Source organism: Chryseobacterium paludis, from assembly GCF_025403485.1.
Classification (GTDB): Bacteria; Bacteroidota; Bacteroidia; order Flavobacteriales; family Weeksellaceae; genus Chryseobacterium; species Chryseobacterium paludis.
The window spans coordinates 1,960,831-2,018,501 of record NZ_CP099966.1; the positions used below are offsets into that span (position 1 = coordinate 1,960,831).

The 57,671-nt window shown below is 35.0% G+C and carries 54 protein-coding genes (2 of these 54 only partly in view); 19 read left to right on the forward strand and 35 right to left on the reverse strand.

Annotation, left to right across the window (positions count from 1 at the left end; genetic code table 11):
- From NG806_RS08605 to NG806_RS08620, 4 genes are all read right to left on the reverse strand, one after another.
- Window positions 1-135, reverse strand: partial view of a hypothetical protein gene (locus tag NG806_RS08605; protein ID WP_261512704.1) — the 5' end (the start) only. The gene continues 6,681 nt to the left of window position 1, outside the view; only the first 135 of its 6,816 coding nucleotides appear in the window; the start codon lies at window positions 133-135; the stop codon falls past the left edge of the window.
- Between the two features lie 25 nt (window positions 136-160).
- A complete protein-coding gene (locus NG806_RS08610; protein WP_261512706.1) occupies window positions 161-733 on the reverse strand; it encodes a hypothetical protein in 573 nt (190 codons plus the stop codon).
- A gap of 72 nt (window positions 734-805) precedes the next feature.
- Complete coding sequence (locus tag NG806_RS08615) at window positions 806-4,327, reverse strand: hypothetical protein (RefSeq protein ID WP_261512707.1); 3,522 nt, start codon at window positions 4,325-4,327, stop codon at window positions 806-808.
- Between the two features lie 665 nt (window positions 4,328-4,992).
- Complete coding sequence (locus tag NG806_RS08620; protein ID WP_261512708.1) at window positions 4,993-5,565, reverse strand: hypothetical protein; 573 nt, start codon at window positions 5,563-5,565, stop codon at window positions 4,993-4,995.
- Between the two features lie 592 nt (window positions 5,566-6,157).
- On the opposite strand from NG806_RS08620, the gene NG806_RS08625 reads away from it, so the two are divergent.
- The 5 genes from NG806_RS08625 (at window position 6,158) to NG806_RS08645 (ending at window position 12,564) form a co-directional block, all read left to right on the forward strand.
- On the forward strand, window positions 6,158-7,159 hold the full coding sequence (locus NG806_RS08625; RefSeq protein ID WP_261512709.1) for an EamA family transporter: 1,002 nt from the start codon (window positions 6,158-6,160) through the stop codon (window positions 7,157-7,159).
- Window positions 7,160-7,180: 21 nt separating this feature from the next.
- Window positions 7,181-8,209 carry a methionine ABC transporter ATP-binding protein gene (locus NG806_RS08630; protein ID WP_214831664.1) on the forward strand — a complete coding sequence of 343 codons (1,029 nt, stop codon included), beginning with the start codon at window positions 7,181-7,183 and terminating at the stop codon, window positions 8,207-8,209.
- The gene (metI, locus tag NG806_RS08635; RefSeq protein WP_214831665.1) at window positions 8,202-8,858 is read left to right on the forward strand and encodes a methionine ABC transporter permease MetI; all 657 of its coding nucleotides are present in this window, start codon (window positions 8,202-8,204) and stop codon (window positions 8,856-8,858) included. The genes NG806_RS08630 and metI overlap by 8 nt, the downstream gene beginning before the upstream one ends.
- A 133-nt stretch (window positions 8,859-8,991) precedes the next feature.
- Entirely contained in the window at window positions 8,992-9,801 is an 810-nt protein-coding gene (gene metQ, locus NG806_RS08640) for a methionine ABC transporter substrate-binding lipoprotein MetQ (protein WP_261512710.1), read from the forward strand.
- 501 nt (window positions 9,802-10,302) lie between these two features.
- A complete protein-coding gene (locus tag NG806_RS08645) occupies window positions 10,303-12,564 on the forward strand; it encodes a glycoside hydrolase family 3 C-terminal domain-containing protein (protein ID WP_261512711.1) in 2,262 nt (753 codons plus the stop codon).
- A gap of 173 nt (window positions 12,565-12,737) precedes the next feature.
- On the opposite strand, the gene NG806_RS08650 is transcribed toward NG806_RS08645, so the two are convergent.
- The 6 genes from NG806_RS08650 to NG806_RS08675 all read right to left on the reverse strand — a co-directional run bounded on the left by NG806_RS08650 (window position 12,738) and on the right by NG806_RS08675 (window position 21,052).
- Entirely contained in the window at window positions 12,738-13,298 is a 561-nt protein-coding gene (locus NG806_RS08650) for a DUF2652 domain-containing protein (RefSeq protein ID WP_214831672.1), read from the reverse strand.
- 55 nt (window positions 13,299-13,353) lie between these two features.
- The gene (locus NG806_RS08655; protein ID WP_261512712.1) at window positions 13,354-14,775 is read right to left on the reverse strand and encodes an efflux transporter outer membrane subunit; all 1,422 of its coding nucleotides are present in this window, start codon (window positions 14,773-14,775) and stop codon (window positions 13,354-13,356) included.
- 18 nt (window positions 14,776-14,793) lie between these two features.
- Window positions 14,794-17,934: an efflux RND transporter permease subunit gene (locus NG806_RS08660; RefSeq protein WP_261512713.1), complete on the reverse strand. Its 3,141-nt coding sequence runs from the start codon at window positions 17,932-17,934 to the stop codon at window positions 14,794-14,796.
- A gap of 9 nt (window positions 17,935-17,943) precedes the next feature.
- Complete coding sequence (locus NG806_RS08665) at window positions 17,944-19,086, reverse strand: efflux RND transporter periplasmic adaptor subunit (protein WP_214831675.1); 1,143 nt, start codon at window positions 19,084-19,086, stop codon at window positions 17,944-17,946.
- A gap of 199 nt (window positions 19,087-19,285) precedes the next feature.
- The gene (locus NG806_RS08670) at window positions 19,286-20,200 is read right to left on the reverse strand and encodes an AraC family transcriptional regulator (protein ID WP_214831676.1); all 915 of its coding nucleotides are present in this window, start codon (window positions 20,198-20,200) and stop codon (window positions 19,286-19,288) included.
- Between the two features lie 99 nt (window positions 20,201-20,299).
- Window positions 20,300-21,052 carry a metallophosphoesterase gene (locus NG806_RS08675; RefSeq protein ID WP_261512714.1) on the reverse strand — a complete coding sequence of 251 codons (753 nt, stop codon included), beginning with the start codon at window positions 21,050-21,052 and terminating at the stop codon, window positions 20,300-20,302.
- An 89-nt stretch (window positions 21,053-21,141) separates the two neighbouring features.
- On the opposite strand from NG806_RS08675, the gene NG806_RS08680 reads away from it, so the two are divergent.
- Window positions 21,142-21,780, forward strand: a complete 639-nt coding sequence (locus tag NG806_RS08680; protein WP_261512715.1) for an alpha/beta hydrolase — start codon at window positions 21,142-21,144, stop codon at window positions 21,778-21,780.
- A 59-nt stretch (window positions 21,781-21,839) separates the two neighbouring features.
- Here NG806_RS08680 and NG806_RS08685 read toward each other — a convergent pair whose 3' ends face one another.
- Window positions 21,840-23,042, reverse strand: a complete 1,203-nt coding sequence (locus NG806_RS08685; RefSeq protein ID WP_261512716.1) for a CynX/NimT family MFS transporter — start codon at window positions 23,040-23,042, stop codon at window positions 21,840-21,842.
- 78 nt (window positions 23,043-23,120) lie between these two features.
- On the opposite strand from NG806_RS08685, the gene NG806_RS08690 reads away from it, so the two are divergent.
- Window positions 23,121-23,906 (forward strand): helix-turn-helix domain-containing protein, encoded by a 786-nt coding sequence (locus NG806_RS08690; RefSeq protein ID WP_261512718.1) that lies wholly within the window; start codon window positions 23,121-23,123, stop codon window positions 23,904-23,906.
- On the opposite strand, the gene NG806_RS08695 is transcribed toward NG806_RS08690, so the two are convergent.
- Both NG806_RS08695 and NG806_RS08700 read right to left on the reverse strand, forming a co-directional pair.
- Window positions 23,907-24,491, reverse strand: coding sequence for an LOG family protein (locus NG806_RS08695; protein WP_261512720.1), 585 nt, complete (start codon window positions 24,489-24,491; stop codon window positions 23,907-23,909). It abuts the gene before it with no gap.
- 30 nt (window positions 24,492-24,521) lie between these two features.
- Window positions 24,522-25,910, reverse strand: coding sequence for an MFS transporter (locus NG806_RS08700; protein WP_261512721.1), 1,389 nt, complete (start codon window positions 25,908-25,910; stop codon window positions 24,522-24,524).
- A gap of 143 nt (window positions 25,911-26,053) precedes the next feature.
- On the opposite strand from NG806_RS08700, the gene NG806_RS08705 reads away from it, so the two are divergent.
- From NG806_RS08705 to NG806_RS08725, 5 genes are all read left to right on the forward strand, one after another.
- Complete coding sequence (locus NG806_RS08705) at window positions 26,054-26,524, forward strand: Lrp/AsnC family transcriptional regulator (protein ID WP_261512722.1); 471 nt, start codon at window positions 26,054-26,056, stop codon at window positions 26,522-26,524.
- Window positions 26,525-27,005: 481 nt separating this feature from the next.
- Entirely contained in the window at window positions 27,006-27,518 is a 513-nt protein-coding gene (locus tag NG806_RS08710; protein ID WP_214831683.1) for a CPBP family intramembrane glutamic endopeptidase, read from the forward strand.
- A 360-nt stretch (window positions 27,519-27,878) separates the two neighbouring features.
- Window positions 27,879-28,646 (forward strand): methyltransferase domain-containing protein, encoded by a 768-nt coding sequence (locus NG806_RS08715; RefSeq protein WP_261512723.1) that lies wholly within the window; start codon window positions 27,879-27,881, stop codon window positions 28,644-28,646.
- The gene (locus NG806_RS08720; protein WP_261512724.1) at window positions 28,630-29,103 is read left to right on the forward strand and encodes a GNAT family N-acetyltransferase; all 474 of its coding nucleotides are present in this window, start codon (window positions 28,630-28,632) and stop codon (window positions 29,101-29,103) included. Before NG806_RS08715 ends, NG806_RS08720 begins: the two co-directional genes overlap by 17 nt.
- Before the next feature lie 235 nt (window positions 29,104-29,338).
- Window positions 29,339-29,677, forward strand: coding sequence for a hypothetical protein (locus NG806_RS08725; RefSeq protein WP_261512725.1), 339 nt, complete (start codon window positions 29,339-29,341; stop codon window positions 29,675-29,677).
- A gap of 156 nt (window positions 29,678-29,833) precedes the next feature.
- On the opposite strand, the gene NG806_RS08730 is transcribed toward NG806_RS08725, so the two are convergent.
- Window positions 29,834-31,339 (reverse strand): serine hydrolase, encoded by a 1,506-nt coding sequence (locus NG806_RS08730; RefSeq protein ID WP_261512726.1) that lies wholly within the window; start codon window positions 31,337-31,339, stop codon window positions 29,834-29,836.
- Between the two features lie 332 nt (window positions 31,340-31,671).
- On the opposite strand from NG806_RS08730, the gene NG806_RS08735 reads away from it, so the two are divergent.
- Window positions 31,672-32,844 carry a T9SS type A sorting domain-containing protein gene (locus tag NG806_RS08735; RefSeq protein ID WP_261512727.1) on the forward strand — a complete coding sequence of 391 codons (1,173 nt, stop codon included), beginning with the start codon at window positions 31,672-31,674 and terminating at the stop codon, window positions 32,842-32,844.
- Window positions 32,845-32,904: 60 nt separating this feature from the next.
- Here NG806_RS08735 and NG806_RS08740 read toward each other — a convergent pair whose 3' ends face one another.
- The 3 genes from NG806_RS08740 to NG806_RS08750 form a co-directional block, all read right to left on the reverse strand.
- Window positions 32,905-35,118: a S9 family peptidase gene (locus NG806_RS08740; protein ID WP_261512728.1), complete on the reverse strand. Its 2,214-nt coding sequence runs from the start codon at window positions 35,116-35,118 to the stop codon at window positions 32,905-32,907.
- Between the two features lie 53 nt (window positions 35,119-35,171).
- Window positions 35,172-35,603: a MarR family winged helix-turn-helix transcriptional regulator gene (locus NG806_RS08745; RefSeq protein ID WP_261512729.1), complete on the reverse strand. Its 432-nt coding sequence runs from the start codon at window positions 35,601-35,603 to the stop codon at window positions 35,172-35,174.
- Window positions 35,604-35,768: 165 nt separating this feature from the next.
- Complete coding sequence (locus NG806_RS08750) at window positions 35,769-36,332, reverse strand: DUF6624 domain-containing protein (protein WP_261512730.1); 564 nt, start codon at window positions 36,330-36,332, stop codon at window positions 35,769-35,771.
- A gap of 564 nt (window positions 36,333-36,896) precedes the next feature.
- Between NG806_RS08750 and NG806_RS08755 the strand changes: the two genes are divergently transcribed.
- Complete coding sequence (locus NG806_RS08755) at window positions 36,897-37,826, forward strand: hypothetical protein (protein ID WP_261512731.1); 930 nt, start codon at window positions 36,897-36,899, stop codon at window positions 37,824-37,826.
- A gap of 268 nt (window positions 37,827-38,094) precedes the next feature.
- On the opposite strand, the gene NG806_RS08760 is transcribed toward NG806_RS08755, so the two are convergent.
- The 3 genes from NG806_RS08760 to NG806_RS08770 all read right to left on the reverse strand — a co-directional run bounded on the left by NG806_RS08760 (window position 38,095) and on the right by NG806_RS08770 (window position 39,470).
- Window positions 38,095-38,424, reverse strand: a complete 330-nt coding sequence (locus NG806_RS08760) for a hypothetical protein (RefSeq protein ID WP_261512732.1) — start codon at window positions 38,422-38,424, stop codon at window positions 38,095-38,097.
- Window positions 38,425-38,518: 94 nt separating this feature from the next.
- On the reverse strand, window positions 38,519-38,896 hold the full coding sequence (locus NG806_RS08765) for a helix-turn-helix domain-containing protein (protein WP_261512733.1): 378 nt from the start codon (window positions 38,894-38,896) through the stop codon (window positions 38,519-38,521).
- Window positions 38,897-39,041: 145 nt separating this feature from the next.
- On the reverse strand, window positions 39,042-39,470 hold the full coding sequence (locus NG806_RS08770; RefSeq protein ID WP_261512734.1) for a very short patch repair endonuclease: 429 nt from the start codon (window positions 39,468-39,470) through the stop codon (window positions 39,042-39,044).
- A gap of 49 nt (window positions 39,471-39,519) precedes the next feature.
- On the opposite strand from NG806_RS08770, the gene NG806_RS08775 reads away from it, so the two are divergent.
- Window positions 39,520-40,515 (forward strand): HNH endonuclease, encoded by a 996-nt coding sequence (locus tag NG806_RS08775; RefSeq protein WP_261512735.1) that lies wholly within the window; start codon window positions 39,520-39,522, stop codon window positions 40,513-40,515.
- A 122-nt stretch (window positions 40,516-40,637) separates the two neighbouring features.
- Here NG806_RS08775 and NG806_RS08780 read toward each other — a convergent pair whose 3' ends face one another.
- The 6 genes from NG806_RS08780 to NG806_RS08805 all read right to left on the reverse strand — a co-directional run bounded on the left by NG806_RS08780 (window position 40,638) and on the right by NG806_RS08805 (window position 50,168).
- Window positions 40,638-42,272: a TIGR02391 family protein gene (locus tag NG806_RS08780; RefSeq protein ID WP_261512736.1), complete on the reverse strand. Its 1,635-nt coding sequence runs from the start codon at window positions 42,270-42,272 to the stop codon at window positions 40,638-40,640.
- A gap of 150 nt (window positions 42,273-42,422) precedes the next feature.
- A complete protein-coding gene (locus tag NG806_RS08785; RefSeq protein WP_261512738.1) occupies window positions 42,423-43,127 on the reverse strand; it encodes a restriction endonuclease in 705 nt (234 codons plus the stop codon).
- A gap of 15 nt (window positions 43,128-43,142) precedes the next feature.
- Window positions 43,143-44,795, reverse strand: coding sequence for a response regulator receiver domain (locus tag NG806_RS08790; protein ID WP_261512739.1), 1,653 nt, complete (start codon window positions 44,793-44,795; stop codon window positions 43,143-43,145).
- Window positions 44,788-47,778, reverse strand: a complete 2,991-nt coding sequence (locus tag NG806_RS08795; protein ID WP_261512741.1) for an ATP-binding protein — start codon at window positions 47,776-47,778, stop codon at window positions 44,788-44,790. The genes NG806_RS08790 and NG806_RS08795 overlap by 8 nt, the downstream gene beginning before the upstream one ends.
- Complete coding sequence (locus NG806_RS08800) at window positions 47,765-48,832, reverse strand: DNA cytosine methyltransferase (protein ID WP_261512743.1); 1,068 nt, start codon at window positions 48,830-48,832, stop codon at window positions 47,765-47,767. Before NG806_RS08800 ends, NG806_RS08795 begins: the two co-directional genes overlap by 14 nt.
- A 430-nt stretch (window positions 48,833-49,262) precedes the next feature.
- Complete coding sequence (locus NG806_RS08805) at window positions 49,263-50,168, reverse strand: RebB family R body protein (RefSeq protein WP_261512744.1); 906 nt, start codon at window positions 50,166-50,168, stop codon at window positions 49,263-49,265.
- A 427-nt stretch (window positions 50,169-50,595) separates the two neighbouring features.
- Between NG806_RS08805 and NG806_RS08810 the strand changes: the two genes are divergently transcribed.
- The 4 genes from NG806_RS08810 to NG806_RS08825 are packed head-to-tail and all read left to right on the forward strand — an operon-like array spanning window position 50,596 to window position 53,390.
- Window positions 50,596-51,303, forward strand: a complete 708-nt coding sequence (locus tag NG806_RS08810) for a hypothetical protein (RefSeq protein ID WP_261512745.1) — start codon at window positions 50,596-50,598, stop codon at window positions 51,301-51,303.
- Window positions 51,290-51,934 carry a hypothetical protein gene (locus NG806_RS08815; RefSeq protein WP_261512746.1) on the forward strand — a complete coding sequence of 215 codons (645 nt, stop codon included), beginning with the start codon at window positions 51,290-51,292 and terminating at the stop codon, window positions 51,932-51,934. Before NG806_RS08810 ends, NG806_RS08815 begins: the two co-directional genes overlap by 14 nt.
- Window positions 51,904-52,653, forward strand: coding sequence for a sensor histidine kinase (locus NG806_RS08820; protein ID WP_261512747.1), 750 nt, complete (start codon window positions 51,904-51,906; stop codon window positions 52,651-52,653). Before NG806_RS08815 ends, NG806_RS08820 begins: the two co-directional genes overlap by 31 nt.
- Before the next feature lie 56 nt (window positions 52,654-52,709).
- The gene (locus tag NG806_RS08825; protein WP_261512748.1) at window positions 52,710-53,390 is read left to right on the forward strand and encodes a response regulator transcription factor; all 681 of its coding nucleotides are present in this window, start codon (window positions 52,710-52,712) and stop codon (window positions 53,388-53,390) included.
- Window positions 53,391-53,662: 272 nt separating this feature from the next.
- Here the strand turns inward: NG806_RS08825 and NG806_RS08830 are convergent, their stop codons facing one another.
- The 9 genes from NG806_RS08830 to NG806_RS08870 all read right to left on the reverse strand — a co-directional run.
- The gene (locus NG806_RS08830) at window positions 53,663-54,376 is read right to left on the reverse strand and encodes a hypothetical protein (RefSeq protein ID WP_214826231.1); all 714 of its coding nucleotides are present in this window, start codon (window positions 54,374-54,376) and stop codon (window positions 53,663-53,665) included.
- Between the two features lie 102 nt (window positions 54,377-54,478).
- Entirely contained in the window at window positions 54,479-54,739 is a 261-nt protein-coding gene (locus NG806_RS08835; protein ID WP_251040490.1) for a RebB family R body protein, read from the reverse strand.
- Between the two features lie 77 nt (window positions 54,740-54,816).
- Entirely contained in the window at window positions 54,817-55,077 is a 261-nt protein-coding gene (locus tag NG806_RS08840; RefSeq protein WP_251040491.1) for a RebB family R body protein, read from the reverse strand.
- 82 nt (window positions 55,078-55,159) lie between these two features.
- Entirely contained in the window at window positions 55,160-55,420 is a 261-nt protein-coding gene (locus NG806_RS08845) for a RebB family R body protein (RefSeq protein WP_214826232.1), read from the reverse strand.
- Between the two features lie 80 nt (window positions 55,421-55,500).
- Entirely contained in the window at window positions 55,501-55,761 is a 261-nt protein-coding gene (locus NG806_RS08850) for a RebB family R body protein (protein WP_251040492.1), read from the reverse strand.
- 81 nt (window positions 55,762-55,842) lie between these two features.
- Window positions 55,843-56,103, reverse strand: coding sequence for a RebB family R body protein (locus NG806_RS08855; protein WP_251040493.1), 261 nt, complete (start codon window positions 56,101-56,103; stop codon window positions 55,843-55,845).
- A gap of 471 nt (window positions 56,104-56,574) precedes the next feature.
- Window positions 56,575-56,796, reverse strand: coding sequence for a RebB family R body protein (locus tag NG806_RS08860; RefSeq protein WP_214826233.1), 222 nt, complete (start codon window positions 56,794-56,796; stop codon window positions 56,575-56,577).
- Window positions 56,797-56,825: 29 nt separating this feature from the next.
- A complete protein-coding gene (locus NG806_RS08865; RefSeq protein ID WP_261512749.1) occupies window positions 56,826-57,206 on the reverse strand; it encodes a hypothetical protein in 381 nt (126 codons plus the stop codon).
- 54 nt (window positions 57,207-57,260) lie between these two features.
- A protein-coding gene (locus NG806_RS08870) for a hypothetical protein (RefSeq protein ID WP_214826236.1) crosses the window boundary here: on the reverse strand, window positions 57,261-57,671 show its 3' portion. 399 nt of this gene lie beyond the right edge of the window; only the last 411 of its 810 coding nucleotides appear in the window; the start codon falls outside the window, past its right edge; the stop codon is at window positions 57,261-57,263.

A 57,671-nucleotide genomic window follows, 5' to 3' on the forward strand; every position in this document is an offset into this window, starting at 1 on the left:
ATAATCTTTATAGTAAATTTTACTGAGTATAGTTTCCAAACCAGATTTTATAAAGGATAAAAATTCTGGCAGGTCATCCGGCTTCACAATATCTGTAACGGCCGGGTAATATATTAGTGTATTTTGTGTTGGCATAATTTAATTACGTTTTTTTTGTGACCTATCCTTCCATAGCAAATGGCTTTTTGCTTAAAAACTCTCCTGTCTTAGCATCAAATTTATAAGCATAACTGAAGTCGATATCTTTTTCAAGATTGGCATTACAAATAATTCTCCAGATATATTTTTCGTCCTCCTTATAAAGATTCATCAGCCAGAGTTCATCTTCTTTTTCAATATCAATGCTGAACTTTTGCTTCATGACCTCAACCATATCAACCCTGGTTAAGATTCCTTGATCTTTTAATCCCGCATCATGATCTGTTTCCTCAGTGAGCTCTCCATCTTTAGAATATGTTTTATGAATTCCTATGGCAGCATCTTTGAAATATAAACCTTCATAAGCCAAAGAGCAGGTGTCTTCATAATATAGAAATACCATTTTATAGACGCTGTTTTTTTCTCTGACTTCTTCAACATAGAGTCCGTCACTTTGCTGACCAAGAGTTACAACGGCATTTTCATCTTCATAGGAAAACCTTTCCATACGATAATCTTTATTGATAGTCTTCGCAGTCTTATCCTCTCTTGAATCAATATTTTTTTTAAATTTTTGAATATTAAATGTTCTCATTTTTTTATTTTTAATGTTGGTGTCTTTGCAAGAAAAAAGTAAGACAAAAAGGAATTATTACATTGTTTGATATCACTTGTGTAAAAATTTGTGTATTATTTCACTTTGCCAATTCCATATGCAATGTCTTCTATCGGTATAGCTCATTATATTCTCCGTTGATTTTGTATCAGGAGATGACATACCGCCTAACATAAACACGAACTTTTGATCGGGATCTGTAATTGGAATTAATGAGCCACTTGTCTCTTTATCCTGATGCGTATGGTATAGTGATAAAGCATGTAAACCTTCATGGGTACCGGTAGCGATCTTATGACCTGAAAAAACCATAGCCTGTTTCTCGCCAATATCACGAGCAATACCTGCCAAATCAAGGGTTCCACTTGGGTTTCTTCCATTCAAGCCAAAAGAATACAGTCTTAACCATTTTTCGTATCCCTTAGGTAATATGTCATATAAATAACTAAAGACATCCAAATAATGATCTGTATTTAAAACCAGATCACCACCAGTTTCTTTATAGACAAAAGTTCCGGGCTTATTAAGCACAAACTTATCCTCAGCTGTGAGAGTAACTTTTTGTATTTGTACCTTTGGAAGTAATAGCATTTGATGAAAAACATTATACATCATTTTCTTATCATCTGAAGTAAAAGGTGTATATTCCACAACTCCTACTCCGTCTATATTTGTTTCACAATTCAAAAGCAAGATATTAACGTCTTTTCTTACTGAACCATCATTCTTATTCAAAACAATCATTCCAGCAAGAATACCTTTCTTATTATTATTAATATCCGCACCTGGGGGAAAATACAATGCTTTGATGTTTACAGGCTCGCTTAAACCTTTCAAACAGGTAATTTTTATTCCTTGATTGAGTATTTTTTTTGTATTATCCTGTAAATTGACAATACTCGTTTTATCCAACTTTATTGCATCATTCTTTTCACATATAAATTTTATAGTCCCTTTTTTTGCTAAAGGATTTGTAATCAATATTCTTAAATTTGCTTCATAAGGAATGGGTGGTGGTGTGTGTCCATCTACATCTGCCGAATAGATAACCTTAAAATCCTGCGGAAATAATGAAAGATAAGGTATACTATAAATACCCTTATCCGTGGATGATGCCTGAGTAGGAATACATGGATACTGCCTGATAAGAAACTTTAATGCCTCATCTGTATTTTCATATTCAGAGTTATCCGTAAGCGTTCTTGGCCTTTCGTATCCACCCTTTATACCATCATAAAAATTAATATCAGGAATTACAACCGGAGCTACTAAACTTTTATAATAATTATCTCCATTCCTGAACCAGTCAAAACCAAATTCACCATCATAAGGTTTAAAATTGACATTAGGAGGATCAATATTTCTTGGTACTGTTCTGAACTCTATTTTTAAAGGAGCGAATTCATTATAAAACTCCTGATAATCTGAAAATTCCTGAGAGAAAAAGAATAGATCATCCAAACTGTATACATAAACTTCATTTCCTGCAGATGGATAAAAAGTCGTAAACTCAATCTTTCCTTGACTATTAAGCTGTTCGTATCTTATTCCTAATTTGAATTTTCTTACATTTTCATTATCTACCGGCTCTTCCTCCAGATTAAAGAATACATTATCTACGTCTGCGGGAATAATAAATTTACTATATTCATCTTCTGTAATTCCCAATAACATGTAAGAATACTTTTTAGGAATAGAAACCTCATGGAAAAGGGTTAGAGGTTTTATCACTTTACCTCCTGCAGTAAGCTCTCCTTTGAAAATAGAAAAATTGATATCATTGAAAAGACTCGAGAAATAGGTCTCTTTATCATGGATATCATTTACATATGTTGAAGATACCTTATCAAGATTAAGACTTTCTGATTCATGATCTACTCCAGAGTTTCTTTTAACAGTAGCAACAAACAGTCTCCTATTTTTTGTAGCAGAAGCTCCTGTAGCCCCCTTTTTAACACCTTTATCAAAAACAACCTTATTTTGTAATATAGCGCTTTCCTTTATAGTATCATTCAAATTAATATTTCTGCTCTTATCATAGGTCGCCCAATGCATTTTAACAGATGCATCAAACTCTACTGAACTTTTAATATTGGCAATCCATAAATGATCATAGTAATTTTGAAGTGGAAACTTTTGCTGCATGCTACAGTTGATAAAAATCATGTCCGCGCACGCTTTAGAATTGGAGATATTGAATTTTAGAGGTACATCAATTAAATCCACATAAAATATTAGCGTTTCTTTTCTAATGCTAACAACTCCATTATAAGTATCACTTATTGCAAATGTTATTTTTTTTATTTCACTTTTTGTAGGTGTTCCAAAAATTTTTCCTTTGTTTATTCCTGATGGTATTAACTGAAGACCAGCAGGAAGTGGTCCACCACTTTCAATCGTAACGGTTGAAGTACTTTTAACCCTCAAATCATGAATCATAGAAGAACCTTTACTTAGCAATATATCTCTGGCTCCCGTTTTTTTCTGTAAGTATGATTCGTTTCCAGAAATCAATTCTAAGGATATCTGACGATCTATTTTGTTAATATTATTTTGGCCAGGGTTATTATCAATTTGGTATTCTATTAATAAGCTTTTATCTGCATCTGATTCCTTTATTAATATAGGCCAATCATCAGTTTTATTATCTTCTCCATTGTCATCAAAACCATATATTTTTCTGGCAGAGTCATAATAATTAAAACTTCTGTTATCTTCACCCCTTAGATAGATATAGAGCTTATTTCCGGTTTGATAGGTCTTCAGTATTTTAGAAATGTCATCTGTGTTGCTAACTTCGGATCCATCTTTAAATTTGATTTTACCACAATTGATATGTGATCCCCAAAATGCTGCTGCATCTATAAATTGGTGTATATTTTCTTTAAACTTTTTTTTATTTACAGCACCTGAAACAGTATCGGTATCAAAGATAAATTCCTGGGCTCTCGCAAACTTCAGGTCAAAATTAAACATTGAGCCCTGATTTTCAAGAGTATAATCTCCATGATCCAGAACAATGTCCAGCCCTATTTCTCCTTTAAAATTCCCAATATAATCTCCTTTGCTACAACTAATTAAAGAAGATTGAAAAGCATTATCTATAAGCTTTGTAGAGGGTGCCGCAAAGTCGTAGATATAGGTTAGGGGAAATATACTTCCTACTGAAGAAGAAAGTCCATTCAATGCTATGAATGCGAGCCACATTGTTTTTAATGTGTCAGGTTTATCCGCAGCAGGTTGGTTTAAGACGTTTCCAGTAAAATAATCTGCTTTATTTATTCCTCTGTAAATAAAATATTTAATTTTTAATGGACTATAATTGTTTTCTGATGGTTTGATAATAATATTGATTTTACTGCTATCATTATCTTGTGGCTGTATCAGAATTTTACCATTGCATATTGCATAAAGTTTTACCCAATCATTGGTATTATTGGCTTTTACTTTGGAAGTAGTCCTATATTTGGTTGTGGGTGAGCCATTAACAGGGCCAAAACCTTCAGTACCACTGGCTGGTGCTAATTTCAATAATTCGGTAAAAAAATGTGATTGTGGTTTGTATATATTCATTTATTTTTTCATTTAATAGTTTAACAAGCTTTGCTTAGATTTTGAAATAAAATCTTATGCAATTTTCTATTAAGCTTAAATGCAGGTCAACTTTTATAAATATTATCAGCCAGACACTGTTGCATAAGAATTAGATTTTTAAATTGTTTCATAATAGATTTAGTGTTTTGAATCATTAATTTACTTTTACAAGGAAATAACAAACAAAATATCGGTCTTTTAAATATCCACACCCTATTAAAATATTAAAACACACATTATCAATTACTTATTCCGTTTATTTGAGATAAAAATATCCGTACAACGACAAAACGTATTGTGTTATATTTTTCAAAAGGCTATAAAAAGTGATTATTAAAAATAATGGTATATAGTAGCGCTAGTATTTGTTTATTTCCTTATTCTGAAACAAAACTATTCACCCACGACGACAAAACTCGACGTATTATTTTTTTTCAATTAAACAAAATAAAATAAGCGGGTCTTTCAGACCCGCTTATTTTATTTTTATATTCTGGAAAACTTATACTATTTTTATTTAGCTTATAATTGAATAATTATATTGATTCATATCATCATCATTGAAACCTGATTTTATTGAATAAACATTTTGCATCCCCTTTTTAACATGGGATTGGTTTGAGCATAATTTAGTCTTTTTGAATCTATCCTTCCATTTCAAATGGTTCTTTGCTTAAAAACTCCCCCGTCCTGGCATTAAATTTATATGCATAATTGACTTCGATCCCTTTTTTGGCGTTGGCTTTACAGACAATCCTCCAGATGAACTCGCCATCTTTTTCATACAGATTCATTAACCAAAGCTCATCTTCTTTCTCAATATTGATACTGAACTTTTGTTTCATAATTTTAGCCATCTCTGTACGTGTTAAAATTTTCTTATCATTTAATTCTGCATCGTGATTCGTCTCTTCAACGATTTTGCCTTCTTTAGAGTATTTTTTATGAATTCCTATGGCCGTATCTTTAAAATACACACCTTCATAGGATAAAGTACGGGTATCATCATAATATAGAAATACCGTTTTATAAACACTATTTTTTTCTTTAATTTCTTCAATATAATATCCGTCACCTTGCTGACCAAGAGTTATGACAGCATTTCCGTCCTCATAAGAAAACCTCTCCATACGATAATCTTTATTGGTAACTTTCTCAGCCTTATTCTTTCTTGAATCTATACTTTCTTCAAATTTTTGAACATTAAATGTTTTCATTTGCCTGGATTTCAATATTTGTTGCCCCTTACATGAAAAAAATGCCAAAGACAAAAAAAGAATTATTGTATTATTTATTTTCATTTTTTTATTTATTTTATGACTTTATCAAATCTATTATACTACTCCTATTTAAAAAAAGATCAAACATTTTTTAGCATTAAAAAAAGTATAATATTATTTAAATCCTTTAATTATTTAAGATTTATTTATATTCTAATTTATTAATTTTTATCTGATCTTACTATTATTTCAAACCCCTAGTATTAAAAATTAAATAAATATCTAAAAATCAATATTTTAGATATTAGGGAAAAATTAATTTCATAAAAAGTCTACTTTTTTAGTGGACTAATAGAAATATATGTTTTATATTTGCACTCGTATTCAGGAAATAAAAAAATGAAACCGGAATTTAAACATACAGACTCAGCGAATAAACAGATGATCAATAATATGATGATGCAATGCTGTATGCCTGTATTCCGATATTACTGTGGTTAACCTTACTATTATTATGACATATTTTATAAGGCCTTACCACGTTGTAAGGCCTTTTTTATTTACATGAACAACATAAAAAAAATATACAATGAGTACGACTAGCTCTAAAAATAATTGGTTAATCCCAATAGCGTTTACCAATATTTATGTAATCTGGGGGATTACTTTTTTAGCTATTTCTTTTGGATTAAAAGGATTTCCACCTTTTATCTTATCAGGTTTTAGATTTTTAGTCGCTGGAATCCTGATGTTGGGTTATCTGCTGATTAAAGGAGAAAAAGCCAATTCATTAATTAACTGGCGTAAAAACGGTATTACAGGAATTCTTATTCTAACCGGAGGAACAGGTCTTGTTGCCTGGGGTGAACAGTATATCACCGCTTCTGAAGCTGCCATTACCATCGCTACCGGACCATTTTGGTTTATTGCCATTGATAAAAAAAACTGGAAATACTATTTCTCAGATAAATTCATTCCTATTGGATTGATCATAGGTTTTATAGGACTGATTTTATTTTTGAAAGGAAGTGTCAACTCCAATACCCATCTTGCTATAAATGGTTCCGTTCGCATTACTGCATTTATTGTGTTGGCATTAAGTTCAGTGGCCTGGGTTTTAGGTTCTTTATATTCAAAGAAAAATCCTTCCAGCCATTCTACATTGATGAATATTGCTCAGCAGCTGATCATTGCAGGGATTGCTTCTTTCATTATTGCCTATTTTAGAAATGAATGGAATAACTTTTCTATAACGTCGGTTCCATTACCTGCATGGCTAGGGGTATTATTCCTTATTTTCTTCGGATCTATTATCGCTTACCTTTCCTATATCTGGCTATTATCTGTAAAACCGGCAGCGTTAGTAAGTACCCATACCTACATCAATCCTATTGTGACTGTATTTGCGGGCTGGATCATTGCTAATCAAACGATCAACGGGAATCAGTTATTTGTTTTATCCATTATATTAACGGGTGTTCTTCTTACCAATATTACCAAATATTTTAAACTCTCAAAACGATCAAAAGTAAAGATCAGAAGGGCAGTGAGATTTGCTAAGAAAAACAACAGACCCTACCAACCCATATAAATTTTAAGTAATTAAACTATAATGATAGAAATCAAAAACATTTCAAAAACCTTTCATCAAAAGAAACAGTCTTTTAAGGCTCTGGATGATGTCAGCCTGAACATTGAACAAGGCGATATTGTCGGGATCATTGGATTCTCAGGAGCTGGAAAAAGTACTTTAATACGAACCGTGAATTTGTTGGAAAGACCTGATCAGGGAAAGATCATCATCAACGGTAAAGATTTTACCCAGCTAAAGCCTAAACAACTGGCCCATGAGCGTAAAAAAATCGGGATGATCTTTCAGCATTTTAACCTGCTTTCTTCAAGAACAGTTTTTGAAAATGTAGCACTGCCATTGGAACTGGATCACATCAACAGATCAGAAATTCAAAGAAAAGTCAATGAATTATTGAAAATTGTAGGACTGGAAGATAAAGCCAATGACTACCCAAAAAGCCTTTCAGGAGGGCAAAAGCAAAGAGTAGCGATTGCAAGAGCATTAGCCAATGATCCTTACCTCCTGCTTTGTGATGAAGCAACGAGTGCATTGGATCCTGCTACCACACAATCGATCTTACAATTATTACGTGACATCAATCAGCGCTTAGGGATTACCATTTTATTGATCACGCACGAAATGGATGTGATCAAGGCGATCTGTAATCATGTCGCTGTTATTGATAAAGGAAAGCTCCTTACCAAAGGAACCTTACAGGAAATTATTTCGGATAAAGAACATCCAATTATTAAACAATTTATAAACCCAGGCATCATGACAATACCTCAAGAGCTTAATAAAAAGCTACAAAAAGAGCCAAAAGACGGTCTGTTTCCGCTTGTGGAAATAGAACTCAATGAGCACATTACGGTTGAAAAGCTGCTTTCAAAAATATATGATGAATATAAAATCCCTTACAAACTGCTGAAAGCCGATGTAGAATATTTAGGGGATTCCAACTTTGGAAAATTGCTATTGCAATTACAGGGAGAATCAGAAGAAAACCAAAAGGCGATCTATTATTTAAATCAAAATAAAATTCAAAATACAGTAAAAGGTTATGCTTAGTGATACGGTAATTTCTCTTTTATCAAAGGGAATTTGGGAAACAGTTTATATGACATTCGTTTCCGGTTTTTTTGGTTTCGTTTTAGGCCTTCCTGTAGGTATTCTCTTATTTCTAACAAGAAAAGGGCAGCTTCTGGAGAATATAATTTATAACAGGATTTTATCTATTTTGGTTAATATCTTCCGTTCTATTCCATTCATCATTTTAATTGTATGGATGATTCCTTTCACCAGGGCTTTGGTTGGAACTTCAATCGGTGTTAACGCTGCTTTGGTTCCGTTGAGTATTGGTGCAGCCCCATTTATCGCAAGACTGGTTGAAAACAGTCTTCTGGAAATTCCAAACGGATTGATTGAAACGGCAAGAGCTTTAGGTGCTACTCCACTTCAGATCATCATAAAAGTTTTGCTTCCTGAAGCACTTCCTTCACTGGTCAACAATGCAACAATTACTTTGATCACACTTGTCGGTTATTCTGCAATGGGTGGTGCTGTTGGCGCTGGTGGATTGGGGCAAATCGGTTATCAGTACGGATATATCGGTTATGACGCTGTGATCATGAATCTGGTATTGGGACTTTTAGTCGCTCTGGTTTTTATCATTCAGTTTTCTGGCGACCGGCTGGCAAAGAAGTTTGATCACCGATAAGTTGAATCGGTTGGAGGGTTTGAGGATAAACAAGTTAATTTCAACCAACATAACTATAACCTACTCAATAAAGCGATTTTTCAGTTTCGCGATTTTGTGATTCTGCCTTTAAATAAAAAATATAATATATATAATGAAAAAAGTAAAAATTTTAGGACTTTTAGCAGCAGGTTTGCTGGTATTTAATGCATGTAACTCATCGAAAAAAGATGATCCCAATTATATAAAAGTCGGTATTACCGCAGGCCCTGAACAGCAGATTGCTGAAACGGCTAAAAAAGTTGCTAAAGAAAAATACAATCTTGAAGTTGAGCTGGTTGCTTTCAATGATTACGTCGTTCCCAATGAAGCACTGAACAATGGTGATATTGATGCGAATGCTTTTCAACATGTTCCTTATCTAAACGAACAATCGAAACAGAGAGGCTATAAATTAGCAGTGGTAGGAAATACGTTTGTGTATCCTATTGTGGCGTATTCAAAAAAAATCAAAAACATCAGTCAGCTTCAGAATGGAAGTACTGTTGTTATTCCCAATGATCCAACTAATGGTGGTCGTTCCCTTCTCCTATTGCAGAAAAATGGTTTATTAAAATTAAAGGATGGTATCGGTTTACTGCCTAAGGTCACTGATATTGTTAGTAATCCAAAACAATTGAAAATTGTAGAAATCGAAGCCCCGCAGTTACCAAGAGTTTTAGATGATAAAGAAGTGGTTATTGCCATCATCAATAATAATTTTGCAGCACAGGCCGGATTGGATGAGACGAAATTTGGAATTTTTAAAGAAGATAAAGATTCTCCATATGTGAATGTTGTGGTAGCTAGACACGACAATAAAGATACTGAAAAAGTGAAAAACTTTTTAAAAGCTTATCAATCTGATGAGGTGGTGAAGAAGGCCGAAGAAGTTTTTAAAGGTGGTGCGGTAAAAGGATGGTAGCAATTTGATTTAGTGCATCAATGTAGCAGTATAACAGTGTAACTATGGTTATAATGGTTATAATGCTTCAATTGTAAATTGCACTAAAACTCTATTGCGTTATTTCGAGTGAAATATTTTGGAACAAAGTGGAAAAGGATTTTGTATCGAGAAGCTTTTTGTACATATCCACAAACTTCTCGATCCACTTCATTTCATTACGCTACTCGAAATGCCGAAACTTGTTATAAGGTAAGAATTTAAAAATGTAACAGTGTAACAATGATCAAATGGTTAATACCAATTGATTTTGTTACACTTTATTTTTTTAACGCATTTTTTTTAAAAAAGTAATAATATTCAAAATTTTACTTTAGAAACCTTTTGGCACAGCTTATTTCACTTCAATAGGATAAAAAAAGAATTGGTTAAATATGACCATTTATTAATAAAATTTATTATCCCAATTTGAGATAATAAATAAATTTACTATTTTTGTTACGAATCAATAAAAAGGTTTTTATGTTAAAGAAAACTGCCATAGTAAGTTTATTCACTCTTATTTCAATTTCTTCGATGGCTCAAAATACTATTCTTCCGGTCTATTTAGACGAAACTAAACCTGTTGAACAGCGTGTTCAGGATGCACTTTCCAGAATGACGCTGGAGGAAAAGGTAGCAATGCTTCACGCACAGTCAAAATTCAGCTCGCCGGGTGTTCCAAGATTGGGGATTCCTGAATTCTGGACAACTGACGGACCTCATGGGGTGCGTCCGGAGGTAATGTGGGACGAATGGAATCAGGCTGGCTGGACCAATGACTCTATAATTGCTTACCCTGCTTTAACAGCATTGTCAGCGACGTGGAACAAAAAAATGTCATGGAACTATGGTAAAGCTTTAGGAGAAGAAGCACGATACAGAAAAAAAGACATTCTTCTGGGACCTGGAGTTAATATTTACAGAACTCCACTGAATGGAAGAAACTTCGAATATATGGGTGAAGACCCTTATCTGACTTCAAAAATGGTTGTTCCCTACATCAAGGGAGTGCAATCTAATGGAGTGGCAACAAGTGTAAAACACTTTGCTTTAAACAATCAGGAGATGTTCCGTCATACCAGTAATGTGACCGTAGATGACAGAACACTTTATGAAATCTACCTACCTGCTTTTAAAGCAGCAGTTACAGAAGGTGATTCATGGACGATCATGGGTGCTTATGACATGTATAAAAACCAATATGCAAGCCAGAACCAATATCTTTTAAACGATATTTTAAAAGGTGAATGGAAATACAAAGGAGTGGTTGTTTCTGACTGGGGAGCTGTAAATAATACAGAACAGGCTATTCATAATGGATTGGATCTTGAATTCGGAAGCTGGACCAATGGGTTATCAGCAGGAACAAAGAATGCGTATGACAATTATTATTTAGCAAAACCTTATCTGGATTTAATTAAATCCGGAAAAGTAGGAACTAAGGAATTGGATGATAAAGTAACAAGACTTTTAAATCTAGCCTATAAAACAACAATGAACCGAAATAAACCTTTCGGGAATATCGCGTCTGATGAGCATCAGGCTGTAGCAAAAGAAATTGGTGAAGAAGGAATTGTTTTATTAAAAAATCAAGGTAATGTATTACCAATCGACCTCACTAAAACTAAAAAGATCGCTGTTATTGGAGAAAATGCAATCAAGATCATGACTGTTGGTGGTGGTTCATCTTCATTAAAAGTGAAATACGAAACATTACCATTAGACGGAATCAAGAAAAGGTTTGGGAAACAGGCTGATGTACAATATGCAAGAGGTTATGTAGGAGATATCGGCGGCGAATACAACGGGGTAAAATCAGGACAGGATTTGAAAGACACCCGCTCTGAGGCTGAATTAATCAATGAAGCTGTAGAACTGGCTAAGAAATCTGATGTTGTCATTTTCGTAGGTGGATTAAACAAAAGTGACTTCCAGGATAGCGAAGGAAATGACCGTAAGAGCTATGGACTTCCATACAATCAGGATCATGTAATTTCTGCATTGGCAAAGGCGAATAAAAATCTTGCTGTAGTTTTAGTTTCAGGAAATGCTGTGGCAATGCCGTGGATCAAAGAAGTACCAACGATCGTTCAATCCTGGTATCTGGGTTCCGAAGCAGGAAATTCTATTGCCTCTATTTTAGCAGGTGATGCGAACCCTTCAGGAAAATTACCATTTACATTCCCGGTTAAACTAGAAGACAATTCAGCCCATCAGTTAGGAGAATATCCCGGACAAAAGGATGAATTCGCTGCAGGAAAAGGAAAAGATCAGAAAAACCCGATCAATATAACCTATAATGAAGGGATCTTTGTAGGATACCGTTGGCATGATACCAAAAATATCAAACCTTTATTCAGCTTCGGACACGGATTAAGTTATACGACTTTCGAGTTTGGAAAAGCTAAAGCGGATAAAACAACGATCTCTCAGGATGACAAAATCACGTTTACAGTAACCGTAAAAAATACTGGAAAGAAAGCAGGTGCTGAGGTTGCTCAATTGTATATCAGTGATCTGAAATCTTCTGTTCCACGTCCAACAAAAGAATTAAAAGGTTTTGAAAAAGTATTTTTAAATCCTGGAGAACAGAAAGAAGTAAGCATTACCATCGATAAAACAGCTTTAAGCTATTTTGATGTTAACAAACATGATTGGGTAGCTGAACCTGGAGACTTTGAAGCATTAATCGGAAATTCTTCCGATGCCATTAAAACAAAAGTGAAATTCACTTTAAAATAAATAATTTTTTCATCATTTGTGTTTTTTGACCTCCCGAAAGGGAGGTTTTCTTTTTTTAGACTTAATACCAAACACTTTACGGAAGTAGTATAATATTTATTGAAGCGATCCTATTAAACAAAAAAATGCCCGGATTATTCCGGACATTACAAAGGCAAATTACAAGGAAAAAATTAAATATATTGTTTTACTTCTTCAAAATAATGGATCACTCCTACATCAGGTAAATCCTGTTTTTCATCATTATAAAAGCTGTTTATAGTCTCTGTATTTTCAAGAAAAGAATTACTAAACAATGCATACGAGGGTTGTTTTGCAAAATCATTCTTTAATAACTGATGTGCTTCTACAACCGGTACACCATATAGTTTTCTAAAATTCCCAATTTTATATTGTGAAAACTTTCCATAGTGGACAATAAACTTTAAAGACAGATCAATAGAAATACTTAAAGCTTCATTAAGCTCTGCTACTTTTCTGGTAAAAGCATTCTGCATTTTTCTCAGCATATTGGAAACCTTCTTAAAAGATGGATTTTTATCATATCTAAAAAATAAAATCGCATCCCCTTCAATCTCAGAAATCTCAAAATACTGATTATTCACATCGATCAGGATAGATAATAATTGTCTTACAATATACTCTCCTGTATATAGTTTTGTATTAAATACAAATTCGGTAAATCCATTGAAATCCGGAATCAGTATTATACCCTCTTGTATATTTGCATCCATGATGTTTAGTTTAAAAACCTGTTATATCTAAAGACGCAACAGGTTTTATTTTACTTTATTGCCGTCCTCCCCCTACTGATCGGTAAAGAGAAGTAATAGCGTTCAGACGTTGTGCTTTCAGGGAAGCCAGATCCAGTTCTGCCTGAAGTTTATTGGTTTGTGCTAAAATCACTTCCACATAAGTCGCTGAATTGTATTTAAATAAAATATCCGCTTTCTTTACCGCTTCATTCGATTTCAATACCAATCCTTCAGCAATCTTTTGCTGTTCTTCCAATTTCTGAATCTGTACCAAGGCATCCGAAACCTCACCGACCGCTTTTAAAACAGATTGCTTAAAATTGATTTCTGCCTGTTCAGATAATACTTTAGACTGTTCATACTGTGTTTTTAGCTGTTTCCCATTTAAGATAGGTTGTGCAATCGCTCCGGCAGCCATTCCGAAAAGAGATCCCGGAATACTGAACCATTTGCTTGCCTGAAAAGCATTAATTCCACCTTGAGCAGTGATATTCAGAGAAGGATACATGCTCATTTTAGCCACATGAATAGCAGCAACGCTTTTTCTAACCTCCAACTCAGCGGTTTTAATATCCGGTCTGTAGCTTAGAAGCTCAGAAGGAATTCCCGCCACTATTTGATCCGGTGACTGAACCGTATTCAGGCTTTCCTTTCTCGCAATTTTATCAGGCATCGAACCTGTCAAAAGACTCAAAGCATTTTCCTGTGTTGCAATAGAACTTTCAATAGCTGGAATGGTTTTTAAGATCTGATCCTTTACAATCTCTTGCTGTTGCACAGCTAAAGCAGTGGTTAATCCTACCTCCTGTTGTTTGGTTAAAAACTTCAGCGTGGTATCGGAATAGGTCAAGTTGGATTTTGTAATTTCCAGTTGGGTATCCAGCATCAATAAATTATAATACCCTTGAACAACTGCGGCAACCAATCCTGTTCTCACCGCTTTTGCAGCTTCCTGGGTTTTAAGATATTCGGTTAAAGCCTGTTCCTTTCTTCCTTTAATCTTTCCCCAGATATCCGCTTCCCAGGAAATATTAACAGAACTCGTATAATCTTCTGTATATCTTCTTCCCATAAACTGCCCTGCCATCATCCCGTTCATACTGTTATCCGATGGACGGCTGATGCTCGCATTGGCAATGGCTGCACTTACTGTTGGCACATTAGCCCATTTGCTTTGATTATACGCTAAAGAAGCAAATTCGATCTGTTTCAAAGCGACCTGAAGGTCATTATTCTGTGCAATCGCTTTATCAATAAGGCCTATCAAAACAGGATCTTTGAAAAAATCTTTGTAGCTGATCTTCGCGATATTTTCGTTCTGATCACCAGCTATAATTGTATCATTTCTAAAAGCTTCAGGCATTTTGATCTCTGGGCGTTCATATTTCTGAACTTTACAGGAAACGGCAGCCCCTGAAACCAATGCTATATATGCTATATTCTTAATTAAATTCATTTTTAAATATCATTTGAATTAATATTCCCAATCTGCTTCTGTAATCACTTTTCCACTGATTCTCTCATGCAAAGCCTGGAATACCACAAAAAGAACCGGAACAACGAAAATCCCTAAGATAGTTCCGAAAACCATCCCCGAAATAGCCGCATAACCAATAGAATGGTTTCCTAATGCAGAAGGTCCTACTACAAAAATCAATGGAATCAATCCCGTGATAAATGCTAAAGAGGTCATTAAGATCGGTCGTAAACGTGCTTTAGCGCCTTCTACTGCGGAAGCTATCAGACTCTTCCCTGCTCTACGGCGCTGAATAGCAAATTCTACGATAAGGATCCCATTTTTCGCCAGCAATCCAATCAGCATTACCAAAGCGATCTGAACATAGATGTTATTAGACAGATCCGCTAAAGTAATTCCAACAAATACACCTGACAAACCTACCGGAATAGCGATCAGTACAGCAAAAGGTAAAATATAACTTTCATATTGTGCTGATAAAAGGAAGAAAACAAATATGATACACAATCCGAAGATCATTACCGATTGAGAACTTGATGTCGCTTCTTCTCTACTCATTCCTTTATAGTCATAGGTATATCCCGGAGGAAGTACTTGTTTGCTCACTTCTTCAACGGCTGCCATTGCCTGTCCGGAACTGTATCCCGGAGCTGCCATTACGGTTAAGTTAGATGAATTAAACAAATTGAAACGGTCTACTACTTCTGCTCCTGTCACCTGTTTCAGACTAACCAAAGTATTCACAGGAACCATCTGATTCAGGTTATTCTTAACAAAGATTCCATTCAGGGATTCTTTATCCTGTCTTGTTTCAGGAGTTGCCTGCACCAATACCCTGTAATATTTTCCAAACCGGTTGAAATCTGAAGACTGAATGCTTCCGTAATACCCCTGCATTACTCCTAATACATCAGAAACGGTCACTCCAAGTTGTGCTGCTTTCACCTCGTCCACCAATACTTCATATTGTGGATAGGATACATCAAATGTCGTATACGCCAAAGCTACTTCTGGTCTTTGCATCAAAGCACCCATCATTCCGTAAGAGATATTCCCTAAATTCTGAAGTTCACCATTCGTCCGGTCCTGAAGCACCAGTTCCATTCCACTGGTATTACCAAATCCATCCACCGTCGGCGTATTGATCACTAAGAAATTGGCTCTTTTATCCTGAGACAATGTTCCCTGGACCTGACCGATGATATCATTGATATTATTCACCTTCCCTCTTTCACCGCCTTTTTTCAGTTTAACGAAAATAGATCCTGCAGAAGATGACATCGAACCACTGAATAGATTCAGACCATCTACTGATATTACTTTGTCTACTGCTGGATTTTTCAGCAACAGATCTTCCGTATCTGAAATAATTTTTGACGTTCTGTCCTTAGAAGCTCCCGGGGCCAGATTGGCCGTTACAATAATGAAACTCTGATCCTCATCAGGAATAAATCCTTTTGGTGTAGTCATCGACATCCAGGTGAATAATCCACCGAAAGCCACAATGATCAATAAGGCAATCCATTTTCTTTTTAAAAGGAACAGAATTGCTTTTCCATATCGGAAAGTAAGTTTGTTAAAACTCGCATTAAACCCTGCAAAGAAACGTTCTTTGAAGTTCATTTTTTCATGCGTTTCCGGATGGTGCTGCTTTAAAAATATAGCACATAAAGCCGGACTTAATGTCAATGCATTGACTGCTGAGATAACAATAGCAATGGCTAACGTTAATGCAAACTGCTGATAAAATAATCCAGTAGAACCACTCATAAAGGCTACCGGAACAAATACCGCTGACATGATCAGGGTAATTGAAATAATCGCTCCTGTAATCTCACTCATCGCCGACATTGTAGCGGCTCTTGGATTCAGCTTTTTATGTTCCATTTTAGCATGCACCGCTTCCACGACGACAATTGCATCATCCACTACAATTCCAATCGCCAGTACCAACGCAAACAGGGTCAGAATATTAATCGAGAATCCGAATACATTCATAAAGAAGAACGTTCCTACGATAGAAACCGGAACGGCAATCGCCGGAATCAAGGTTGAACGGAAATCCTGTAAGAAAATATACACCACAATAAATACCAGGATAAAGGCTTCAATCAGGGTATGAATTACCTGCTCGATCGACTGATCCAAAGCTTCTTTTGTAGCATAGGGCATTTCATAATCCATTCCTTCAGGAAATGATTTTTCGAGCTCTTTCATTCTCTCCTGAAGGGCGATCTGTACTTCATTCGCATTAGATCCTGCCATCTGAAAGATCGCCATCGTAACGGAAGGTTTTTTATTGAAATTAGAAGATACATTATAACTGTAGGCTCCAAATTCCACTTTTGCCACATCTTTTAATTTTAAAACAGAACCGTCACTCAGCGCTTTGATCGTAATATTTTCATATTGCTCAGGCTCCGTAAATTTTCCTTTATACCGAAGGACATATTCCATCGCTTCCTTACTTCTTTCACCGAATCTTCCCGGCGCTGCTTCTAAGTTTTGAGACTGAATAGCCCTCGAAACATCAGACGGTGTCAGGTTATAGGAGGTCAGTTTATTCGGATCCAGCCACACCCGCATCGAATAATCTTTATTTCCATACACCATTGCATCTCCTACTCCTTTTACCCTTTTTAAATCCGGTACAATATTGATCTTGGCATAGTTCTCAAGGAAAAGATCATCCATCTTACCATCTTTACTGGTTAAAGAAACCATCGCAATCATACTGTTCTGTCTTTTGAGAGTCGTAATACCTGCCTGTATAACTTCCGCAGGAAGCTGATTGGTTACCTGTGCTACCCTGTTCTGAACATTGATCGCTGCCTGATCCGGATCGGTACCCAGTTTGAAAATAACCGTGATGCTTAACGTACCGTCATTACTCGCCGTAGAGGTAATATAATCCATATTTTCTACTCCATTGATGGCATTTTCTAATGGCGGAGCCACAGATCTAGCGATCGTTTCAGCGTTGGCACCAGGATAAACCGCAGATACCATTACGGTAGGTGGTGCGATATCTGGAAATTTTGTAATCGGCAGATTGATCATACCGACGATACCCAGTATAACCAACAGCACTGAAATAACTGTTGCCAATACGGGCCTTTTTATAATCTTTTTTAACATGATTTTTTCTTACGATTTTTTCGGTTGAGCGTTTTGTTTTTGAGCTACAACGGGAGTTCCCGGCTGTAATCTGTCGAAGCCGGTAACGATGTACTGATCTCCGGCTTTCAGCCCCTTGGATACGATAAAATTAGTTCCGGCCTTCCCACTCACTTCAATAGGAAGCTGAACTGCTTTTCCATCTTTAATGGTAAATACAAAAATTTTGTCCTGAATCGATCTTGTGGAAGCGATAGGAAGCAAAACAACATTAGCATAAAACTGATCCAACACCACCTTTCCGGTATTTCCGCTTCTCAGTAAATTATTAGGATTGTTGAATTTCGCTCTTAATGTAATAGACCCTGTTGTTTTATTAAACTGACCTTCCACTGCATCAATTCTCCCTGTTTCAGCATATTTCTCCCCTCCTGAAAGAAGTAAAGAGACCGCTGGGGTATTTTTAATGATCTCATCAATACTACTCCCTACATTTTGTTTTTGAAACTGATTAAAATCGTTTTCACTTAAACTAAAATAGGTGTACACCTGATGAATATCCGACAATAAGGTCATCGGATCCTGGTTGGTAGGCGTCAGCAAACTTCCCAAACGGTAATTAAATCTTCCGATGTATCCACTTACAGGCGCTTTAATCGTAGAAAAATTAAGATTGATTTTTGCCGATTCTATCGAAGAGAGGGATTGGCTTACTGCTCCTCTGGCTGCATTATAGGAAGCTTCTGCTTCTTTCACCTGGATATCAGAAACCATTTTATTTCTGAATAATTCTTTCTTACGGTCTACATCTATTTTAGTGGTCGCAAGATTGGCTTGTGCCGTAATTAATGCTGCCTGAGCACTTTTCAATTGTTCACGGAAGATCTGGTCTTCAATTTTAAACAAAGGCTGACCCGCTCTTACGTAATCTCCTTCATCTACAAATATTTTGGTTAGATATCCTGTTACCTGAGGTCTTATTTCAACATTCGAGACACCTTCCACAGAAGCTGCATATTCTCTGGAGAAAGAAGCGTCACCTTGTTTTACCGTTTCTACCGGAAGTTCCGGGGCTTGTTGCTGATAAGATTGATTTTGATTTTTCTTACATCCTGTCAAAACGACAAGGGATAAGAAGAGTATAGTTGATTTCTGAATAAAAAATCTCTGCATAGTACTATTTCCTTTAAATTTCACCGAGCAAAATTCGCTCTAAAAAAATTCAAGGGAAATATTTAAAAAACTTCTTAATTTGTCAAAAAGACATCTAATTTTTAATATACATGAGATATATCATCCTTTTTTTCTTAGAAATCAAAGAATATATGCATCGAAACTTAATTTATATTTGAGAGGTTGAGAATTACATCATTTAATACAAGTCATCCTTTTTATACTCGAGAGGAGATTTTCCAACATGTTTTTTAAAAAACTTACTGAAAGACGCCTGGTCAGAAAATCTAAGCTGTGATGCTACCTCATTTACATTAGAATTGGAGTTTTTTAATAATAGCCTGGCCTCCACTTCCAATACCTTATGGATGATTTCACGTGGTGATTTAAACATCGTTTTATTAATCACCTTGGTTAGGTATTTACGACTGATACAAAGTTTATCTGCATAAAACTGTACATTGTGCTCTTCTTTAAAATGCTCACGTACCAAAATAAAAAAACTGGTGGTAATTTCATCTTCACGGTATGTGACAGGATTTATTTTTTCCGTTTTCTTAAAGTGATTATCTACCTCATAAATGACCAATGAAAAGTGATGCCAAATCATTTCATTAAAGTAATGATCATTTTTTTCAGCATTGTTTAAAACCTTAAGCTCATCTAAATGAAATTCAAGCCTGCGGAAAAGGTCAGGCTCATTCTTGATCAAGTTGGTATCTTTTGAAAGGCTCCTCAAGATATCATTTGACCGATAATTAAATCCGGCATCGGAAATAAAATCCAAAGAAAAGAAAATGTACTTTCCAACATAATCATCAGAGATTTCTTCTATCCAAAATGTTTCAGACATTGGACAAAATATAATATCTCCTTTTGAAGTGGTATACCGCTGATCATCAATCCTGAATCGTTCATATCCGTTAGTCACTAAAATCAAGCAGAAATAATCTGCACGGTTCGGAACATTCAACTCAATATTATAGTTGCTTCCATCAATTGTCATGACCACGAACTCTTTAACTCTAAGATCAAACTCTACGTCTTTAAGAAGTTTTTCAAAAGTAAAAGTGGAAACAAATTCAGCAGTTTCAGTATTGCTCTTTCGGGACATTTTGACGAAATATTTACACGAAATTAAGGAATAATTTTTAGTTTTTTGTTGCGGGTTTCGGATTTCGAGTTCTTCCCTCTAATCTCTAAATTCTAACATCTAAACTCTAATCTCCACAATCAATTCCTTTTCATATCCATTGTATTTCTCATCAATATATCCATGTGGATTACAAATGATTTCGGTATTTCCTATTTTATACCTGCAAGGGGTATGAATATGTCCATGAATCCAATACAAAGGCTGGTATTCTACAATGAAATCTTCAAGATTGGAAGCATATGCTGAGGTCACGGGATCATTTTTATATAGTTCGGGAACCGATTGAATACTTGGTGCATGGTGTGTGACTACTATATTTTTTAATCCTTTAGAATTTTCAAGGTTCTCTTTTAAAGCCATTCTTGAAAACTGATGAATTTTAAATATATCTATCGTTCGCATTTTCGAATAGGAAGGATCTCTTTTGATCTTTTTATAATCGTTCATTTTAGACTGACAAAGCATTCCATATTGAACAGGATTCCCAAATATGGAGAAATCTGTCCATAAAGTTGTTCCATGAAACCTGATATCTTCGATATCTACATAAGAATCTTCTAGCACATAAATATTGGAATCCTTGGCTGCCTCTTTTATTTTGTTCAATGTTTTTGGGTAGGATCCTTTATAGTATTCATGATTTCCCAACACATAGATCACTGGTTTATCAGGAATTTCGCTTTTAATCCACTCAATTCCCTTTGTTCCTAAATTAACATCACCCGCCAATACAACGACATCTGCATTATCAAAAGATAATTCAGTCGAGCCAAACTCCTGATGTAGATCGCTGATGATTTGTATTTTCATGTATGTACTGGTGAAAAAAAATTAAGATTACAAAAGTAGTATAATATTAAAAACTATATCTACATTTATCCTTCAATTCAAAGGATCTCATGAAAACATCGGCAACATTTCTTTTTTCTTTCCTTTTCCTTCTTTCAAATTTTTTAACCGCTCAACAGCAGCAATATATTTTCTTTTTACATAATAAATTTTTGGAAGGACATTCTTTAACAGAGAAGCATCCAAAATATGGAGTCGCAGAATATAAACCCATTCTCTTCAAGTTGAAAGATAAAAATACAGTTGTCATATCTGAGAAAAGAGCTGACCATACCGATCCTGAAATGTATGCACGAAAGATAGTAGCTCAGATTGACAGTTTAAAAACCAAAGGCGTTCCTTCAAAAAACATAAGTATTGTTGGAACTTCTCAGGGAGGTTATATTGCACAATATGTTTCGTATTATGCTAAAGATTCTGATCTCAAATTTGTCATTATCGGAGCAAGTTTCAAAGATGACTCCTTAAATGAAGATCCCGATTTCAAATTGTATGGTAAGATATTATCCATTACCGAAAAATCAGATGATGGCCATGTAGCATTATCGACTCAGAAAAGATTTCAGAATTCTCAGATAAAAGCATTCAAGGAAATTGAAGTCAGTACTGGCATGAACCATGGTTTTTTATTCAAAGCATTAGATGTATGGCTTGTCCCAACGAAAGAATGGGTTCAGAAGAAGTTTTAATATGTTGCGGGTTGCCAGTTATTAGGAATATGCGTCCGGTAATTTTCAACTTTTCACTTTCAACTTTCAACAAATCTCTTTTGCGCCGCCTTCATTCCAAAGAAAAACATCAGAATCACTGAAATTCCCAGGAATGCAAATGAGTATTTCCATGAAGGATCCCAATCATGTAATTTCCCAAATATAGCGGGTCCAAAAGCTGCGATCAGGTATCCTACAGATTGTGCCATTCCTGAAATCTTAATTGCATTGGCACTTGATTTTGTTCGTAAAGAGAAAAACAATATCGATAAACTGAATGACAGACCATTGGATAATCCTAATAAAATTGCGGTTGCATAGATCCATTGTGATTTTAATAAAGCAAACATGACAATACTTGCCAACATCAGAATGCATAGAAAAACGATCATCGCCCTTTGATCTTTCATTTTATTGGCAATGATTGGACCAACGAAAGTAATGGGAATCATGGAAATCTGGATGACAAACAATACCCATCCCGGAGCATTCCCGTTCATTCCATAATCACCAAGAACTGCAGGTAACCAGGAAATTAGAGAATAGTACACCAAAGACTGCAATCCCATGAAAATACTGATGTTCCATGCCTGTGCAGATTTAAACATATTAAAATCTGATTTAGCTAATGAACTATTGCTTTGATTCGTTTTATTTCTATTCAGCAAGAGTTCTAAAACCACCACCAATAAGGATAAAAGAGCAATCACCAACCAGATCCCCAAAGAACCACGCCATCCATAACCCGTCCATTCTCCAAGGCTTACACTATATCCTGAAGCTAAAGCAGCGGTAAGATTCATGGAAACCGCAAAAATACCCGTCATCACACCGATCTGTTTTGGAAAATTATTTTTGATGTATCCTGGTGTAATTACATTTCCAACGCAAATACCCAATCCTATGAACACGGATCCAGTAAACAAGGTCCAGACCGATCCGAATACCCGTAAAAACAATCCAAAACTCAGAATTACCAAGGCATATAACAAAAACCTATTGATACTTAAACGATGGGAAAACCGGCTTACTAAAACGGAACAACTCGCAAACATCAGCAACGGAATAGAAGTCAGCATACTGCTTTGAAAATTATCTAAATGCAAAGATTGGCTGATCTGACTCAGTACCGGTCCCACAGAAGTAATCGGTGAACGCAGGTTACTGGAAACCAGAATAACAACCAAAACATTGATAAACAATAGTATATATGAAGCTTCTCTTCTTGTCTCGTTTTTCATGATATTGTAAAAAATTGATACAGCAAAATTACTTATGTTATTTTGTATACATTTGCCATAATATTAATCTAAAACGACATGAATTCTTCTAAAACCATCTTGAATGTTGATGAGGTCACAAAACCTTACTTTGTTTGGTTTGAAGATAATTGGAGGCATGATGACGTTCTTCATCTTCATCCGAAAAAAGGACAGCTGGTGTATGTAGAAAGTGGATTCCAGTATTTAACTGTAGAGGGAAAGATCTATCTTTTGCCTCAAAACCATGCTGCCTGGATTCCTCCTAATGCTTTGCATAAAACCAATTCCCATTCTGAAAGAATCCGGTTGATGATCATGTTTTTTGATGCTGATAAAGAAGATTCATTTTATCATCAGGTTAATGTATTTTCTGTTCCTCCCGTCCTTAAGGAAATGATAAAATATGCTGAAAAGTGGTCCATCAATACAGAGGAGAATGCGGACGAAAATATATTTTTACAAGCCCTGTATAATGAATTGCCTAATTTCGTCGCCGATTCTATCCAACTGCACATCAGTCTTCCAAAAGATAAGCGGTTAACACAGGCTATTGATTACCTGAACAGCCATTATACAGAAGATCTTAAAATGGAAGAATTAAGTGATATGGCTTCCCTATCCCTCCGGTCTTTGGAACGGATTTTTAAAAAGGAAACCGGACTCACCCTAATCAAATATCAGCAAATGCTTCGCATCATCAAAAGCCTCGAACTCCTGAGTGCTAATGAATGGACGATTTCAGAAATTGCTTATCAGGTAGGTTACAAAAGCCTTCAGGCCTTTACCAATAGTTTTCAATCGGTTATGCAATACAGACCCAGTGATTTTTCAAAAACCCTTTGATCACACTTCGTCTTTAGAAATCCATTTTTCTACTTTTGGCGCCTGATAATTTTTCATCTTGTTTAAAAGAGAATCGATCTGATCATCTACGATCAACATTTTCTGATTAGCTTCTTTAAGGAAACCTTTCTCCACCATGGTTTGACTCATTTTTAAAAGATCATCATAAAACCCATTGATATTGAGTAGAGCAATTGGTTTTTGATGCAGTCCCAATTGTGCCCAGGTCATCATTTCAAAAAGCTCTTCCAAAGTTCCATATCCACCAGGTAACGCAATAACACCATCTGATAATTCATTCATTTTGGTTTTGCGTTCATGCATGGTTTCTACAAGGATCAGATCAGTTAAGCTTTTATGCGCAATTTCTTTTCCTTGTAGAAAATGAGGAAGTATACCGATCGCTTCACCCCCATTTTCCATTACTCCATTGGCAATAGTTCCCATCAGGCCTGTCTTTGATCCACCATATACCAAACCTATTTGTTCATCAGCCAATCGCTTTCCTAATAGGTAAGCTTGCTCTTCATAGATAGAATCAGTTCCAAAACTTGATCCACAAAATACAGTTAATCTCTTTATCATTTTTATTTGAATATTTCTTATAGCCGCATTTTACGAAACGGCAACCTGGGTTCTTTTTACTTTCAATTCTTTGAAGATCAAATATACTAATATTCCGATCGCAGACACTGCATAACCCGCCAGTATAATAATACTTAAACTCCCTACAGCCTGTTCTGATGGATAGATCTGACTCATTAAAGTCATAAACGATAAACCAATCCCGGCACCCAAAAAGTAGTTGGTACTCGTTAAACTTGATGCGACTCCATAATGTGATGCCTCAACATCTCGAATCCCCAAAATTGATAAACTCGTGAAACAAAATGTCATGCCTACTCCTGAAATACACGCAGCACCTAATAAAACAACCGTTAATGGGTGACCAAAGTAAATAGATATCAGCAACGCTAAAGCACCAGCCAGCATAAAGGACCATCCTAAAATTCCCATTTGTGCCGGATTAAGTTTTTTTGAAACTGATGGTAAAATAAATTTAGCCACTAATGCAGACATTACACTGAAAGGAACCAACATCAATCCCGCCGAAGCAGCACTGTGATTCATATCTTTCTGAAGCATTAAAGAGATCAGAAATAAAAATCCTATGAAAAAGGCTCCTAATGCAAAGAAGGCAAGGTTAGCAGACATTAATGATCTGTGCCTGAATAACTGAAGATCAATTAAAGGCTGAGCTACTGTTTTTAAGCGGTAGAATACAGCACTTAAAAGTACAATGGCTACTACAATTGATCCGATTACTAAAAATGGCTGTTCTTTAATCTGTATCAGTTCATGAGCTCCATACGTCAAGCTTAGTAAGCCGAGAACTAATAGTATCCCTGAAATCGCATCTGTTTTCTGAAAACTTTCCGATTTTTCATCTGCCGGTAAATATCGATATGCAAAAATAAGGGTCAACAAAAGAATAGGTACATTAATGAGGAAAACCCAGTGCCAGCTTAAGTAGGTACTGATAATTCCTCCTATTGACAATCCACTCCCCGATCCGATTGCAGCAAAAGAACTGAAAACACCCAATGCTTTATTGCGTTCGTGATTTTCGGTAAATGTATTCGTCACAATAGATAGCGCTGAAGGCATAATAAATGCCGCTCCCAATCCTTGTAAGGCTCTGAATACAGCCAACATTTCAAAATTGGTGGAAAGACCTGCTCCTAAAGAAGTCAGCATAAAGATTAATCCTCCTAAAATGAACATTTTTTTTCTTCCGATCTGATCTGAAAGTTTCCCGCCAATAATCAGGAAACCACCAAAAAATAAAACATATAGTGTCTGTAACCATTGAACGGTTTCAGCTCCAATATGGAATTGCTCCTGAATAGATGGGATGGTTAGGTTAATAATGGCAATATCCAGCGCTTCAACAAAAGTTCCGATTGATGCCAATATTAATATTAAATTCCTCCTTGTTCCCATAGTATTCAAATTTCCTGCAAAATTAAAATATTTAGAACGTATGTAAAAATTTAACCTTAAATTTGGAACATAAATTAATTTTTAAAACAAATAAAAGAACAAATGTACTTTTAAGTTAATTTTAAAATAAAAAAACAGAACAAATGCAACCGGAAAATTACACACTGGACGAGAAAGACCTTTCTATTCTGCGTTTATTACAGAAAGATGCGAAGCTAAGTGTCCGTGATATTTCGACCAGGATTAATTTAAGCCCTACTCCCACCCATGAGCGAATTAAGCGTATGGAGAAATCCGGAGTGATCAAAGAATACACCGCTGTCTTAGACCGCAAAAAGATCAATAAAGGAATGATGGTGGTATGTATGATCGCTTTAAAAGCTCACAATAAAAAAGAAGCGACCTTATTTATTGAAGAAGTAAGCAAGCTAAAAGAAGTCGTTGAATTCTACAACATCAGCGGCGATTTCGATTTTATGCTTAAAATTCTGGCTCCCAATATGGATGAGTTTCATGATTTCTTTGTGAATAAGCTTTCAGAGATTGAAGGGATTGGGCAGACGAAAAGTATTTTTGTGATGAATAGTATTAAGGAAAGTTCCCAGATTTTATAATGGTTAAACGCGAAGACGCAAAGTTTCTTCATGTATGATGCTTTTAAGGCGCAAGGTCTTCATCTGCGATAAAAATGATACTTTCATTGCGAGGAGCGAAACAATCTTTTGCCAATTGAGGTCTTTATAGCAGGAGATTGCTTCACCTACGGTTCGCAATGACAAAACTTTAAGCATTATATTTCAATGTAAGTATAGAAAAAATAGGGTTTCGTATAAAAACCAGATGGTAATTCAACAGCACGTCTTACTTTAGTGCTATCAAAAAATTTCATAAGTCAATTTTACAGAATATCTGGCTCCTCAACACTGATTAAAGCTAATCAACAGACCCAAAATACGTTTGATTAGATAGCATTACTTACCCCCTTTATGTTTTTATTCAGATGTATGAAGATGCCAGATCTTCTTTTTTTGGGAACGAAATTAACATTAACTTTAAACCCAATTAAAATTACAACCTCTCACTTCTGAATATTACATGAATCTCTCTTTCTTAACAACAGCGATAGAAAAATGGAAAAATCTTGAAAAACCATACTACTTGCTTGTTGCCCTTATTTTTGTCCTGTTGTTTAATGTACTTTTCTTTTATGTATTGGACCTACTCAAAGTTCCAGAAAATGAATTAGGATTTCAGAAGTTTAAAAAATTAAGTAATATTGAATTATTCCTTTTAACCGTATTAGTTGCACCGGTTATTGAAACTTTGGCCTTCCAATATCTTCCAATACAAATTACAGAATGGTTAGCTAAGAAAGCAAGTCTCTTTAACGTAAAAACAGTCACGCTACTTTCTATTTCAATCTCTACGGGTTTATTCTCAGCAGCACATTATGAACATAGCTTCTATTATGCGTTAGCAACGATACCTGGTGGCATTCTTCTGGCTTATACTTATATCAACTTTCAGAAAAGAGATCGGACCGGTTTATCAACAACGATTCTTTTTCATGCGCTTTATAACCTTGCTACTTTTTTAATTAATTTTTGATCCAATAAAGTACTAATAAGGATTACAAACGGTTAAATGCAAAGACGCAAATTTTCTTTTAAAATCATTTATTTTTAAGACGTAAGGATCTTATCTACGATGAGATTTAAAAAATCTGAGTAATCTGTGGGAAATAAAACAAACACAAAAAAGAGATTCCTCCTTCATCGTAATGACATGGTGTTGAAAACTGCAATTGTAGAACAGTCCATTGTATCATCAATAAAAATTCCATTAAATCTTCGGGTTATCGGGAAATTAATCACTGCCATTCTACATTTTAAGAAACTTTTAATCTTAATTATTCTGATGTTCAGTTAGGAATTACTAAATTCAGGTTGTCAATTAAAACAGAATATTATGCCTTGGAATCCCGATGTTTACAATCAATTTAAAGATATCCGTTTTACACCTTTTTATGATCTTGCTGATCTGATCACCGGAGACTCACCTATGAAAGCTGTTGATTTGGGTTGTGGAACGGGAGAACAAACCGCTATTCTTACAGAAAAATTTCCCCAAGCCGAATTTACGGGTATTGATTCTTCCCCTGAAATGTTGGAAAAATCTAAAACATTGGAAAATGACAGGCTTCAATTTAAAATGTCCACTACAGAAGAAATGCTTGCTAGTGATGAAAATTGGGATCTCATTTTCAGCAATGCTGCTTTACAATGGTCTGATGATCATAAGACTCTGTTTCCTCAATTGATTTCCAAACTGAAAAAGGATGGTCAGTTCGCTGTTCAAATGCCCTATCAGCCAGGAAATACATTAAATAAAATTTTATTTGAACTCGCTGATGAAGAGCCGTTTAAAACCCAATTAAATCATTGGAATCGCCCTTCTGCCGTGCTAACTATTGATGAATATGCACAGATTTTATTTGAAAACGGTATTGAAGAGCTAAATCTTTTCCAAAAGGTCTATCCTATTATCGCTGAAAATCATGAGACTTTATTTAAATTCATTTCGGGTTCCGCTTTAATTCCTTATTTGGAAAGGCTTAATGAAGATCAGCAAAAGGAATTTACCTCTGAGTTTAAAAACCGTATTGCTATAGGTTTTCCTAGACTTCCTGCTATTTATGCATTTAAGAGAATTTTAATGTATGGAAGAAAAAAATAAAAACCTTCATCTAAGAAAGGCCACTTTAACGGACTTAATGACCATTATAGAAATGCTTGCGGATGATATATTGGGTCAGAGCCGGGAAGAGGTTTCTGTTCCCCTGGATGAGCGTTACGTTTCTACTTTTAAAGCCATTGATCAGGATCCCAATCAGGACTTGGTCGTGCTAGTGAATGACCACGATGAGGTCTTAGGAACTTTACAGCTTACTTATCTTCAATATCTGAATCATAAAGGCAGCAAGCGGGCCTTGATAGAATCCGTGCGGATTCATTCTTCTCAGCGGGGAAAGGGACTGGGACAAAAAATGTTTCAGCTGGCAATTGAGCGTGCTAAGGAAAAAGGGGCAACGATCCTTCAATTGGCTTCTGATAAAAAAAGGGTCGAAGCATTGAGGTTTTATGAAAATCTAGGATTTACAGCTTCTCATGAAGGTTTTAAAATGAAAATATAATGATAAATCCAAACCAAGAAATTTCTCGTATATAGATTGAAAGGTCTTATCAGCTGTAAAAATCTATGCAGAAAATAGTAAAATAATAAAAATTTGATGCAAGATTTCTGTTTTATAGGATTTATTATATAGAATAATGAGCTTAAACTTGTTTTGGTACGGGCTTTGAACAAAAGAAAATATTACAATAATACAGGGCTAAAAACCGATACCAACAACAAACAATTACGATATAATGAAAAAAATATTAGCAATAGCAGTTTTAACATTAGGAATATACAGTGTTACCAGCTGTACAGCAAAACAGGCAACTTCTTCAACAGATATGGAAAAGAATGATTCGATAACCGCGACCGGAAAGGTTACCAAGATCGAAAACGGAAAAGATGGGTATATGGCGACCATTCAGGATACGAATGGTAAAGAATATGTAGCTACCATCAGCATCGTTAATCTTCAAAAAAGCGGAAGTACATTCAAACGTTATGAAGTAGGAGATACCGTTACTGTTCAGGGTCCTTCGTGGAAAGATGATCAGGGAAAGACCTATATCAAAGCTGAACAATTGAAATAATCTAATAGAAAAGCAACCATTTTTTAATAATTCTCTAAGATGATATCCTTCACGTGTTATGAAGGATATTTTTTTGGTTATCCATTAATATTTTACAAATGATAGTATCATTTGATATTATCAGAAATTAAAAATACGGTTATCACCTATTTTCTTCTATTTCTGATCTACCTTTTCAAAACGCACCCCCTCTCTTTGCAGATACATAACGACATCGGATATTTTCCCTTCATTGTCTATTGTGAAGTTCAACTCAAATTCGGGGTTCATTTGCTGGGGAATTTCATTAATTAATTTGCAGACAAAAGCATTGTATTGCATAGGTTCCAACCTGAACTTAAATGCCGGGAAAACCACAAACAACTGATCACCCTCTTTTACTATTTCAAAAGTTCCATATCCCAGATTCGTAAATTTTCCGGTATAATCACTCAAATTAAACGTTGGCTTTTTATTCTGATCGATTGGCTTGATTGTTTTTTCCGGTTTTTTAATGTCATAAATTTCCTTTGTATATGCATAAGGTTTTTGCCCATCCAAGCCCAACATCCTGTTTGATATCATACTGGTAAGGGTGTATGGGAGATCGGAATTCTGTTGATTGCTCAATACAATAATTCCAATTTTCTCTACAGGAAATAATACTGCATTAGAAGAGAATCCCGATACCGCGCCACCGTGATGTACTTTATAATGTCCTCTGTACATATTGACATTCCAGCCATATCCATATCCGAATAAATAACTGTTTTGTTCTGCTGTTACCGGTGGACGGCCATTAAATATTGCTTTAATGCTCATCGCCTCCTTTACATAATTCTCAGAAAGGATCTTCTGTTGTTGAAAAGTTCCGTTATTCAACCACATTCTCATCCAGTTGACCATATCATTAGCCGTACTGTTTACCGCTGCTCCTGGCTGATCATTGTAAGGTCTTTGATAGAGTATCTTTTCCGTACTGTCTTTATATACTCCGTAAGGCAATGAATAATCATCAGACTTCACCATCTCCTCTATGGTAGTAGAAGAATGATCCATTTGTAACGGTTTAAAGACTCTATTTTTAATCAGATTCTCCCAGGTTTCACCACTCACCTGTTCTGCAATCGTTCCCAAAATAATATACCCCAGATTACTGTAGATCCAGCTGTCTTTAACTTCCCCACCCGGCTTTAGATAAGGTAAGCGTTTCATCAGATCTATCCTTCGGTTTTCAGGAAAAAGAATGTAAGATCCATCGGCTCTTCCAATTCCGCTTTTATGACTTAATAAATCCCCTACCGTCATCATAGCATTCATTCTGTCATCATAAAACTGAAGATTCGGAATGTACAATGCAGGTTTGGAATCTACTGAAAGTTTATTTTCATCCTGAAGAGATCCTATGAGTATCGAAGTAAAAGACTTTGTAATACTGCCGATCGGAAACACTGTATTAACAGTCACCGGAAGTTTTTTCTCTAAATCCCTGAAACCAAATCCCTGGGAATAAATCACTTTATCATCTTTTACAATTGCCACAGACAAACCAACGCCCTTATAATCTGCTATGATATTATTAATTTCCTGATCTAAACCTTTCAGATTGGGCTGAGTTTTTTGACCATTTATAAATGTCCCCGTCATGCAGATGGTCAGCAAGAAAATTTTGAAGTGATTCATGGTGTTGAATTAGATGGCTGGAATTTAGCAATTTATTGAATCCTTCACAAGATCTGGTTTATCAAAAGCTTAAAAGTCAATTTAATACTTCAGCGTATCGTATTTAATTAAAAAAAATTAACCGCCAATCCTTTGTCCATAGGTTACCACAAATAATTAGATTTCATAAATAAACTATATAGATATTTATTATAATTCTTTATTTCCTTTATCCATTATACTTCTGATTATCAACAAGTAATACCATATCCCAATATTGTGATTAAATACAATTCCGATCATAATATTTCCTAACTTAGTGAAAACTAATCAACCATCAAAATTTCAAATTTATGAAAACATCACTATTAAGCATGAAAAGTGGCGTAGCAGCAGCTATGTTATTTTTAACGGGAATTGCCAATGCTCAAGTTTGGCAAACCACCGGAAATCCGGGGATTACACCTGCTAATTATGTTGGTACCGTAGACGGAAGAGCTCTTTATCTAAGGACCAATGGAGCATCCTCTGACCCTAACCAGGCGCTCCTGAACGAAGCAGGTTCTTTTATCGTGGAAACAACCAACAACACTAATGTTTCGAAAGCAAAAGGAAGTATTGTTGTAGGAATCTCTAATGTATTAGGAGCACAAGCTGCCAGTTCATTTGTTAGCGGATGGGCAAATAATCTTAGTAATGCAGGTGGGGCTAATGTTATAGGAGGCCAGGAAAATGTAGTAACCAACAACGCTGGAAAATCAGTTGCATTAGGATGGAAAAATACCATTAGAAATGCCAATCAGTTTGCACTGGGTGTTGGAATTGATCTTACAGAAGTATATTCCGGAGGATTTGGAATTGATCTGATAGCGACCGGAAACCGGTCTTTTGTAATCGGAGCAGGGACTGGCGGAGCTAAATTAACGAACAACGTTCCATTCTCGATTATGCTGGGAATGTCAGCCAACTCAACCATGCTGATCAAAGACCAGAGTGTTGGTGTTCGTACGAATGCGCCTACTGCTAATTTTCATACGGTTGGAACAGTTCGTCACCAGGATCTTCCTGTTGGGAGTGGACGTGCTTTAGTGGTAGATCCTAATGGAAATGTTATGGTATCCAATACGGCATTAAACAAAATGGGTGCTTCGGATGAAACGATCCAGAAATTAGAAGACCGCATTACAACTCTTGAAAATACCGTAGAAGAGCTCAAGCAACTTCTATTGAATAAAAACTCAATAACCGATGTTTCTTTGTCCGATGTTCCGACCTTGGGGCAGAATGTTCCGAATCCGACAAAAAATGAAACAAGCATTCGTTATTATCTTCCAAAAGATGTAAAAACGGCATCGCTTGAAATTTATAGCATCTCGGGTCAGTTGGTGAAATCAGTTCCACTTCGTGAAAAGGGAAATGGCACGATCAGACTTTCAGGCTCTGACCTTCAGTCTGGCACTTATGTATACAAAATGACTGCAGATGGAAAAGTAACCGATGCTAAAAAATTGATCATGCAGGATTAAATTCTTGATATATTATTTTTCAAAAAAGCGACTGACGGATTATTCGTCAGTCGTTTTTTTTTAGTTTTGTAAATTCTTTAGATTCTCCTCAAAATATCTTCTTACCGCATCGTTTACATAGCGCTCACCTTCAATAAAATGATCTTCTCCCGGAAGTAAGATGAGGTCATATCTTTTTCCTGCTTTGGTCAGTGCATCGATCATCCGTATGGTTGTTGAAAGCGGTGCATTGATATCACTTGTCCCATGAATAAAAAGTAATTTCCCTTTCAGACGATCTGCCTGATTGGTATTGGTTCCAAATTCATAACCCTCCTTATTGTTTTCAGGTAAGTCCATATACGGTTCCATAATTTCGGCTCCTTCCGTTAATTCTCCGGGCGCTGATGCAATTCCTACTTTGTATAGATCAGGAGCTGCCAGCATCGCACGAATCGCGAAATAACCACCCCAGGAATGTCCATAAATACCGACCCGCTTCATATCCATAAACGGGTATTTTTCTCCAAGCTGTCTAAATACAGCCACACGATCTGCGATTTCATATTGACCAATTTTTCCATAAATGGCATCCTGGAAAGCTTTACTCCTTTCAACGGTTCCTCGTGTATCTATTACGATCGTAATATAGCCTAACTGTGCCAATGCCTGTGCCCGGTTGGAAAGTCCTGTAGTGGGTCCGAATCTATAAGGCACCACATTGACAAATGGTCCGGCATATATAAACTCGATCACCGGATATTTTTTTGTAGGATCGAAATCATAGGGTTTGTACATGATTCCGTACAGGTCAGTCGTCCCATCATCCGCTTTGGCAATAAAACTTTCAGGAGCATGAAATCCAATTTTTTGCAATCGGCTGATATCTGCGGTTTTCAGGTGCTGTACAAATTTTCCATCAGTGGTTCGCAGCTCAACCGATTGAGGCTGCTTCATACTGGAATAGAAATCTAAAAAATATTGACCGGATGGTGAAAACCGGGAATAGGTATGCGTTCCTTCCGCTGAGGTCAATTTTTTAAAGTTCTTTCCTTTCAGATCGACCCGGTATATATTCGTTGAATAGAGATTTTTTTCTGCGTTGGCCGTGAAATAAACCCAATCTTTAGCCTCATCTACCCGAATAACCCCTGTAACAGGAAAATCTCCGGAAGTCAGCCTCCGGATCAGCTTTCCATTCATATCGTAAAGATACAGGTGTCGCCATCCGTCTCTTTCAGAAAGCCAGATAAAGGAATTGTTATTCTTTAATAGGGTAACCTGTCGGTTCCAGGTTTCCGTTAAAAAATCCAATCCGGCAACAAAGGTTTTGTTTTCTTCCAATAGGATCACCCGGCTCGTTCCGGTATCGGGATTGGCAGCCAGCAGTTCAAGTTTTCTCCCAAGACGATCCATGCGCATAAAAAGCACTTCTGAATTATCCTGTCTCCATCCTATCGGGAATGCATATTGTTGTGCGTTGGAACCTACCTCTATTTTGACTGCTTTCCCGGAAGTCACATCCAATACATACAACTCAGGAGTCTCAATAACACCTCCGGCTTTAGCGTAGACTGAATACTTTACTTTCTCTTCAGGTTTTGAATAATCTACCACAGGCAGATGATGAACTTTCCTGCCATCAAGTCTTTTTACAAAAATCTTTTTTCCATCCTTCGACCAACATCCATCTGTGATCGTCCAGGGATAATCATCTTTCCCATCAAAAGTAAGTTGCCTGGTTTGTTGGGTAAGAGGATCAACCAGCTCTATATTGTTATCTTTTATGGTAACGAACCACTGTTTATCCGGAGAAAGAATACTTGAAGGTGGTAATTTAACTTCCTCCTTTCCTTCTATCTGAACGATCTTATAATCTTTTAAACTTAACCGGAACTTTTTATTCTCAACAAAAAAGTCTGCAGCATTTTTATCTTCTAAAAAAGTAAAATCACTGAATGGAATGCCCTTAGTCTCCGGCTCTTTCTCAAGCAACGGCCTTAACACTTTCATTAAACGATCTCTATCAAAAAATACACGTTTTGTTTTTTGCTTTGGGTCTACCTCATAGATTATGGTGTTTTCAGGAGCTCCTGCCGCAAACCAAAAACGGTTTCCATCGGCGTACCAATGGGGACTGACATACATATCCCGAATAAGACTCCGGAAATTCAGATAGCTTTCGTATCGTCCCCGACTGGTTATGGTATCGCTGATCTGTGCATCTGCAAAAGAGGTCAGAAAGAGCAGCATCAGGCTGATTTTCAAAATGAAATATTTACAACAAACTTTCATGATATTGGTTTTTAGGTCTACAAATTTTGAATAAAAAATAATTGAAATCACGTTCAGCTTCTGCAGTTAGCGGTAATCTTATTGACCAGTTTTCTCAGCAGCTCAATCTCTTCTTCAGAAATCCCTTCAACAGCCGTTTTTCTGTTGATATCAACGATTGGCTGAACCTCGGTTAAAATAGTTTTCCCCTCTTCCGTAACGTTGAGGTTAAATCTCCGTCTATCCTCTTCAAAAGAGTCTCTTTTCAAAAAATTCCTTTTCACTAAAAGTTCAATAATACGTGTCACTGAAGCATGATCTTTAAAAGCCCTGGCAGCAATTTCCTTTTGGGATATTCCGGGATTGTCGTGAATGATACTTAAGATCAGTCCCTGATCAATCGTAATATCAAACCCTTTATCATTAATTCGCTTCTGGGCAAACTGACGATAGGATTTAATGGATTCTTCAATGCTATAAAAAATGGTTTGTTCCGGTCTGGCCATGATTTTAAATTTAATTGATATACATATAATTGATATATCAAATATATAAATAAAATTGATTTCCAAACCTTTATCATTAAAAATTAATATTATTTTTTTGTAGAGGGAAAAAAGGATTATAAGAAAAGTCTAAGACACCATTACCCTAATGCCGGTAAAAGACCTCTATTTTCTGTCACCCGCTGATGAGTCAATTTTACGGATATAGTCTTCAATAGGATATAAATTCATCGATTTTCTTCTTGAATTCACGTTGGCAGAATCCAGCAGATCATTAAAATAAACCTTTCCTTTTTCATCAACTGCATATTGAGTTCCATAAATTTGCTTTCTGTTATTGGCTAATTCAACTCTGTCAATCAGATAAGCCAATTGTCTTTTGTCAGCATCTCCTTTTTTAGCGGCTTCTTTCATTACAGGAAGATACTTCTCCATCACAGCCAATGTATTGGCATGTTGAATCACCGCAAACAAAGCCAGATTGGCATCATTCCCAATTTTATCTTTTCCTAACCAACCCAGGCTATCAATGATATGGGTAACGATGGTCAGATTTTTTGCATCAATTGGATTCTGTTTTATGGGATCGTATATTGGGTTTCTATATTTCTGATCTTCTATTAAAACTTTTTCCAAACGGCTTTTTATAACCCCATAATCATTCGCCTTCTTTTTACATGAAGAAACTAGAAATACAACTAACACTGAAATAATATAGTATTTATTCATCGTAATGGTCTTAAAGTAAAAATATTTCAGCACCTATTATCAGGCGTTTTTTTTCAGATCTTCTTCACGATCCCATAGATTGATTTCTGTTATCCTTTCTTTTTTAAAACAGAATGAATAGGGTGTAATATAAGTTTTGATGAATCTATATTCTACAACGGCTCACTTTGGTTTTGCCACTTCTGTATTAGAACTTCATCGAAATTAAGAAATAGAAATCTGATCAACAAGAATTTGTAATTTTTTTCTCACCTATTTTACTAATTGGTCGTAAAGCTTTCTAAAAAGAAAGGTAAACGAAAACTTCGGAGAAAAAGGTGAGAATCATTTAAAAGTATTAACCTTAAAATCAACTACTTTAAGAATAGATATTACTTTATTTATTCTCTCCTAAAATAGAAAAAAATGACTTACTAAGAATTCAAATAGAAAAGCCAGCTTAATCACTTATACCACTCATTTTTCCACAAAGTAAAAATATTTTTTTGAAGTTTCAATGTTTTTATTATATTCGCATCTTCAAAACAAAATAACTATTAATTTTAATTTCAAATTAACAATTTTATGAGAAAAAATATCTTAAAAGCTTTAGGATTATTAACTATTCTAACATTCACAAATTGTTCAACGGATGGTTTATCAAATCAAGATACCCCAACTTCCAAAACATCCGTAAGCACAGCTACATTAAAATCAAATCTTTCTTCATTCAACAAAAAATTTGTGTACAAAACAAATGGTAATCTGGATAGCAAGAAATGGTGGCAATATGTTGGAATGGCAGCTGCAATAGCTGTCGGAGATGTTGGAGGAGCAGCAACCGGAGTCGCTGGTGTGCAAGTATTGGCGGGTGTTGTAGGTGCAGCGACGGCTGGTACAGGTTATGCTGTGGTTTCTGGAGTGGCAGGAGTTGTTGGTGCAGTAGGAGGATCTTATGCAGGATATTGTGGTTCAGGAGGACACTGCAGAGGTACTTTTAATGGAACTGGCGCAATGGGTACATCTGTTGTATATGACTTTCCTAAAGAGTATGATTATATAGAGAACTTTGGTGTATTACACAATGATGCTCTACAAAATGTTTATATGTCTGATAATAATGTGGATGAATTAACCTGGGTTGGTAATAATATTCCAAATGTTAATGCAATAGACTATAACCTATTATATAATTCACCGGAATTCAAAGATTTAACCGGGAAAATAGCTGAAATCTCTGATAATTATAAAAATTCAGGATACAAAGTAAATGTTCTACTTGATGGCTATAAGAATAGCAATATGATTACAGATAACAATTACGAAATACTGTCTTTATATTTTGATGCTGTTTTAAAAGTTCAGACTTTTGAAGATTATAAAGCAATCACTGATTATTATGTTGAAAAAGTAAATGAATCTGATTTGACTGCAAACGAAAAAGAAGCATTATATGCTGGATTTGCAGTATCAGTTCAAAGTTTTTATTACTGGTTAAATCTTGAAGTAAACTAGTATGAATTTTAATATAACTTATAAAATAGTTTTTTGTTTTTTTCTAATTTCTCAATATGAGCAAGTTATGAATCAAAACAATTTTCTAGCTATTTTTACTTATATTTTATTATTACTCATTCTAGCAGTAGATATGCTCACTGATATATATAAAATGTTTAAAAAATAATTTTATTAGTGGATAATATCTTTTGAATTGTAAAAAATTTATAAGATAACTGCGATGTATATAGGAGGCTGCCCAAAGGCAGTCTCTTTTTTACTCGATCTATTCTTCTTTACTGATCACATGATCAAACAAAAGCTCAGCAATATCTTTATCGGTCAAATCATTATGATCCGAATTTTTGATTTGCTCAAGTACATTGATAAAATAAGGAAAACCAAATAAGCTATAATATCTTATCCCGTCCTTAACAAACTCAAGGCTGCCTTCTGTGGTCTCAATCTCAAAAAATGCCAGGTTATTATTTAATTCTAAAGGTTGCTCCATATAGACTTCAATAGCTTCAGAAGTCTGATCTAATGAGTGATCTTGACAAAAGTCTTTATAGGTACCTCCGTTGCGGAAGTAATTGATTAATTCTGATAAATTCATGTTGTTTTATTCATTTCATTCTCCTTATCAAAAAATACCGCCTCGATGAAGCAGTATTTATTTTTATGATCTATTCTCCTAAAATAGGAGCAGATTATTTTTCTGATTTTAGTTTCTCAACTTCCTGTTTCAAAGCTTCAACTTGTTCTTTCAGGATTTTAATATAATCCTGTAGATTATCCATTATCTGATTTGGAACATTATAATAATTATTATTAAAGTTTATACTTGCAGAAGCTTCATCATTAAAAGTTGAATTATCATTATTTATTACTGCATTAGATTGTTTTTCTTCTTTAATATCTTCCACTGGAACATCTAAAGCTTTAGCTAATTTTTCCCACTCATCATCAAATATTTTGACATCTCCATTTTCTTTTCTGCAATAATTAGAAACATCCGTTGACAGGATGTTGGACATATATTCCTGAGTGTATCCTCTTTTCTTTCTTAGACTTCTTAGCTTTTCCATAGTGGTTGTGTTGTGCTTTGTACAAATATAGAGAAAATTATGGCTTTTAGTTGTGTAATACTTTGTATAGATTTATTCTGGAGCATATAATACAATGTCATCATCAATTTATGAAAATAAAAAATCTAAATTAATTTATCAATAACTAATTTCCATTATTATCTAATAGTATTTGATCAACCAAATTTGATAGTGTTTGTTCCTTATCCTTTCCCAGTTTACATTGCCATACTATTATAACCGACCACCCCATAGACTTCAAATCATTAATGTTTTGTTGATCCCTAATAATATTACTATTTATCTTATTCTCCCAAAAATCCTTTCTAGTTCCTGGTAATTTTGATTTTTTACAATTTTCATGCCCATGCCAAAAACAACCGTTTATAAAAATTATGGTTTTGTACTTGGGTAGAACAATATCTGGTTTACCAGGAAATCGTTTGTCGTTCTTTCTAAATCTAAATCCATACGCAAATAAGTACTTTCTAACCATAATTTCAGGTTTTGTTTCTTTCCCAGAAATTTTGGACATGATCTCAGAACGTTTTTCAGATGAAAATATATCAGGCATTATTATATTTGTATATTATACTACAATTTAAGAATTAAATCAATCAAATATGTCAAAAGAAGAAACATCTAAAAATAACAGAAACTATTGGGTATTTAAAACAATAGTAGAAAATACAGATCGTTCTTTTCAAACCATTGACAGCTATGGGGACAAATTAGAGGAATATTATAATTATGATAGCTTAGTCCCTAACTCAAAACAAATTAAAGCTGGTGATGTAGCCATCATGACAGACAAAAAAAAGATCTTAGGTTTCGTAATCATTGATCACGTAAATAGCCAATCAGGCACAAAAATTGTCAGACGATGTCCAGTATGCCCAAGTACAACAATAGATGCGCGCAAAATCAGACTACCAAAATATCGTTGTAATAAGGGACATGAGTTTGAGCGTCCAGTTGAGGAAATAAGAAATGTTGAAAAATATACCGCAATATTTAATACTTTTATTCCTTGTAGAACCCAAGATAATAGTCTTAAACAACTTCGTCCTTTTTACATTAGTGGATATAATCAAAATATGTCTATGCAACGATTAGCTCCTGACATCCTAGATTTTATTAATCAGATAGAAATCAAACTATTAAATGTAAGTTCAACTTTATCCCCCGAAGAGGCGTATTTAAGAGAAAATGAAAATTCTTATTTAAATAATGAAAAGGATGAGAGAGAAATTACTTTACGCGCTATAAAACTTCGCAGAGGGCAGCAAGATTTCAGAGATAAGCTACTTAAAAGATATAACAATACTTGTATAGTAACCGGTTGCAAAATAACTGCTATTCTAGAAGCAGCACACATCAATCCTTATCGCGGAGAAAAAGATAATCATCCAGAAAATGGTCTTTTACTTAGAGCCGATATACATACGTTATTTGATCTCAACCTAATTGGTGTAGACCCTCACACTCTAACTATTACAGTTTCAAACACTTTATTAAATACAGAATACGAAATATTCAAAAACAAAAAAATAATAATTGGAAAAGAAACACCTTCAAAAAACGCCTTATTTTCTAGATGGAATCTTTCTCACCATTAATCTACAATAAAGTATTATCTGATGGTAAACTAGCTTAATAATTATTCAATTGGAAAAGGTAAGATAATTGATTTTGATGGTAAAATTACAAATAAGAGTAGAAAAATCCACTTTCAAAATAATCAGGGAGCAGGATCGGCATCTTCCAATCTTTTAAATAGGTGAGATAGCAAACTAAGCATGTCTAAGCAATCCTTTTCTGTAAAAAGCTGTGAGTCTCGTAAATCTCTAATTTCTTCATGAGAGATAGGATTTCTAGCACCACTTACAATTCCCATAGATAAATATTTTTGCCCCTCTTCAATACATTTGTAAGTATCTGAATCAAATTTAGAACCATCGGGTTTGTTAAATTTAGCAGCTACTTGTAATACTTTTCCTAAACCAAATTCAGAACCCATCATACCATTATCAGATGTGTTTGTACTTTTTGACTTTGTTCTTACTAAATTTATATACCTTTTGACCGCTTCAATAAATGCCCTATAAAAATCATTTTTTATATAATCTGCTTCCGCTGCCTTTCTAATTTCAGGATGAAGATATCTCCAGTGCAAATTTGCATATTCTGGGACAAGATTGTGTATTAAATGAATAGCTCTTTGTTGAGTATCTTCTGATAATTCTGGAGTATCATCTAATAGATTAACTATACCTTCTACTTGACTCTGTACATTCTCAGGTAATCTCTCAATCCATTGTCCTACATTCAGGCTAACTTTTTCACTAATCGCATTTTGCTTTTTCTCTTTGCGTAACTCACGCCACTTCCTTTCAATTATTGATAAGCAAGAAGCCAAGTATTCACGTAACTCAGATGTTTTTGAGTTTTCCCAATCTATAGATTGTCTATTGGTTGAAATCACATCTTCTTCCCAATTATCAATAAAGTCTACATTTAACCATCCCGTTGCATATGAGTAAAAGTGGCTTGATTCTGATGGGCCGAAAAACTCAGGCATATTAACCATTCTACCATTTGCAAAAAGTGTTATACCACGTAGATTTGGTTTTAAAGGTTTTTCAGTAGTGATGATTGAACCTTTTATTTCCTTTTTTTCTTTGTATTCTTTTTCATTAACATCCACAATACCCTGAAAGTCCCACTGGAATTCATCATCAATATTCTGATATTTTGTTTTATTATCTATTCTAATTGGCGTCTCATCGTTTAGTGATATATATATTACAAAGTCATCTGGAAAATTAAATAATTTAGCTATATTATCAGCATAATCTTCAATTGGAAAGCCCGTTTTTCTCCTTAAATCGTTTAAAGTAATTATTGTTCCGTTCTCATTATCTGAATTCTCAAATCTTTCAAAAGAAGGTTCATAATCTTTACCTGTTGTATCTAATATTTCATTCCAATTAAGATCGAATCTTACAGTTTCTTTTTCTTGTGAAGTAACTATCATTATTTTATCACCAATACCAAAAAGTGCTAACTTACCGAGACCTTTTTTTCCAGTTGGAATTCTTCCACACTGAGATTCTTGTTTTTCTTCTCGTCTATTTCGTCCTATTCTAAGGAAATAATTGTTTACCTCATCAAAAGACATTCCAGTACCATCATCTTGTACAATGACTTTTTTTTCTCCCCTATCATATAATTTTATATAAACCTCAGTTGCACAAGCATCATATGCATTTGCAATTAATTCTGCCAAAGCTGGAGGCATTGTTGAATACATTTTAACACCAAGATGCTGAATAGTATTAGCCTCAAATTTCATAAATAATTTATCTTCACTCATATTGTTAGTTTTAATTAATGTACATATCAATCACAAGGTATCTTACTAATATTTTTACCTATATATCTAAATTTGCAAGTAGTATAGCTTATTGATAATACATACATTATTTGCATACCACATAAAAAATCAGATTTTTTATTGCTAATATTAAATAGGTCTTCTATCCATAGTATAATATTGTCCATTTCCTAAAACTAATAGCAAATAATGAGATTTATAAAATTCACCACTCTCGTCGTGATCATCTTCAATGCTAGTTAGCCAAAACCAGGGTCCTTCACAAGCACATTGTAATTCCGACTCGTATTCAATGCAAAGTCTATTACCACATGACCAACACCAAATATGAAATTTACCACACGTATCACACTTTCCAGTAGCTTGGACATATACAATCCCATCAATAATAATACCTGGTGTTAAATCCCATAGTACCAATCCTTCATTACAAAAATAATCTCTGCATATGTCCCAAGACTTAATATTTATAGCTTCAATTTCATTGTATGGTACTAATCTAATTGTAATATGTTCCTGTGATCTTCTCAATGCTGACTTAGTAAATCCATTTGAGCAAATAATAAAACCAATTTTTGCGCCGACGTCTTTCATCAAACCTTCGAAGGATTCGATTTCTTTTATGTCAATCGGTCTTTTTCTGTCTTTAGCATCAAAAATAATACGTCTCTCCAAATCAGAATCAAAACGATAATCTACAAGAACATCTATTTGTCTTTTTCGTTGGCTTATAAAACCTCTAATCCTAGCGTTTGGAATAACCGTGTACTCTTCTCCATATTCTTCTAACGTCAGTACGCTTACTAGCCTTTCATATTCTCTCCATTTCTTCATATGAAATAACTATAGTCAACTAAGCTGCATTCTATGCCATTCGGAATCATTTAATCCCACTCTAGAAAGTTGTGATGAATATTGAGTTATAATTCGTTGAGAATGCAAATCTTTAAGATCAAATATCCAAGTGAAATGTTCATCAGTACTTGAATTGTACTTTTGTTGAAAAATGTAATCACCAGTATTTTTATCTTTCTCTGCGCTAACTACTCCAAAGTCATTGCTACAAATAAATTTGATTGTTCGTATTGAAAAAGAATCTTTATTTCTTTTTAATTTAATGTTATCTGGAGTTAAAACATCAAATCTTTCTACAGAAACAGATAAAGGAATAAATAAAAACTTACGCTCACTTCCTTTAGCTATTCGTACACTATCACATCTTTGTTGTATACAAATGTAATAACTATTGGTATTTAGAGTGCTTCTTACAACAGTCCCTAAAGTTAATTTAGGAATAGTATTATTTGGAATGAATAGACTTTTATGATGAGTTAATATTGAAAATTTATGATCAATTTCAGTTTTTTTAACATGATCATCATTATTTAGAAATAGTAGTGTATTATTTAGTGAAAGCTTTTCATAATAATCCTCAATTTTTGCTTTTGAGACATTTGCTTTACTATTAAATGCTTCTTTATACCTTTTTATAATATTTTTTTCAGAAGATTTCAGAATTTCAAGTAATAGATCTGCTGATCTCTTGAATTTTTCAGCAGGCTCATAACTTTTGCCTTTTTTGTCAAAGATTTCTTGCACTTCTTCAAGAATATTTTTGCTGATCCAATCTTCAATAAGATTTTTAGTAGTATTATTAACTTTATCATAAAACAACAAATCAGATACTGTATCTGCATATAATTCAATTAACAATTCCTCAGCATCATCTTGGTTTGGCAATAAAGCTTTGTGACTTAAATAAGCACTATCTAGCTTTTTTGAGAAAAGACCAATTATCTTACTTGAATTTTTTCTTAAAGTAGTTAAAGAAAGTAATGCAAAATTTGGTAACAATCCTGATGTCATCTTGGTAAACTCTTCAATTATGAATTTAGGTAAATATTCATAATCAATCATATGTTTTTCAAGTCCTTTGTTGCTTTTATTATTAATGTCAACTTTTTTTGATCTAACTAAAACCTTAAACTCTTGTGATGTTATAGATAAGTTTTCCTCATCTAAAATATATAGCTCACTTGAATCAAACACTTCCTTATGAATTTCATTAACAATATCCTTAATAATTGCATAATCACCAGTATAAACTAAAATCATTTTCAATGATTTATTAGTTTGACCTTCTTCAAATAATATTGACTTAATAATAGATTTTGTATAAATACCCCTTGGTTCATCGTCATCATCTTCATTTTCAGTTCCAGGTTTTACAATTTTAGGGAAATTTATTTCCCAATCTAATACAACTACATCTGATTTACTCGAAATTACTTTAAAATCTTCAATATCTCTTTCCGATCCAGGTTGATATACAGCACAAATCTTTTTTTCTTTAGCAAAAAGACTTGTAATTCTTGCTACATCAAAATCATTACTTAATTTTGCTTCATCTTTAATCTTATAAGCTCTATCATCCAGAAATACGATATTTTGGATATAATTATTAGCTATTTCTTTAGATTTTTCAAAAAAGGAACTACTCATTATTTTGTGTTTGAATTTGTGCTATTTTAAAAGTAACTGTACTTTTCTCTTTTGGGGGAACAATCGATAGACTATAATTTTCTGCATTAAGAACTTCTTGACTTATACTTAATCCCATTCCTCTACCATTATTCTTACGTGAAAATCCCATAATAAATATTCTGTTTTCATCTTGAATATTAATTTCAATTCCATTATTGGATATATAAACTCCAGAATTATCTGCATGCAGTCTTATCACTTTTTCTTCCGCAGTACTTTGATTTAACCAGTAAATAGCATTATCAATCAGGTTAACAAAAACTGGGTAAAAAGTAGAACGGAAACCATACAAAGTTTGACTCGCAAAAGCTTTTGTATGCTTAAATTGAATATTATGACGTTCAAAACGAGACTTAAATAAATCAATAAGAAAGGTTTTTATTTCCAACAATCCAATATCTTCTCTTCTTCTATTTAAACGTCTATTTAAAGGGGTAAAAAGATTTAAGTAACCATCTAGATGTTCAAAACTTATTTTAATATTATTGTAAACTCCTTCCAACTGCTCGTTTACATCAGACCAAGCTTTTAAATCTTTAATACTACTCCTAATCGATTTAACTGTGCTACTAAATTCGTGATGTAATATTCCAACTGCTAAACCTAACTGACTTAATTCAACATCTGTTTGAATCCTTTCTCTCAAATCATCCAACTCCTCTGCTAAAGCATCAGAAATCTGATCACTTGTTATTATATTACCATCATCATCTTTATCAACATAAAAGCCTTCAAATTGTCGAATTATCCGATCCATCACATGAGTATTTCTTTGGCTTATCATCTCAATTTCATCTTCCATTTTCTTTCGTTCTTCCACCAAATCAAAATCATCAGAATCATTGACACTTAAGTTCTTAAATTTATCTTTTACAGATCGAATCTGATAATCCAAATCTAGCATGAGTTGTCCAGTAACATCTTTTATTTTCTTTGAAACATCAGTAACAATCTCGTTTGTTTCAACTCGTTTCTTAGTATTAACCTTTACTGCTTCTGTAGAGATAAATTCTACTGCTTGTTCTAAACGTTTCCTTTTACTTATTTCTATATTTAGTTTCTCACTATAATTAGAGACAATTGTGTCCACTTCTGATATAGCATTTTTAAACAAAGTCTCTTCAAGTATTTTATATTCAGACAAATAAGTATCAAAATCAATTCGTACACTCTTTGAAATGGTAAACCCCTTTGGACTTGTAACGCTAATACTTCTTTTATAATCAGATAATTTTTGTCTTGTTTCAAACTCCACATCGATCACTTTTTGACTTGCTTCTTCCAAGTCTTTTACATACATTGCAGTGTTTAGCTGATTTTGTGACTCATTAAGTATATCGTTAATATCTTTCTCATATTTGTTTTCATTCAATCTTTTAAAAAACAAATCCAAAGCTTTTATAAAATTTTCTTTTTTCCCCTTAGCTAACTTATCTCGTCTCTCAAGTGCTTTGTAAAGATTATTTTGTTCATTCTTTTTCTCATTATAAAATTCTGATTGAGGTGTTTTACTTTGAATATCAAAAAAATCTGCAGCTAATTGTATAAAAAAGTTTTTGAGAATTGCTTGGAGTTGTCTATATGCCTTGTTTTCTATGAACCCCTCTCTACCTGCTTTTTCAACTAGTTTATCATTGGTAATATGAGAAATATCTATTGTACCAAACATTCTTCGATAAGAGAAAAAGTAAGTTGAAGCTCTTTTGGAACGGTTTTTCTCTATATCTAAAAAGTCATAGTCAGAATCACCATATGGAAGTACCCTTATGTTATCTTTATAAATGTAAAGCCCTCCAAATTTCTCAGTTTTTGCAGTCAACCTATTCCAGTTTTCTAAATCAACTACCGAATCTTTTAACTGTCCTTGAACATAAGCAAGATTAATCTCAAATCCGCCACAATCTGTATATTTAAAATTATTACCAGACCAGTTTACGATATGATCAAACCTTTTTTCTCTATATATCTGAACATCCCCTCTAAACTGACCAAATTCATCAAATCTTCCTTTAAAATGGTGATCTGCTAATTCAAATTCATCAGGTGTAAAAAACTGTTCTTTATCAATTAGGTTGATATATAAATTATCATTGCCTTTATAATCTCTGAAATTAATATCTATAATAGGTTTCGGATGATGAGGAGTCATCGTATTGTGAAACCCAATCAACATTTTTTCTATTTTAGTTGCATCTTTGGATCCCTTATCTCCATCAATATCAAATAATAAGTTTTCGCTAACTGGAGAAATATAAAAGAAAGTTCCTCCCTTATCAGATTGTCCTATGTTAAAATCTCCAACTAATTTATCATTTAAATCTTTTGGGTCAACTTTTAAACATTTTACTGTTTCAGAAATTCTGGAAAAATCTCGTCCTGAAATAATTTCTTTGTCTAAAAGGTGCTCTAAAGATTCTTGAACTTCTTGTTTTAATCTATTGATCTCACTCTCATTTGGCAATACATCAAATTCCTTTATAGGTATTACTATATCTTCAAGATTAATTCCAGGCAATTCAAATATTTCCCAATTAATGAGAATTACTACAATTTTATGCTTTTCTTTTCTATTCTTTGCTTTGGTGATTATTAAAACTTGTTTACCTATTGAAGCAATAGCGAGCCTACCTATTCCCTTCTCTCCCATAATTGGTCGAGCTGATTTAGAATTATCAATAGGGGGAAGGTCTGTTTTTGAATTAACAAATTTACTCTCGGTACCAATAGTAAGCCATCTAGATTCAAATTCATCTTTGGTCATTCCTAAACCATCATCTCTTAAAACAAGTAGATTATCATTCCTAACAAAATCAATATCAAACTTATCAGCATAAGCATCGTGAGCATTTTTTATAAGCTCGTTTATTGCAGTTGGAATTCCTGCAATTTGTTGTCTCCCTAATAAATCTAATGCTCTTGCTCTAGTTTTAAATTTTGCCATTGATATAATTTTGAATTATTGCTTTTCCAATAGCTTTTGCATAAGTTGGGGGTACAGCATTTCCTATCATTCTTGAAATTTTTTCAGTACTACTACCTACAAATTTATAAGTTTTTGGAAAGGATTGGAGAGTAGCACCTTCTCTTAATGATATTGCACGATCTTCTTCTGGATGACCAAATCTGCCATTAGAAAAGCTGAAAAACTTTGTAGTTATTGTTGGAGAAGGTTTGTCCCAATACATTCTACCGTAAATATCCTTAAAACCATTGATTTTTTTATAATGACATGGTGGAGCTAACCTTTCATCATTAACATAAGCCAATCTAGTTCCACCATCATGTGGAGTCAAACTAAGCCTTTCTAGGTTAAGTTCATTCAAACCAGATACAGAATGCATAAAGTCAGATTCGTCTTTATTCCCCTGCTTTACCTTCGGAAAGCCATTATGTTCACCTAAGACATCTCTAACCGTAATTTTCTCTGTATTTAGAGCTATTGGTTTAACCTCTTCACTATTTACTCTGTTCGCAATTAGGGTAAATCTTTTGCGGTGTTGAGGTACTCCATAATTACTTACTTCGTGAATGTTTGCATGGACTTTATATCCATTTGTGCGCAGCCATAGTATAAAATCTTCTAAACCACTTTCGTTTTTTCGTCTTAGAACACCTGGTACATTTTCGACTACTACATAGCCCGGATTAAAATACTCTACAAAACGTCTAAATTCTTTTAATAGATCTTTCGATTTTTTAGATTTTTTTTTATCCGTATTGATAATACTCCAGAACTGGCAAGGGCTACAGCCTATAAGTAATAAATTATCATCATTTCGTTTTAATTTTAATTTATCTTCAAGAGCTTTTTCTTGTAGCTCAAATACATCTGCTTGAATAAATTCTGCACCATTGATATTTGCTTCATAGGTATCTTTACATGAGATATCGTGATCTATTCCCGCCACTACTTCAATTCCTGCTTGTAGCATACCACAACTCATTCCACCTCCAGAGCAGAAAAAATCAACTGCTTTAATTTTTTTGTCGGACATTAATTTAATTATACTATTTTGAAATTATCGATAATTACAAAAATATACAAAATAAAAATTGCATAAAATGATAATTAATAAGTTTTCACGATCATTAAATTATAATGAAATAATCATCTTATTGTTCATAATTGCAATATTAACTAGATTTATTCCGCATTCATTACGGAAAACCGTATTTGCCATGAAAATTATTAGTTATATCATTTTTTTACTTACTTAAATAAAACTAATAACAATCTATTCTCGTCTAATATTTCGAACTTTAAGAGATTTAATTTTGGAACCTATTCGGTATTTTGAATTAGTTTAATTAGTATCATGGTTTTAGTTTTTAATGGTTAATTACAAATATATAAATTTTTGGTTTCTGTTTATATTTTTTTAGATAAAAAAACTCATTGGCAAATGAATTAATTCCCCCTAAAACTCACCCCATCCCCAACATCCTCGCAATACCCACCGCATCCGCCATAGTATCTATATTATAAATCTGCATCACCCCTTGATTAGCGGCAGCCTGTGTCAGCGAATTTTGTTGATTCTGATTATCCACTGCATTTTCAAACAGGATTCCTGTAGAATGCGCCAGAGATTGATACACACTCCCCAAAGCAATACTTCCCGCAGCGATATTAGCAGAAAGCAACTCGTTCAATTGATCGGTAGGAACTTGTAGAAGATCATCTTCAGAAACTAAAGAGATCGTATTGTTTTGATACCCGTCATGTACGATATGGTATACTTCCAGAATATAATGTGCGATTAACTTCGCCGCCTGAAACTCCAATACTCTTTTCAGTTCAATAATCTCATGTGCGCTTTCAAAATCCTCCAGGCTATTGACATCAACATCATGAACCGTGTACATAGGTTCATCAGTGTCAGACTGACTGATCTCAATATCCATTTTTAAAACAACTTTGGATGTATCGGTATTGATACCAAGAATTTTCGAATCGTTCTCCGGTTCAGCAATATCCCCAAGACTATTGAATGGAAGAATGTCGATGTGACAATGCAGGTTCTTCGAATCATCCCGTTTCATCCTTACCACCGAAATTCCTGTCGATTGATCTTTAGGTTCTACGACAAATGACTGATAACCGTCGGATGTACTATTGCTATTTATGCAATGAACAAGTCTTATGGTTGGCATTGTTTCAATTTCGGCGGTTTGTGCATTAAATACAAAACGATTGCTGTTATGGTCAGGATTATTCTTGCTAAAATAAGCAGTATCTTGCTCTTTCTTAAAAGAGAAACCTTTACTTAGCTCCTGTAAGGAACGCAGCTTTTCTATTTTAGCGGGTTGAGGTTCGTTAACGTGATTCATGTCTTATGGTATTAGGTATTCATTAGTTTTTGTGGTCGTCTTTCAGATGAAAATTCCGGTTGATGTATAGGTGACTTTCATCTTCTGGTTTTTCACTCCAAGTTATTCCTCACAAATCTATTAAACAAAATAAGATCACGAATCAGTAGAAAAACTGATTTTCAAAAAAAAGAATGCTATTCTCAAGATGTAAATGGTTAAAATGGTGACAGTAATCCATATCAGAATGGGTGATCATAGAAGACCGTAAAGAATTACACCTCAGAATCTTAGTTCATCATATGGTTTTTCGAAAACTCAGTGATCACTGTAGTAATGAACAGTCTGCCAATGCAATCCGTCCTATTTCTAAGCCACGTGATTTAAAAACCATTTTTTTTGTAAATTTCAACAATAATTTATTATTATTCACTAATACCTAATACCAATGACAACTGAGAACATTTACCTATCCATTAAAAAATGGAAAACTTTAATTGATTCCTATAAGAGCGGAAATGACGCGAATGAAAAGGAGATTCTGGGCTATTTAAACCAGGGAACTCACTTTTCTGTTTCCGGAAATGAGGTCGCATTATGGAAGACGAATCTTGAAAATGCGGATCCTAAAAGAGTTCATGCTTATCTGGGCATCGATGACAACAAGCTTAAATTCTTTTTGATCGATTCCAAGAGTGACCGGGAGGCCGATTTCAACCATATCTTTATCAAGGAATTTACCCGCCAGTCTCCGGAGGATCAGGCTCAGAACACCACCAATCTGGAAATTTTGCCACCCATCACTTCAGAATCGGCAATTAACCGCAATTTCCGATGGAATATGTATGCTACAGCGTGGTTAAAAGCCCAGAAGACCGAACCTTTTGTTCAGGTGATCACTATTCCGTTTGAGGATTATGAACGATTAGGCCTCGGGGATAGCGAATCCTGTACGTGTTTCTTTGGGTTAACGGATGAAGCAGAAAAAAGAGACACTGATTTCGCGTATCATATTGAGATCATTACGGTTAAAGATTTAACGATCAATGAAATGAGCAGGACTGCGGAAAACTATTCCACGCCGCGACCTCCCTTTACCGTTGCTGATCCTGTTGACAACTATCAACTCTTGCTCAAAAGCGGTGCTTTCTTATAACAACCTATCCCTCTATTTACAAATACTTATCAACCTGACTTTGCTTACAGGTTTGATCTTGCTTGTAAAAAAAGGGATAAAAATAATGGCGGTGATCAAGGTATTTCTCGTCGCGGAATTCGCCCTGGAGCTGACAGACCTGATAGACCGCCTGCTGAAACTGAACACGTTGAACACCTACAATTATGCATTGAGCCAGTTTTTTAGCCTGGTGATCCTCACAGAAATTTACAGCAGGTATTTTATAAAGCTCCCGGTCTCCATCAAGTGGATCGTTTATCTTTATGCGGCGGTTTTCCTGATCGTCAATCTGATGGATACACAAAAGGGAACGTGCCCTACTTTTTATTCCAACATCATCAGCAGTATCATCATCTGTAGTTTCGCAGCCGCTTACTTTATGAAAATGCTTAAAAAAGGAAAGGTTGAAAAAAGCCTGTTTATCGTTAATATATTCGTCTTTCTTTTTTTTTCTGTTGAATGTCTGATCTCTACCACTTTTAATTTCTTAGTCACCAACCACCTGGAATGGGTAGCCCCGATCTGGCTTTTCAGAGGGGTTTTGCTGTGGTGCCTTTATCTTGCTTTTATTAATCTGGGATGTCGCAGTGGGAAAATCCGGGCTTGGTAGTTGGATGGATATGGATTGGTATAGGGCTATTTTTTTTAACGACGTTATTGATCACGATATTGATCGTCAACTATCTGAAAAGCATCAGGAAAAACAAGCAAAAAGTAATGCGGCTGGTCCGGAATACACAGACGGAATGCTGGGAAAATACACTGCATTTACAGGAAAGGGACCGGGAACGTCTGGCAGAAGAGCTTCATGACAATATCATCTCACGCCTTAACGTCATTCGTTTGAATATCAATAACAAGAATACGGAAGAACTGAATCTGGATCTGAAAACCTCCATGCAGCTGATCCGGGAATTGTCGCATAATCTGACCCCTCCGGATCTGAGTGAAATTGAATTAACGGATCTTATCGCCGATTACCTCGATCAGATCAGCAAGAATATCGAGATCGCCTACCATCATATGGTTTCAGAAGCAGCCCTCAGCAGCCCCGTTAAATTAAACATCTTCAGGATCGTACAGGAATTGATCACCAACGTTTTAAAACACGCCAATGCAACCAGGATTGATGTTTCGCTGCGGGTCTCCCCTGATTATCTGATGCTCACGATAGAGGACAATGGCAATGGTTTTAAACCAGAAACTCATTACAATGGAATTGGTTTAAGAAATATCCAATCCAGAGCTCAGAAGATCCAGGCGGTTTATAAGCTTAAATCAAAGCCGGAAAAGGGGACGAAGTTTATTGCGGCTATGGCGTTGGAGTGAGGGATTGAGAATTGAAAAATTAATATTGAAAATAAAAAATTAAACTTAAAAATTAAATGGAAAATTTAAAAATTAAAATCGGCATCGTAGATGATGACCTGCTTTTTGTACAACTTTTAAAAAATTACATCAATAATGATGAACGTTTTGAGGTGGTACTGACCTCAACAAGTGGTCAGCATTTTCTGAATGAAACAGACAATAATGCTTTGGACGTTTTGATATTAGACCTGAGAATGGCTAATGGTGACGGACTTGAAGTGATGTCTGCATTCGCCCAAAAAGAAGCTGACACCAAGATCATTGTCCTTTCCAGTTTTTACCGTCGCTCTTTTATGGGACAAATGCTGAAAATGGGAGCGCATGCTTTCCTGTCTAAAGAAATTGAGCTGGAAGAACTTTTAAATGTCATCCATTCGGTGTACCACAAAGGACATTATTTTTCTGATGAGCAGATCGATGTGATGCGGGGTCAGCTTTCCAATAAACTCCCTGAATTTCACGCCTACTCCAAGGATGACCTCACGGACAGGGAAGTTGATGTTCTCAAACTGGTTTGCCAGCAATTAAGCACAAAAGAAATTGCCGACGCTTTATTTATCTCACCCAAAACGGTGGAAACGCATAAAACCAATCTGATGATCAAAACCTGTGTGAAAAACATGGCCGGACTGGTGATCTATGCCGTTCAGAATAATATTGTGGACGCTAATGAAATTGTGCTGTTTGATAAGTAATAGCTGTAAAATAATTGATCAGTGATAATTGATAATGATCATTGATACTGAATAGAATACAAATTTTAATAAACCCGTAAAAAAGATTACTAAAACATAAACCTCTTTATTATGGAATTACAAATTTGTATTCTTTCTCAGTATTTATCTTTTTGAGGAGTTTAGCTTCAGGCCTTTTATGGATGTCATACCTATGATTTCAAAACCATGAAATTAATTTAAAGAGCAATTTACTATGGTGGATGCCATGAAATAATATTGCCGATAACTCATTACTCTGTATAGTCAAAAAAACTGGTCTTTTTAGTAAGATCCTCTACCGTATGCCTTATACGAGGTAGATTTTGAGATGCTCTGTATGCTGCTGCATTGGCTCTTGCCATGTCAGGAAACAACCTGCTTCCAAAAACCTGATTAAAAGAGGCAAAATTATTAAATCCACCCCCTTTGAGCTTAATGTATACATTACCATCTTTCTCAAAAAATTCGAGGTCTAAGTAGCCACCACTGAAAAAATGCCCTGGCTCTGCAAGATTTCGCATGGTCAAATCTTCATCATTATGGGTCGTTCTTACCTGTCCACCGATTATTGCTGTCGTCACCCCTTCATGAGTTCTTCTTCCCATCAGCTGTCCATCTCCGCCTCTCAAGGCACCGGGCACCGTTCGTCCAATAGAATTCTTTGAAAAATCATATACCGAACGTGCAGTAAGGTTATCGCTAACGGAACCTACCAGTACATTAAACTCAAAATCGTGTTCATTATAACAGAACTTCCAACCCAACCATCTTCCAAAAATGCGGAGAGGTTCCATTCCCAGGGATCCTACTCTTCCTTCCGGAGACACTATCTCATCCACAAAACGAAGTTGGGGAGCAAACTGTTCCAGTTTTAAGAAGTATTTATAATTAGGCTCATCACTATTCCAGTTGGCCCGGACATATTGAGATGACCGCAACAATAAAGGATACATTATATTTCTCATATCAATTTTATTTTAAGTTATTAAGATTTTGTAATGATTAAAAAAAATCAGGGAGAACCATAACGTCCCCCCTGACATGAAACCTAAAAAACACGCTTTTAACTAAGGATTTAATATTTTAGCGATAGAAACAGCATCTGCTACTGTATCCAGGCTGTAGATCTGGATCACTCCTTGTGTAGTGGCTGCCTGACCTAAAATATTTTGTTGGTTTTGTGTATTCACTGCATTTTCAAACATAATTCCTGTTGAATGTGCTGCTGTCTGATACACGTTGCTTAATGCCATTGCTGGAGATTCTGCTACCACTTTTACGTTGGTCTGGGTAACTGCGTCTGTGATTTGTTCGTTAACTGTTGCCATAATGATTATTGTTTATTTGGGTTAAAAAGCAACCGGATGCTCCGGCTGCAAAGATTATTTTTTACTGTTGCCCGTTTTTAAGGATTCAGTATTTTAGCAATAGAAACAGCATCTGCTACTGTATCCAGGCTATAGATCTGCGTAACACCTTGTGTAGTCGCTGCCTGAGTTACAATGTTTTGCTGATTTTGAGTGTTTACTGCATTTTCAAACATAATTCCTGTAGAATGTGCTGCTGTCTGATATACATTGCTTAAAGCCATTGCTGGAGATTCTGCTACCACTTTTACGTTCGACTGGGTAACTGCGTCTGTGATTTGTTCATTAACTGTTGCCATAATGATTATTAGTTATTTAGATTAAAAACAACCAGATGCTCCGGTTGCCGGGTTATTTTTCTGCGCTTCGCAAAAAAGATTTTTATGGTTTTAAAATTTTTGCCATCGAAACAGCGTCTGCTATTGTATCAAGACTATAGATCTGCGAAATCCCTTGAGTCGTCGCTGCCTGAGTTACAATATTTTGCTGATTTTGAGTGTTCACCGCATTTTCAAACATAATTCCTGTTGAATGCGCTGCTGACTGATACACGTTGCTGATCGCCATTGCAGGAGATTCACCTACTACTTTTACGTTCGACTGTGTTACTGCGTCTGTAATTTGTTCGTTAACTTTTGCCATAATGATTATTGTTTATTGGGTTTAGAAACAACTGGTTTTTCCAGCTGTAAGAATTGTTTTTCCGCTTAGCAGAAAGGTTTTTAAGGTTTCAATATTTTAGCCATAGCAATTCCATCCGCAATGGTATCTTTGCTGTAGATCTGCGTAATACCTTGTGTAGTCGCCGCCTGAGTAAGGATGTTTTGTTGGTTTTGATTATTTACCGCATTTTCAAACATAATGCCTGTAGAATGTGCTGCTGTCTGATACACGTTACTTAAAGCCATTGCAGGAGATTCTGCTACCACCTTTACGTTCGACTGCGTTACTGCGTCTGTAATCTGTTCGTTAACTGTTGCCATAATGATTATTGTTTATTGGGGTTAAAAAACAACCGGATTCTCCGGTTGCTCGGATTATTTTCTGCTGTTAACAGGAAGGTCTTAAGGTTTCAGTATTTTAGCAATAGAAACAGCATCTGCTACTGTGTCCATACTGTAGATCTGAGTGATCCCCTGTGTAGTCGCTGCCTGACCCAGGATGTTTTGTTGGTTTTGGTTATTTACCGCATTTTCAAACATGATCCCTGTTGAATGTGCTGCTGTCTGATACACGTTACTCAAAGCCATTGCAGGAGATTCTGCTACCACTTTTACGTTGGACTGCGTTACTGCGTCTGTAATTTGTTCGTTAACTGTTGCCATAATGATTAATTGTTTTTTTTGAGATTGACTCTCGATTAAGAAATTATTTGATTTAAACTAGTTTTATATGGTATTTAACCTCATCGCAGATAATTCGAATGCAACAGATTTCAAAGCATTGATAAAAACTACTAACTGAGGATTGGATATATGGATGACTTCTGTACAATGGTTGAAATCACGATCCGTAAAATCTGCGAGAGTTTAAAATGATGTATTTGATGAACTTCAGCGATCATAGCTGAGGCTAAAGAAAAGGATGCGGTTCCTTCTTTTCTTCTACGGTAGACTGCTGTACATAATATACACTTTGAGCTGAGATTGCATTTCCACATGATTGCCCGTTTTGGGAATCTACAGCATTAAAAAAACCGGTGCAGGATGAAAATTTTGACCTAATATATGTTGAGGGGCACCGGCTTCTATTCTACAGAGAAGAAAACCGCATCCGTAATTATTTCTTACTGAAGGTTAAAGACCCTTTTTTAGCATGGCTAATTCCTTGAGCAATTTTCCGGAATGCATCTTTTTAATTCCCATAACCGTATTGCTTATTCCCAATATGCCGTTTTGCTGTTGATGTACTGCAGAATTCATATGCATTAATCCTGTTGATTGTGCACTGACCTGCGAAGAAATAGCACTCGTTACCGAGGTGGACATTCCTAAAACTATCGTATTGATATCGCTCATAATAATTGTTATTTTTGTGATTAGATGTATTATTTCCGCATATTAGCGAGTCGCATTTGCAGCTTGTTCATTCTTTCCGCCACCTTGAATTCTTTCTCTTTTATTTTTTCCTTAGACGTTTCCTGAAGCTTTTTCAATTGCTCTTCGTAATTCATCGTTGGCAGATTGGTGGTTGCAGATGCCTGATAGGCTTGCTGCTGTTTAACAGCTTCTTCCAGCTTTTCCAGTAAGGGAGCCAATGATTTTAATGTCTCTTTGGTCGCTTTATCTTTGATATAATTAATGATTTCATCTTCATGACTGAGAACAAAAGGCATTACATCTTCCACCACTTCAGGTTCTATCACCTCTACAACAATAGATGGTGCAGGGACAGAGGGGCGAGCCCTATGATTGATTCGTCTTCGCATAGGTTTTAATTTTTAGTGATTGTTGATAAAGGTGGTTCTCCGCAGAATGCACTTCTAGAGCAGATAGCCTATGAAAGCTCCTGCAGCAGTCCAGTCCCTGTTGAGATTCTGAATAACATTGCTTCCAATAATTTCTAAAGCAATACTTCCTGCAATCGCATTCGCCGACATCATTTGCTTCAACTGTTCCGGAGGAAGCGTTAAGATATACTCATCCGGGATTAAAGGTGATCTGCCAGGATTTGCTGGATTTTCATTGATTACAATATCCAGAATTTCCTGAAAATAATGGGCAATTAATTTAGATCCCTGAAATTCTAATTCTCTTTTCAATTCTATAATCTCATCCGGAGTCACCAGGTCGGAAATCGCACTTACATCAACATCGTGAACCGCATATAAGGCTTCACCTGTATTGGATGCAGTAATGGTAATATCTGTTTTGAGTACACATTTCGATTTTTC

Bases quoted from the DNA above. Each gene is read 5' to 3' on its own strand.
- NG806_RS08830 (WP_214826231.1), bottom strand. From the start codon at position 54,376: ATGAGAAATATAATGTATCCTTTATTGTTGCGGTCATCTCAATATGTC.
- NG806_RS08735 (WP_261512727.1), top strand. From the start codon at position 31,672: ATGAAAACATCACTATTAAGCATGAAAAGTGGCGTAGCAGCAGCTATG.
- NG806_RS08630 (WP_214831664.1), top strand. From the start codon at position 7,181: ATGATAGAAATCAAAAACATTTCAAAAACCTTTCATCAAAAGAAACAG.
- NG806_RS08725 (WP_261512725.1), top strand. From the start codon at position 29,339: ATGAAAAAAATATTAGCAATAGCAGTTTTAACATTAGGAATATACAGT.
- NG806_RS08620 (WP_261512708.1), bottom strand. From the start codon at position 5,565: ATGAAAACATTTAATGTTCAAAAATTTGAAGAAAGTATAGATTCAAGA.
- NG806_RS08680 (WP_261512715.1), top strand. From the start codon at position 21,142: ATGAAAACATCGGCAACATTTCTTTTTTCTTTCCTTTTCCTTCTTTCA.
- NG806_RS08750 (WP_261512730.1), bottom strand. From the start codon at position 36,332: ATGAATAAATACTATATTATTTCAGTGTTAGTTGTATTTCTAGTTTCT.
- NG806_RS08655 (WP_261512712.1), bottom strand. From the start codon at position 14,775: ATGAATTTAATTAAGAATATAGCATATATAGCATTGGTTTCAGGGGCT.
- NG806_RS08700 (WP_261512721.1), bottom strand. From the start codon at position 25,910: ATGGGAACAAGGAGGAATTTAATATTAATATTGGCATCAATCGGAACT.
- NG806_RS08650 (WP_214831672.1), bottom strand. From the start codon at position 13,298: ATGGATGCAAATATACAAGAGGGTATAATACTGATTCCGGATTTCAAT.
- NG806_RS08645 (WP_261512711.1), top strand. From the start codon at position 10,303: ATGTTAAAGAAAACTGCCATAGTAAGTTTATTCACTCTTATTTCAATT.
- NG806_RS08715 (WP_261512723.1), top strand. From the start codon at position 27,879: ATGCCTTGGAATCCCGATGTTTACAATCAATTTAAAGATATCCGTTTT.
- metI (WP_214831665.1), top strand. From the start codon at position 8,202: ATGCTTAGTGATACGGTAATTTCTCTTTTATCAAAGGGAATTTGGGAA.
- NG806_RS08690 (WP_261512718.1), top strand. From the start codon at position 23,121: ATGAATTCTTCTAAAACCATCTTGAATGTTGATGAGGTCACAAAACCT.
- NG806_RS08795 (WP_261512741.1), bottom strand. From the start codon at position 47,778: ATGGCAAAATTTAAAACTAGAGCAAGAGCATTAGATTTATTAGGGAGA.
- NG806_RS08865 (WP_261512749.1), bottom strand. From the start codon at position 57,206: ATGCGAAGACGAATCAATCATAGGGCTCGCCCCTCTGTCCCTGCACCA.
- NG806_RS08800 (WP_261512743.1), bottom strand. From the start codon at position 48,832: ATGTCCGACAAAAAAATTAAAGCAGTTGATTTTTTCTGCTCTGGAGGT.
- NG806_RS08665 (WP_214831675.1), bottom strand. From the start codon at position 19,086: ATGCAGAGATTTTTTATTCAGAAATCAACTATACTCTTCTTATCCCTT.
- NG806_RS08705 (WP_261512722.1), top strand. From the start codon at position 26,054: ATGCAACCGGAAAATTACACACTGGACGAGAAAGACCTTTCTATTCTG.
- NG806_RS08615 (WP_261512707.1), bottom strand. From the start codon at position 4,327: ATGAATATATACAAACCACAATCACATTTTTTTACCGAATTATTGAAA.
- NG806_RS08770 (WP_261512734.1), bottom strand. From the start codon at position 39,470: ATGCCTGATATATTTTCATCTGAAAAACGTTCTGAGATCATGTCCAAA.
- NG806_RS08695 (WP_261512720.1), bottom strand. From the start codon at position 24,491: ATGATAAAGAGATTAACTGTATTTTGTGGATCAAGTTTTGGAACTGAT.
- NG806_RS08860 (WP_214826233.1), bottom strand. From the start codon at position 56,796: ATGAGCGATATCAATACGATAGTTTTAGGAATGTCCACCTCGGTAACG.
- NG806_RS08755 (WP_261512731.1), top strand. From the start codon at position 36,897: ATGAGAAAAAATATCTTAAAAGCTTTAGGATTATTAACTATTCTAACA.
- NG806_RS08805 (WP_261512744.1), bottom strand. From the start codon at position 50,168: ATGAATCACGTTAACGAACCTCAACCCGCTAAAATAGAAAAGCTGCGT.
- NG806_RS08625 (WP_261512709.1), top strand. From the start codon at position 6,158: ATGAGTACGACTAGCTCTAAAAATAATTGGTTAATCCCAATAGCGTTT.
- NG806_RS08670 (WP_214831676.1), bottom strand. From the start codon at position 20,200: ATGTCCCGAAAGAGCAATACTGAAACTGCTGAATTTGTTTCCACTTTT.
- NG806_RS08780 (WP_261512736.1), bottom strand. From the start codon at position 42,272: ATGAGTGAAGATAAATTATTTATGAAATTTGAGGCTAATACTATTCAG.
- NG806_RS08840 (WP_251040491.1), bottom strand. From the start codon at position 55,077: ATGGCAACAGTTAATGAACAAATCACAGACGCAGTTACCCAGTCGAAC.
- NG806_RS08825 (WP_261512748.1), top strand. From the start codon at position 52,710: ATGGAAAATTTAAAAATTAAAATCGGCATCGTAGATGATGACCTGCTT.
- NG806_RS08820 (WP_261512747.1), top strand. From the start codon at position 51,904: ATGTCGCAGTGGGAAAATCCGGGCTTGGTAGTTGGATGGATATGGATT.
- NG806_RS08685 (WP_261512716.1), bottom strand. From the start codon at position 23,042: ATGAAAAACGAGACAAGAAGAGAAGCTTCATATATACTATTGTTTATC.
- NG806_RS08610 (WP_261512706.1), bottom strand. From the start codon at position 733: ATGAGAACATTTAATATTCAAAAATTTAAAAAAAATATTGATTCAAGA.
- NG806_RS08855 (WP_251040493.1), bottom strand. From the start codon at position 56,103: ATGGCAACAGTTAACGAACAAATTACAGACGCAGTAACGCAGTCCAAC.
- metQ (WP_261512710.1), top strand. From the start codon at position 8,992: ATGAAAAAAGTAAAAATTTTAGGACTTTTAGCAGCAGGTTTGCTGGTA.
- NG806_RS08760 (WP_261512732.1), bottom strand. From the start codon at position 38,424: ATGAATTTATCAGAATTAATCAATTACTTCCGCAACGGAGGTACCTAT.
- NG806_RS08790 (WP_261512739.1), bottom strand. From the start codon at position 44,795: ATGAGTAGTTCCTTTTTTGAAAAATCTAAAGAAATAGCTAATAATTAT.
- NG806_RS08775 (WP_261512735.1), top strand. From the start codon at position 39,520: ATGTCAAAAGAAGAAACATCTAAAAATAACAGAAACTATTGGGTATTT.
- NG806_RS08765 (WP_261512733.1), bottom strand. From the start codon at position 38,896: ATGGAAAAGCTAAGAAGTCTAAGAAAGAAAAGAGGATACACTCAGGAA.
- NG806_RS08720 (WP_261512724.1), top strand. From the start codon at position 28,630: ATGGAAGAAAAAAATAAAAACCTTCATCTAAGAAAGGCCACTTTAACG.
- NG806_RS08675 (WP_261512714.1), bottom strand. From the start codon at position 21,052: ATGAAAATACAAATCATCAGCGATCTACATCAGGAGTTTGGCTCGACT.
- NG806_RS08710 (WP_214831683.1), top strand. From the start codon at position 27,006: ATGAATCTCTCTTTCTTAACAACAGCGATAGAAAAATGGAAAAATCTT.
- NG806_RS08740 (WP_261512728.1), bottom strand. From the start codon at position 35,118: ATGAAAGTTTGTTGTAAATATTTCATTTTGAAAATCAGCCTGATGCTG.
- NG806_RS08810 (WP_261512745.1), top strand. From the start codon at position 50,596: ATGACAACTGAGAACATTTACCTATCCATTAAAAAATGGAAAACTTTA.
- NG806_RS08835 (WP_251040490.1), bottom strand. From the start codon at position 54,739: ATGGCAACAGTTAACGAACAAATCACAGACGCAGTTACCCAGACCAAC.
- NG806_RS08785 (WP_261512738.1), bottom strand. From the start codon at position 43,127: ATGAAGAAATGGAGAGAATATGAAAGGCTAGTAAGCGTACTGACGTTA.
- NG806_RS08660 (WP_261512713.1), bottom strand. From the start codon at position 17,934: ATGTTAAAAAAGATTATAAAAAGGCCCGTATTGGCAACAGTTATTTCA.
- NG806_RS08730 (WP_261512726.1), bottom strand. From the start codon at position 31,339: ATGAATCACTTCAAAATTTTCTTGCTGACCATCTGCATGACGGGGACA.
- NG806_RS08850 (WP_251040492.1), bottom strand. From the start codon at position 55,761: ATGGCAACAGTTAACGAACAGATTACAGACGCAGTAACGCAGTCGAAC.
- NG806_RS08745 (WP_261512729.1), bottom strand. From the start codon at position 35,603: ATGGCCAGACCGGAACAAACCATTTTTTATAGCATTGAAGAATCCATT.
- NG806_RS08845 (WP_214826232.1), bottom strand. From the start codon at position 55,420: ATGGCAAAAGTTAACGAACAAATTACAGACGCAGTAACACAGTCGAAC.